This window comes from Maribacter orientalis (genome assembly GCF_900109345.1).
Lineage (GTDB): Bacteria > Bacteroidota > Bacteroidia > Flavobacteriales > Flavobacteriaceae > Maribacter > Maribacter orientalis.
The window spans coordinates 757,613-815,283 of record NZ_FNZN01000001.1 but is presented as its reverse complement, the minus strand read 5'-3'; the positions used below and the strand labels follow the sequence as shown (position 1 = coordinate 815,283).

General features: G+C 34.3%; 54 protein-coding genes and 2 pseudogenes (1 of these 56 cut by a window edge). 34 read left to right on the top strand and 22 right to left on the bottom strand.

Annotated features, from left to right (window positions below; genetic code table 11):
* The 7 genes from BMY56_RS03620 to BMY56_RS03590 form a co-directional block, all read left to right on the top strand.
* Positions 1-90 carry the final stretch of an alkene reductase gene (locus BMY56_RS03620; RefSeq protein WP_091619957.1) on the top strand. Its footprint begins 1,020 nt before the window's first position, so the window shows 90 of its 1,110 coding nt (coding positions 1,021-1,110); the start codon falls outside the window, past its left edge; it ends in the stop codon at positions 88-90.
* 65 nt (positions 91-155) lie between these two features.
* A complete protein-coding gene (locus BMY56_RS03615) occupies positions 156-572 on the top strand; it encodes an OsmC family protein (protein ID WP_091619955.1) in 417 nt (138 codons plus the stop codon).
* Positions 573-775: 203 nt separating this feature from the next.
* Positions 776-1,405, top strand: coding sequence for an SDR family oxidoreductase (locus BMY56_RS03610; RefSeq protein ID WP_091619952.1), 630 nt, complete (start codon positions 776-778; stop codon positions 1,403-1,405).
* A 149-nt stretch (positions 1,406-1,554) separates the two neighbouring features.
* Complete coding sequence (locus BMY56_RS03605) at positions 1,555-2,055, top strand: pyridoxamine 5'-phosphate oxidase family protein (protein ID WP_091619949.1); 501 nt, start codon at positions 1,555-1,557, stop codon at positions 2,053-2,055.
* Between the two features lie 84 nt (positions 2,056-2,139).
* A complete protein-coding gene (locus BMY56_RS03600) occupies positions 2,140-3,330 on the top strand; it encodes a PQQ-dependent sugar dehydrogenase (protein ID WP_091620081.1) in 1,191 nt (396 codons plus the stop codon).
* A gap of 125 nt (positions 3,331-3,455) precedes the next feature.
* A complete protein-coding gene (locus BMY56_RS03595; protein WP_218144544.1) occupies positions 3,456-4,355 on the top strand; it encodes a sugar phosphate isomerase/epimerase family protein in 900 nt (299 codons plus the stop codon).
* A 3-nt stretch (positions 4,356-4,358) separates the two neighbouring features.
* On the top strand, positions 4,359-5,207 hold the full coding sequence (locus BMY56_RS03590) for an aminotransferase class IV (RefSeq protein ID WP_091619946.1): 849 nt from the start codon (positions 4,359-4,361) through the stop codon (positions 5,205-5,207).
* Here BMY56_RS03590 and BMY56_RS03585 read toward each other — a convergent pair.
* Both BMY56_RS03585 and BMY56_RS18465 read right to left on the bottom strand, forming a co-directional pair.
* The gene (locus tag BMY56_RS03585; RefSeq protein WP_091619944.1) at positions 5,204-6,061 is read right to left on the bottom strand and encodes a hypothetical protein; all 858 of its coding nucleotides are present in this window, start codon (positions 6,059-6,061) and stop codon (positions 5,204-5,206) included. The genes BMY56_RS03590 and BMY56_RS03585 overlap by 4 nt on opposite strands.
* A gap of 73 nt (positions 6,062-6,134) precedes the next feature.
* A complete protein-coding gene (locus tag BMY56_RS18465; RefSeq protein ID WP_143057774.1) occupies positions 6,135-6,302 on the bottom strand; it encodes a Lacal_2735 family protein in 168 nt (55 codons plus the stop codon).
* Positions 6,303-6,452: 150 nt separating this feature from the next.
* Here BMY56_RS18465 and BMY56_RS03580 point away from each other — a divergent pair, with 150 nt between their 5' ends.
* From BMY56_RS03580 to BMY56_RS03535, 10 genes are all read left to right on the top strand, one after another.
* Entirely contained in the window at positions 6,453-7,763 is a 1,311-nt protein-coding gene (locus tag BMY56_RS03580) for a prolyl oligopeptidase family serine peptidase (RefSeq protein WP_091619941.1), read from the top strand.
* 144 nt (positions 7,764-7,907) lie between these two features.
* Positions 7,908-8,099 carry a cold-shock protein gene (locus tag BMY56_RS03575; protein WP_027067037.1) on the top strand — a complete coding sequence of 64 codons (192 nt, stop codon included), beginning with the start codon at positions 7,908-7,910 and terminating at the stop codon, positions 8,097-8,099.
* 122 nt (positions 8,100-8,221) lie between these two features.
* On the top strand, positions 8,222-8,671 hold the full coding sequence (locus tag BMY56_RS03570) for a KTSC domain-containing protein (RefSeq protein WP_091619939.1): 450 nt from the start codon (positions 8,222-8,224) through the stop codon (positions 8,669-8,671).
* Positions 8,672-8,705: 34 nt separating this feature from the next.
* On the top strand, positions 8,706-10,007 hold the full coding sequence (locus tag BMY56_RS03565; RefSeq protein ID WP_091619936.1) for a DEAD/DEAH box helicase: 1,302 nt from the start codon (positions 8,706-8,708) through the stop codon (positions 10,005-10,007).
* Positions 10,008-10,042: 35 nt separating this feature from the next.
* Positions 10,043-11,593, top strand: a complete 1,551-nt coding sequence (locus tag BMY56_RS03560; protein ID WP_091619935.1) for an SDR family NAD(P)-dependent oxidoreductase — start codon at positions 10,043-10,045, stop codon at positions 11,591-11,593.
* Positions 11,594-11,788: 195 nt separating this feature from the next.
* Positions 11,789-14,788 (top strand): WD40/YVTN/BNR-like repeat-containing protein, encoded by a 3,000-nt coding sequence (locus BMY56_RS03555; protein ID WP_091619932.1) that lies wholly within the window; start codon positions 11,789-11,791, stop codon positions 14,786-14,788.
* A 161-nt stretch (positions 14,789-14,949) separates the two neighbouring features.
* Positions 14,950-15,243 carry a hypothetical protein gene (locus BMY56_RS03550; protein WP_091619930.1) on the top strand — a complete coding sequence of 98 codons (294 nt, stop codon included), beginning with the start codon at positions 14,950-14,952 and terminating at the stop codon, positions 15,241-15,243.
* A 3-nt stretch (positions 15,244-15,246) separates the two neighbouring features.
* Positions 15,247-15,423: a TolC family protein gene (locus tag BMY56_RS19115; RefSeq protein WP_091619927.1), complete on the top strand. Its 177-nt coding sequence runs from the start codon at positions 15,247-15,249 to the stop codon at positions 15,421-15,423.
* Positions 15,417-15,788 (top strand): LytR/AlgR family response regulator transcription factor, encoded by a 372-nt coding sequence (locus BMY56_RS03540; RefSeq protein ID WP_245737127.1) that lies wholly within the window; start codon positions 15,417-15,419, stop codon positions 15,786-15,788. The genes BMY56_RS19115 and BMY56_RS03540 overlap by 7 nt, the downstream gene beginning before the upstream one ends.
* A 91-nt stretch (positions 15,789-15,879) precedes the next feature.
* Positions 15,880-16,710, top strand: a complete 831-nt coding sequence (locus BMY56_RS03535; RefSeq protein ID WP_091619924.1) for a 3-keto-disaccharide hydrolase — start codon at positions 15,880-15,882, stop codon at positions 16,708-16,710.
* 24 nt (positions 16,711-16,734) lie between these two features.
* Here the strand turns inward: BMY56_RS03535 and BMY56_RS03530 are convergent, their stop codons facing one another.
* The 3 genes from BMY56_RS03530 to BMY56_RS03520 all read right to left on the bottom strand — a co-directional run bounded on the left by BMY56_RS03530 (position 16,735) and on the right by BMY56_RS03520 (position 19,588).
* Positions 16,735-17,841 carry a Gfo/Idh/MocA family protein gene (locus BMY56_RS03530; protein ID WP_091619919.1) on the bottom strand — a complete coding sequence of 369 codons (1,107 nt, stop codon included), beginning with the start codon at positions 17,839-17,841 and terminating at the stop codon, positions 16,735-16,737.
* A 109-nt stretch (positions 17,842-17,950) separates the two neighbouring features.
* The gene (locus BMY56_RS03525; RefSeq protein WP_091619916.1) at positions 17,951-18,781 is read right to left on the bottom strand and encodes a hypothetical protein; all 831 of its coding nucleotides are present in this window, start codon (positions 18,779-18,781) and stop codon (positions 17,951-17,953) included.
* The gene (locus BMY56_RS03520) at positions 18,782-19,588 is read right to left on the bottom strand and encodes a phytanoyl-CoA dioxygenase family protein (protein ID WP_091619913.1); all 807 of its coding nucleotides are present in this window, start codon (positions 19,586-19,588) and stop codon (positions 18,782-18,784) included.
* A 130-nt stretch (positions 19,589-19,718) separates the two neighbouring features.
* Here BMY56_RS03520 and BMY56_RS03515 point away from each other — a divergent pair, with 130 nt between their 5' ends.
* Entirely contained in the window at positions 19,719-20,552 is an 834-nt protein-coding gene (locus BMY56_RS03515; protein WP_091619911.1) for an AraC family transcriptional regulator, read from the top strand.
* Here BMY56_RS03515 and BMY56_RS03510 read toward each other — a convergent pair.
* Both BMY56_RS03510 and BMY56_RS03505 read right to left on the bottom strand, forming a co-directional pair.
* Positions 20,549-21,112 carry a DUF4494 domain-containing protein gene (locus BMY56_RS03510; protein ID WP_091619908.1) on the bottom strand — a complete coding sequence of 188 codons (564 nt, stop codon included), beginning with the start codon at positions 21,110-21,112 and terminating at the stop codon, positions 20,549-20,551. The genes BMY56_RS03515 and BMY56_RS03510 overlap by 4 nt on opposite strands.
* A gap of 195 nt (positions 21,113-21,307) precedes the next feature.
* A complete protein-coding gene (locus tag BMY56_RS03505; RefSeq protein WP_091619906.1) occupies positions 21,308-22,078 on the bottom strand; it encodes a DUF481 domain-containing protein in 771 nt (256 codons plus the stop codon).
* Positions 22,079-22,481: 403 nt separating this feature from the next.
* On the opposite strand from BMY56_RS03505, the gene BMY56_RS03500 reads away from it, so the two are divergent.
* The 5 genes from BMY56_RS03500 (at position 22,482) to BMY56_RS03480 (ending at position 26,803) form a co-directional block, all read left to right on the top strand.
* Positions 22,482-23,552, top strand: coding sequence for a nickel-binding protein (locus tag BMY56_RS03500; RefSeq protein ID WP_091619904.1), 1,071 nt, complete (start codon positions 22,482-22,484; stop codon positions 23,550-23,552).
* Positions 23,553-23,672: 120 nt separating this feature from the next.
* Positions 23,673-24,413, top strand: coding sequence for a methanethiol S-methyltransferase (gene mddA / locus BMY56_RS03495; protein WP_091619902.1), 741 nt, complete (start codon positions 23,673-23,675; stop codon positions 24,411-24,413).
* A 21-nt stretch (positions 24,414-24,434) separates the two neighbouring features.
* Entirely contained in the window at positions 24,435-24,809 is a 375-nt protein-coding gene (locus BMY56_RS03490; protein WP_091619899.1) for a group I truncated hemoglobin, read from the top strand.
* A gap of 37 nt (positions 24,810-24,846) precedes the next feature.
* Complete coding sequence (locus BMY56_RS03485; protein ID WP_091619897.1) at positions 24,847-26,238, top strand: FAD-binding oxidoreductase; 1,392 nt, start codon at positions 24,847-24,849, stop codon at positions 26,236-26,238.
* Positions 26,239-26,260: 22 nt separating this feature from the next.
* On the top strand, positions 26,261-26,803 hold the full coding sequence (locus tag BMY56_RS03480; protein WP_218144543.1) for a dihydrofolate reductase family protein: 543 nt from the start codon (positions 26,261-26,263) through the stop codon (positions 26,801-26,803).
* Positions 26,804-26,872: 69 nt separating this feature from the next.
* On the opposite strand, the gene BMY56_RS03475 is transcribed toward BMY56_RS03480, so the two are convergent.
* Both BMY56_RS03475 and BMY56_RS03470 read right to left on the bottom strand, forming a co-directional pair.
* Positions 26,873-27,550, bottom strand: coding sequence for a type 1 glutamine amidotransferase domain-containing protein (locus tag BMY56_RS03475; protein WP_091619891.1), 678 nt, complete (start codon positions 27,548-27,550; stop codon positions 26,873-26,875).
* A gap of 36 nt (positions 27,551-27,586) precedes the next feature.
* Positions 27,587-28,585: an NADP-dependent oxidoreductase gene (locus BMY56_RS03470; RefSeq protein ID WP_091619888.1), complete on the bottom strand. Its 999-nt coding sequence runs from the start codon at positions 28,583-28,585 to the stop codon at positions 27,587-27,589.
* A 787-nt stretch (positions 28,586-29,372) separates the two neighbouring features.
* Between BMY56_RS03470 and BMY56_RS03460 the strand changes: the two genes are divergently transcribed.
* Together BMY56_RS03460 and BMY56_RS03455 are read left to right on the top strand one after the other, a co-directional pair.
* Positions 29,373-29,987: a MarC family protein gene (locus BMY56_RS03460; protein WP_091619886.1), complete on the top strand. Its 615-nt coding sequence runs from the start codon at positions 29,373-29,375 to the stop codon at positions 29,985-29,987.
* A 189-nt stretch (positions 29,988-30,176) separates the two neighbouring features.
* Positions 30,177-30,950 carry a patatin-like phospholipase family protein gene (locus BMY56_RS03455; RefSeq protein WP_091619883.1) on the top strand — a complete coding sequence of 258 codons (774 nt, stop codon included), beginning with the start codon at positions 30,177-30,179 and terminating at the stop codon, positions 30,948-30,950.
* Positions 30,951-31,332: 382 nt separating this feature from the next.
* On the opposite strand, the gene BMY56_RS03450 is transcribed toward BMY56_RS03455, so the two are convergent.
* The 5 genes from BMY56_RS03450 to BMY56_RS03430 form a co-directional block, all read right to left on the bottom strand.
* A complete protein-coding gene (locus BMY56_RS03450) occupies positions 31,333-31,944 on the bottom strand; it encodes a DEAD/DEAH box helicase (RefSeq protein ID WP_091619881.1) in 612 nt (203 codons plus the stop codon).
* Positions 31,945-32,073: 129 nt separating this feature from the next.
* Positions 32,074-32,973 (bottom strand): DMT family transporter, encoded by a 900-nt coding sequence (locus BMY56_RS03445; protein WP_091619879.1) that lies wholly within the window; start codon positions 32,971-32,973, stop codon positions 32,074-32,076.
* Positions 32,974-33,190: 217 nt separating this feature from the next.
* The gene (locus tag BMY56_RS03440) at positions 33,191-33,823 is read right to left on the bottom strand and encodes an NAD(P)H-dependent oxidoreductase (protein WP_091619877.1); all 633 of its coding nucleotides are present in this window, start codon (positions 33,821-33,823) and stop codon (positions 33,191-33,193) included.
* A gap of 16 nt (positions 33,824-33,839) precedes the next feature.
* A complete protein-coding gene (locus tag BMY56_RS03435) occupies positions 33,840-34,505 on the bottom strand; it encodes a Rossmann-fold NAD(P)-binding domain-containing protein (protein ID WP_091619875.1) in 666 nt (221 codons plus the stop codon).
* A 1-nt stretch (position 34,506) separates the two neighbouring features.
* Positions 34,507-35,091 (bottom strand): TetR/AcrR family transcriptional regulator, encoded by a 585-nt coding sequence (locus BMY56_RS03430; protein ID WP_091619872.1) that lies wholly within the window; start codon positions 35,089-35,091, stop codon positions 34,507-34,509.
* Between the two features lie 595 nt (positions 35,092-35,686).
* Between BMY56_RS03430 and fabD the strand changes: the two genes are divergently transcribed.
* From fabD to feoB, 7 genes and pseudogenes are all read left to right on the top strand, one after another.
* The gene (fabD, locus tag BMY56_RS03425) at positions 35,687-36,562 is read left to right on the top strand and encodes an ACP S-malonyltransferase (RefSeq protein WP_091619869.1); all 876 of its coding nucleotides are present in this window, start codon (positions 35,687-35,689) and stop codon (positions 36,560-36,562) included.
* A 444-nt stretch (positions 36,563-37,006) separates the two neighbouring features.
* Positions 37,007-37,351 (top strand): annotated as a pseudogene (locus BMY56_RS19110) (hypothetical protein); the annotation flags it as partial.
* 347 nt (positions 37,352-37,698) lie between these two features.
* On the top strand, positions 37,699-38,109 hold the full coding sequence (locus BMY56_RS03415) for a hypothetical protein (RefSeq protein WP_091619864.1): 411 nt from the start codon (positions 37,699-37,701) through the stop codon (positions 38,107-38,109).
* Between the two features lie 581 nt (positions 38,110-38,690).
* The gene (locus BMY56_RS03410; RefSeq protein ID WP_177170913.1) at positions 38,691-39,635 is read left to right on the top strand and encodes a fatty acid desaturase family protein; all 945 of its coding nucleotides are present in this window, start codon (positions 38,691-38,693) and stop codon (positions 39,633-39,635) included.
* 149 nt (positions 39,636-39,784) lie between these two features.
* Complete coding sequence (locus tag BMY56_RS03405) at positions 39,785-41,113, top strand: DEAD/DEAH box helicase (protein ID WP_091619857.1); 1,329 nt, start codon at positions 39,785-39,787, stop codon at positions 41,111-41,113.
* Positions 41,114-41,775: 662 nt separating this feature from the next.
* Entirely contained in the window at positions 41,776-42,798 is a 1,023-nt protein-coding gene (locus BMY56_RS03400; protein WP_091619854.1) for a metal-dependent transcriptional regulator, read from the top strand.
* Between the two features lie 3 nt (positions 42,799-42,801).
* A pseudogene (gene feoB, locus BMY56_RS03395) lies at positions 42,802-44,994 on the top strand (ferrous iron transport protein B).
* Between the two features lie 265 nt (positions 44,995-45,259).
* Here the strand turns inward: feoB and BMY56_RS03390 are convergent.
* The 4 genes from BMY56_RS03390 to ppk2 (BMY56_RS03375) all read right to left on the bottom strand — a co-directional run bounded on the left by BMY56_RS03390 (position 45,260) and on the right by ppk2 (BMY56_RS03375) (position 48,755).
* Complete coding sequence (locus tag BMY56_RS03390; RefSeq protein WP_091619851.1) at positions 45,260-46,120, bottom strand: sigma-70 family RNA polymerase sigma factor; 861 nt, start codon at positions 46,118-46,120, stop codon at positions 45,260-45,262.
* A 279-nt stretch (positions 46,121-46,399) separates the two neighbouring features.
* Entirely contained in the window at positions 46,400-46,600 is a 201-nt protein-coding gene (locus BMY56_RS18805; RefSeq protein WP_245737126.1) for a hypothetical protein, read from the bottom strand.
* 450 nt (positions 46,601-47,050) lie between these two features.
* Positions 47,051-47,881 carry a polyphosphate kinase 2 gene (gene ppk2, locus BMY56_RS03380; RefSeq protein WP_091619849.1) on the bottom strand — a complete coding sequence of 277 codons (831 nt, stop codon included), beginning with the start codon at positions 47,879-47,881 and terminating at the stop codon, positions 47,051-47,053.
* Positions 47,882-47,906: 25 nt separating this feature from the next.
* Positions 47,907-48,755, bottom strand: a complete 849-nt coding sequence (gene ppk2, locus BMY56_RS03375) for a polyphosphate kinase 2 (protein ID WP_091619846.1) — start codon at positions 48,753-48,755, stop codon at positions 47,907-47,909.
* A 543-nt stretch (positions 48,756-49,298) separates the two neighbouring features.
* Here ppk2 (BMY56_RS03375) and BMY56_RS03365 point away from each other — a divergent pair.
* Both BMY56_RS03365 and BMY56_RS03360 read left to right on the top strand, forming a co-directional pair.
* Entirely contained in the window at positions 49,299-50,204 is a 906-nt protein-coding gene (locus tag BMY56_RS03365; RefSeq protein ID WP_143057773.1) for a hypothetical protein, read from the top strand.
* Positions 50,205-50,306: 102 nt separating this feature from the next.
* Positions 50,307-51,086 (top strand): hypothetical protein, encoded by a 780-nt coding sequence (locus BMY56_RS03360; protein WP_091619837.1) that lies wholly within the window; start codon positions 50,307-50,309, stop codon positions 51,084-51,086.
* Between the two features lie 50 nt (positions 51,087-51,136).
* Here the strand turns inward: BMY56_RS03360 and BMY56_RS03355 are convergent, their stop codons facing one another.
* The 4 genes from BMY56_RS03355 to BMY56_RS03340 all read right to left on the bottom strand — a co-directional run bounded on the left by BMY56_RS03355 (position 51,137) and on the right by BMY56_RS03340 (position 57,665).
* Entirely contained in the window at positions 51,137-53,164 is a 2,028-nt protein-coding gene (locus tag BMY56_RS03355; RefSeq protein WP_091619834.1) for an NADPH-dependent 2,4-dienoyl-CoA reductase, read from the bottom strand.
* Positions 53,165-53,360: 196 nt separating this feature from the next.
* Positions 53,361-55,547, bottom strand: coding sequence for an amino acid permease (locus BMY56_RS03350; protein WP_091619832.1), 2,187 nt, complete (start codon positions 55,545-55,547; stop codon positions 53,361-53,363).
* Between the two features lie 210 nt (positions 55,548-55,757).
* A complete protein-coding gene (locus tag BMY56_RS03345) occupies positions 55,758-56,789 on the bottom strand; it encodes an AI-2E family transporter (RefSeq protein WP_091619829.1) in 1,032 nt (343 codons plus the stop codon).
* A gap of 444 nt (positions 56,790-57,233) precedes the next feature.
* Positions 57,234-57,665, bottom strand: coding sequence for a hypothetical protein (locus BMY56_RS03340; RefSeq protein ID WP_091619826.1), 432 nt, complete (start codon positions 57,663-57,665; stop codon positions 57,234-57,236).
* Between the last annotated feature and the right edge of the window lie 6 nt (positions 57,666-57,671).

The following is a 57,671-nucleotide window of genomic DNA, read 5'->3' as shown; positions in this document are numbered from 1 at the left end:
GCAGAGTGGGATAATGATACATTTTATACACCTGGTAAAGAAGGATATATTGATTATCCGACTTTTAAAGAGAAAGCCAAACATGCTTAAAAAAAGAAGCGTAATTAAATAACTATTAGGCAGGTTATTAACTATTAATTTTAAATAAGAAACATATGAATTTTACAAGAAGCGCGAAAGCACAATGGAAGGGTAGTGGAAAAGACGGTAAAGGAACAATGTCAACCGAGAGTACCGTTTTACAAGATGCTCAATATTCTTTTAATACAAGATTTGAAGATGGAAAAGGTACAAACCCAGAGGAGTTAATCGGTGCAGCACATGCTGGTTGTTTTTCAATGCAACTTAGTTTTTTACTTGGTGAAGCAGGTTTTACGCCAACAACTTTAGATGTAGATGCTAAGGTTGAATTTAAGGATGGAGAAATCGTAAAAGTGACTCTAGATTTAAAAGGAGATGTGCCAAACATTAAGGCTGATGAATTCAATAAAATTGCTAATAAAGCAAAAGAAGTTTGTCCAGTTTCAAAATTATTGAATGCTAAAATCGTATTGAATGCTAGTCTTTTGTAAATTTCAATGAAGACTTTTTATATTGGAAAAGCTGCCTGAATAGGCAGCTTTTTAGTTTTATATTCGTTTTAAGACGATTATAAATAGTAATCTGGCAACCAATTGATGTGATTTAAACTGTAATGGTTTCGCGTTAATAATTCACGTATACGAAGTAAGTAAATACACACTTTATTAAGAACTTGTAATAAAACAAGAAGACTATGGAAAATGTATTAGTAGCTGGTGCGAATGGTACCACAGGGAAAAAAATAGTTAATTTATTAAAAGCATCTCAATACTTTAATCCAGTAGCAATGGTTCGTAAAGAGGAGCAAAAAGAACAGTTTAAAAAAGATAATATAACTACAGTTTTAGGTGACCTTGAAAAAGATGTATCCCATACTGTAGCAAATATAGATAAGGTGATTTTTGCAGCTGGATCAGGTGGTAAAAAAGTAATAGCTGTTGATCAAGAGGGCGCTAAAAATTTAATTGATGCTTCTAAAAAAGCAAATATTAAAAAATTTGTAATGCTAAGTTCCATGGGTGCTGACAACCCTAAAGCTTCAGAAGATTTACAGGACTATTTAGAGGCGAAACAAAATGCAGATGAGTATTTAAAATCATCAGATTTGAATTATGCTATTGTTCGCCCAGGATCTTTAACAAACGATGCAGGAACAGGAAAAATTGAACTTAAGTCTAAGTTGGGCCAACAAGGAGCTATTACTCGAGATGATGTTGCTCAGACCTTGGTGCGTTCACTTCATGATGATGCTGCAATAAATCAAACTTTTGAAATCATTCAAGGTGATACCCTCATTGGAAAAGCAATGGATGAAATTGCATAAATAAGTTTTAATATTGATTACATTTTATGAAAGGCCCCTTTAATCAGGGTCTTTTTATTTGGGCTAACATTACTTTTTTTTGAAGTAATAACAAAAGACTAAGAATATTTATAATTACCTGATTGTATCTATTTTAGATTAAAAAAAACATGGCAACTAAGAACTTATTCAATAAAGAAGCGCAGAACAAAATAAAGGAATTGGCAGAGTCAATAGACTTTACAATGTTGGCAACAAATTTGTCTAGTTTACCCATTCATGCGATACCAATGAGTACCAAAAAAGTGGATGATTTGGGGCAAATTTGGTTTTTAAGTAATAGAAATAGCGAGCATAATGCCAACATTCATAAAAGCAATGATGTTCATTTGTTTTACTCAAAAGCTATGAGCATGGAATTTATGAATCTTTATGGGAAAGCAGAAATTGTAAATGATAAAGGTATTATCGAAAATTTGTATCAAAAAAGTGATGATAATTGGTTTGAGGGTAAAGAGGACCCGAACATTACAGCTATCAAAGTGATTCCGAAAGATGCTCATTATTGGGACACTAAGAATACTATGTTAGTAAGTTTGCTAAAAATGGGTATTGGGGCAATAACAGGGAAGAAAGTTGATCTTGGGGAACAAGGTGAGCTTTCAGTTTAAGCTTTTAATAATTCTCACACTTTTTAGGTAGTTTTATAACTACCCTTTCTTATGTATCTTCGTTTAAAATTAAATCTATTAAATATGAAAAGTTCATTGCTAAAATTGTCCATAGTATTCGCCTTGGTCATTTCCATAATATCCTGTAAAGAAAATCAAAAGAGTAAGGATGCTGAAAATGTGGTAGATGATGTACCCATGGACAGTACAGATTTAGCCTTATTGGAGCTTGAACTTCCTGAAGGATTTAAAATTGAAGTCTATGCTAGGGGAGTAGATGGTGCACGCTCAATGGCTATGGGAGATAATGGAACCTTATTTGTAGGTACCCGAACAGAAAACACGGTTTATGCCATTCAAGATACTGATGGTGATTTTAAGGCTGATAATGTGATGGTATTAGATACGATGGAAGTGCCTAACGGAATTGCTATGAGAAATGGTGACTTATATGTCGCCCAAGTGGGTAGTTTATGGAAATATCCTAATATAGAAGAACAATTGGGCGGTTCGCTTAACAAGGAGTTGATTTATGATGATTTTCCAACGGAGTTTCACCATGGATGGAAATATATTGCCTTCGGACCTGACGATAAATTGTATGTACCTGTTGGTGCACCTTGTAATATATGTAATCGTACAAATGAAGACGAACGTTTCGCTACAATTTCTAGAATGGACCCAGACGGAAGCAATCGTGAAATTTATGCTAGGGGTATCAGAAACTCTGTAGGCTTTACATGGCACCCAGAAACTGGTGATATGTGGTTTACGGATAATGGTCGTGATATGCTAGGCGATGATATACCACCTTGCGAGTTAAACCATATTACTGAAGCTGGACAGCATTTTGGATATCCTTTCTGCCATGGTGGTATAGTAAAAGACCCCGAGTTTGGTGAAGAACATCCGTGTTCAGATTTTGTTTCTCCTGCCTTACAATTGGGAGCTCACGTAGCACCTTTGGCTATTAAATTTTACACCGCTGATATGTTTCCACCAAACTATCAAGGCAAAGCATTTATTGCTGAGCATGGTTCTTGGAACAGAAGTAAGAAGGTTGGCTATAGAATTATGATGGCAGATATAAAGGATGGGGAAATTATAGATTACGAACCTTTTATTGATGGTTGGTTAAATGAATCGACACAAGAAGCTTCAGGTAGACCGGTTGATATCTTATGGTTGAAAGATGGGTCGATGCTAATTTCAGATGATTATGGTGATGCTATTTATCGTGTTTCCTATGATGGCACTGAACTTACAAGCAACTAATAAAATAATATAACAGCATCTAAAAGCAGCCCGAAAGAGCTGCTTTTTTATTTTGTAAACACATTAGTTCAGTTTCCAAACCGTATATTTATAATTCATAAATATCAATTCAATCTCTAAGAATCATGTTTAATTCAACTACGCGTAGAACGTTTCTAAAACAGACCGGTGTACTTTCTGTAAGTTCAATGTTACCCTTGTCGGTGTTACCTCTAGATTCTCGATTTAAAATGGGTTTACAGTTATTCACTATACGTGATGCCATGGCTAAAGATCCAATAGAGAGCATTAAATATGCTAGAAGCTTAGGGTATGAAGATGGAGAAATTTATGGTTATGATGGAGAAAATGATACGTATTACGGAATTAAATCAAAGGAATTTAAAAAGAACTTGATTGATTTAGATTTTACCATTTCAAGCGGACATTATGATTTTTCAAGTCGATTTAATGAACCTATGGAAAATCTTGAGCGCTATGTTGATCAATGTATTAAAGGATCTCATAATATCGATAGCAATTATATTACATGGCCATGGTTAGCGCCAGAATTTCGTGATATTGAAAATTTCAAAATATTAACCGATAAACTGAACAAAATAGGGGAACAGGTGACCAATGCCGGACTAGAATTTGCGTATCATAATCATGATTTTGAATTTACTGACCACAATGGAGAACAAGGCTATGATATTATTCTAGCAGGTACTGACCCCAGCTTGGTGAAATTACAAATGGATATGTATTGGGTTAAACATTCTTCTAAAAAAAGTCCGAGTGAGTTAATTGCTGATAACCCTGGGCGTTTTGTTATGTGGCATATAAAAGACATGGACAAAGTTACCCGAGATTATTCTGAAATGGGTAATGGATCTATCGATTATAAGACTTTATTATCTACAATCGAGAAAGAAGATTTGCAATACTATTATATTGAGCAGGGTGGTAATTTTGCCGAGAATTCAATGAAGAGTATTACCGATAGTGCTGAATATTTTAAAAAGAATCTTCAAAGGTATTTATAAGCTATGAAGTACCCGGATAAGGTTTATTTAAATGGTAACATAGTACCTCCTGAAGATGCTAAAATCTCAGTTTTTGACCGTGGTTTTATTTTTGGTGATGGTATCTATGAAGTTATGGTACAAATTGACGGGAAATTCTTCTATGAAAAAGCTCACTTAAATCGCTTGCAAGAAGGGTTAAATAAGATAAATATCGCTTTTGATACAAGTAACCTACTAATTGAAATAGAAAAACTATTAAGTGTTGCCGAATTAACTGGTAAGGATTGTCTTCTATATATTCAAATAACGCGTGGTGTCGCACCTAGACAACATTCGTATCCATCAGATATAGTACCTACAATAATGATGTATGCCGTGCCTAAAGTTTTACCTAATATTAATTCTGTCAATGCAAAAGTTATAACAAGAGAAGATTTTAGATGGTCTCGTTGCGATATTAAGATGACGTCACTTTTAGGTAATGTTATGCTGAATGAAGAGGCTATGCAGCATCAATGTTTCGAAACTATTTTACATCGAGATGGTTTTTTCACCGAAGCTTCTCATTGTAATGTGTTCTTTGTGAAAAACGGAATTGTTTTAACTCATCCAGCCAATGAGCTAATTTTAGATGGTATAACTAGACAAGTAGTTTTTGAACTTTGTAAATCTCTCCATATAGAGATTCGAGAAACCCCAGTCTCAGTAAATGATATTTCTGAGATAGACGAAGCATTCCTAACAGGCACTAGTACCCAAATCGCATCTATTGAACAAATAGATAATCATATCCTTTATGAAGACAATAAAAAAGGTTCAGTAACTAAAAAATTGCAAGAGGCCTTTTTGAAGATTAAATCGCTTAATTAATCCACCTTAAAATAAGTAAAAAACTCATCTGTGTCTTTAATACTCATAAGGTTTAATATGTAGCAAACTTCAGATAAATCAGAAAAATCCAATCCTCCTTCGGCTACACTTTCATTTAAATATCTACCATCTTTTCCGTTATACTGATTTCCTAATCGCATAGCAGTATTCCATATTAGTGTTAAATGATTATCGTTCAATTTGCTGTCCCAATTTACGATTCCATCAGATTTTAAGCCAGGTGTACCATTACCAACTGCATTGCCATCAGCTATTTTGTGATAATCAGTAACTGATTGGGCATATTTAAGCTTGACTGGTTCAGTAACCGATTCATTCCAATCGCTATGCTGAACCACATGAATTTTTTCTTTTACATTCAAAGACGGATTCTCTTCCACTAATATCTGTACCCAATCTGCAGTAAAATCAGATTGACCTGCTTCAGCAACCCATACAGAACTACCGCTTTTAATCGTTTTTTCAACCTTTTTAACAACCTGTTTTATCGATTTATCTCTTTTATTATGAGCATCTGCCCAATTTTTACCGAAAGCCAATTTCATTAATTCATTGGGGGGTACATATAATCCTTCTTGTATACCATAAGTGCCTGCAATAGCGAAATAGTTCAAATCTTTATAATCTGGATGATGCAAAAGTGTAGCTAAACCAGCAGCTGTATGTAAATCATCAATATCGGTTTTACAGTCTAACTGAACCAATAATAAATCATTAGACATATTAAAATCAGTTTTTTGAGCGTATATAGTTATGTCTAACAGCAATATACCTATAACTGTTATAGCCTTGAATTTTTGAAAAAAACCTTTTAATATATATATTTCGAACATGCTCTTTTATTGGTAGTACTAAAATATCAAATAAATGTTTTCCAACATATGGATATGATAATAGGTAGCTAACTTACTTGTCCATAGCTTCTATTTGTTTCAAAATCTTATCTGCTTCCGCAGCCTTATCATCACTTTTTGAACGATTTTGAGTAGACCATTCATAAGATTCCTTTAGCAATTTTTCGTATTGTTCTTGTAGCTTTTCCTTTTGTGATTTCTTTTTAAATAGACCGAACATAGTTTTTATTTTCAAGTTACCACTTTATAAGATTTTAGAATCCATTTTAATTAAAAAAATAACAACTGTGATTAGAATATGAATTTTAATAGTCTTGATTTTATAGTAAAAACTAGTACCTTACTACCATCTCTTTAAATTTTTTATATCATGAAAAAAACGATACTACCATTACTCTTAATCCTACTAACATTACAGCAATTACCAATAAATGCTGCCGTTGCTAATGTTTCACAAGAATCTAGTTATATAGAAGGAAATTATGTCCTTATTATTGAAGGGTATGATTGGGGCCCAATGGTTAAAAAAGTTGTAATTCCAATGGCCGATGTTGTAACCGAGGTAAATGCATCCGATTTTAAGGTTGCCGTTATGCGTAGTAAAGAAGGTGTAGAAATGCAACCGTCAGAAGCACAAGGGGGCAGAGAAGTCTTATTTGCTTATATATCCGATGAGAAGGGAAATAGACTAATTGAAGGTAATCATGTTACCTTAGTATTATTAGTACACCCTAATAATCCACTAGATTCACCTATCAAATATGTTTTTAAAGAGGGTAGAGGTAGTAATCAATGGATTGATTATAGCATGAATATAACACATACTCCAACATCAAAGATTTGGGATACTGAAGCTGACCGCATATATTCAGATTTAGATCGGTTTGATTTAAAAGGAACCTATACAAGTGATGGAACAACTTTATCTTATGGTTCTTTTGAGCCTGAAGGCACACCAACTAAAAAACCACTAATTATTTGGTTACACGGTGGTGGTGAAGGTGGCACTGACCCTAGCATTGCCTTAATTGCAAATAAAGCCACCAATTACGCTACCGATGAAATACAATCCTATTTTGGTGGAGCTTATGTTTTGGCGCCACAAACACCTACTTTTTGGATGCAAAGCGAATCTGGAGATTATACTAGGGGAGATACCGATGATATTTATAACAAGGCTTTGTTTGACTTAATTGAAAGTTATGTAGCAAAACATCCAAAAATAGATGCTGATAGAATTTATATAGGTGGTTGTTCAAATGGTGGCTATATGAGTCTCAAATTAATACTAGAACATCCCAAATATTTTGCAGCGGGATATATTAGTGCCTTGGCGTATCAAAATCAATACATAACCGATGAACAAATAGAACGAATTAAAAATGTGCCGATATGGTTCATTCATTCCAAAGATGATACTACGACAGTACCAGAAGAGACTGTAGTGCCCTTATATAATAGGTTAATTGCTGCTGGTGCACCTAATGTACATTTTTCTTTTTATGAACATGTCGTTGATTTAACCGGTTTTTATGGTGGAAAGGATTATTATTTCCCAGGACATTGGTCTTGGATATATTCTCATGCAAACGATGCTAATTTTGATTTTAACAAAAAACCTGTTCTACTAAATGGTAGAGGAGTTACAATTATGGAGTGGTTAGCTGCTCAAAAGAGGTAAAACCCCCATGCATTTATCTTCAAAAGGGTAAAAACTCTTAAATGTTTGCCAAAAAATGTATTTAAATGCACTTAATGCTTTGTTTGTCAAGTTTTGGCGTCATCTTTGCCTACTAAATAGTATTATAAATTAAATTACATTACAATGAGTAAAGGAACAGTAAAATTTTTCAACGACACAAAAGGTTTCGGTTTTATCACTGAAGAAGGTGTTGAAAAAGACCACTTTGTGCACATTTCAGGTTTAATCGACGAAATTCGTGAAGGCGATGAAGTTGAATTCGAACTAAAAGAAGGTAACAAAGGATTAAACGCAGTGAACGTAAAAGTTATCTAAACATATATACTTTCAAGTTTAAGAAAAAAGCCCTTCCACAGTGAAGGGTTTTTTTATTACTCATTTTCAAGCTTCTAGGTCAAAATAAAGACGTAATTTTGCACCCGCAAAAAAGTCGTATTATGAAGCGTATCAACGAATACAAAAAACTCTTTGGAGTTGAAAAGGAAATTGAGCTTAAAACTCTAAAATCTACTTATAGAAATTTGGTAAAAGAATGGCATCCAGACAAGTTTCAAGAAGGAGATGAAAAACGTGAAGAGGCTGAAATAGAGAGTCGTCGTATCATTGACGGTTACCATTTTTTAGTAAGTATTGCTCCTGAAACTTTAGAGGCAAACAATGATGCTTACCAAGAAACCATAAATAATTCTGGTATTTCAGATTACCAACACAACGGTCTTGTATTAGAAATTACATTTTTAGATGGTTCTACTTATGAGTATTTCGGAGTTACTAAGCCAATATTTCAAAAGATGATCAACTCTAACAAGTTGAACAGATTTGCAAAAAGAAGCATCTATCCAAATTATATTTATAGAAAATCAAAAAGAGACCTTCAAGAGGCCTAGATTTTGATATAAAATAAAGAATCACAGATAACGTATGAAAAATCAAGAAGAGATTTTATCGAAATTGAATATTGATGCGTTGAATCCTATGCAAGAGGAGGCACTAACTGTGATTTCATCTACAGCCAACACAATTCTATTATCACCAACGGGTACTGGAAAAACGTTGGCTTTTTTACTTCCTGTCTTAGAGGCATTAGATCACGATAATCCTGAGGTTCAAGTACTTATTTTAGTGCCTTCGCGAGAATTGGCTATTCAAATAGAACAAGTTATTCGCAATATGGGGTCTGGTTTCAAGGTAAATGCCATTTATGGTGGTAGACCGATGTCTAAGGATAAGATTGAGCTAAAACACACTCCTGCAATTTTGGTAGGAACTCCTGGTAGAATTTTAGACCATTTTATTGCAGACCGATTTACGAAGGATTGTATTACTACTTTAATACTTGATGAGTTTGACAAATCGCTAGAAGTTGGTTTTGAAGAGGAAATGACTGAGATTCTTAGTGAATTGCCTAACCTTAAGAAACGCATATTAACCTCGGCAACCGAAGGCGTTAAAATCCCCAAGTTCGTTGGGATGGAAAACCCTAGGAGGATTAATTTTTTAAAGACAGCTGCACAGGCACAATTAACAATTAAGACAGTTGTATCGCCAGATAAGGACAAACTGAATACGTTAGTTCAGCTTCTAAAATTTATCGGCCAAGAACATGGTATTATCTTTTGTAATTATAAAGATAGTATTGAGCAAATTAGTACTTACTTAGATAAACATCGTTTACAGCATGAATGCTTTTCTGGTGGCATGGAACAAAAAGACCGAGAACGCGCACTCATAAAATTCAGAAATGGTAGTAGTAGAATATTAGTGGCCACCGATTTGGCTGCTAGGGGTATAGATATACCTGAATTAAAATTTATTATTCATTTTGAGCTACCACATCACGCAGAAGAATTTACGCATCGTAATGGTAGAACTGCTCGAGTAAATGCATCTGGTACCGCTTATGTTTTAAAATGGGAGAAAGAATCTTTGCCTGAATTTATCCCTCGATCTAAAGGAATAGATATTACCAAAAAGAAAGTTATTGGTGAACTGTATTGGGAAACATTGTTCATATCAGGAGGAAGAAAGGATAAAATATCAAAAGGGGATATTGCAGGACTTTTCTTTAAACAAGGCGGACTGAACCAAGACCAATTGGGCGATATTGAGCTAAAGCAAGATTGTGCTTTTGTTGCCGTTCCAAAAACCAAGGCAATTGAATTATCGACTCAGTTGAATAATTCGAGATTAAAAAAGAAAAAAGTGCGGATTGCCATACTTTAATCATTGTTAGTATTTTAGCGTTTTTATAGTTAAAAATGAAGGAGAAGCAACACGAAAACGAGTCTGATATCGATTTATCAGAGATTGAAAATTGTATTGAAATTTTAAATCGTTTAGTTACCGATACGAACCAAATTTTCGAAATTCCAGAAGATAGAAGAATAGCCCTTATTAAAGTAGCTGGTCAGCTATCGCGCCCTAACAAACAAGAATTTGCTAAAAGGGTAAAGGATGCTAAACGAAATGAAAAACGTAAGCAGGCTGTACGTGATAAGCATGCAAGAAAAGAAACGGGTATTAGAAGTGCTCGGGAAGCTCATGTTTTTGTAGCCCCAAAATTATTACCAGCTGCAGAATTAGAAAGCAAAGATTTACCAGAACTTACTACACCTCGTAATTGCTATGTATGTAAGACTGAGTTTACTAAACTTCATCATTTTTATGATACCATGTGTTCCGATTGTGGCGATTTCAATTATGCTAAGCGATTTCAAAATGCCAATGTTAAAGGTCAAATCGCTGTTATTACTGGATCTAGATTAAAAATTGGTTACCATATTACTTTAATGCTTTTACGTGGTGGTGCTACTGTTATTGCAACCACACGTTTTCCTGTCGATTCTGCACTCCGCTTTTCTAAAGAAGAGGATTTTATGGAATGGGGTCATCGACTAAAAATTCACGGCCTAGATTTACGTCATATACCGAGTGTTGAAATTTTCTGCAATTTTATTGAGCAGCAATATGACAAGCTGGATATTTTAATTAATAATGCGGCACAAACCGTTCGTAGACCCGCAGGTTTTTACCATCATTTAATGGAGAATGAAGAACGCGAATTTTCTTCATTGCCCAAGTTTGCTCAAATGGTCTTAAGTGATCATGAAAGTTGTCTTGACGAATTAAAATCCTTTAGTACTAAAGCTTCCCCAAATCAAAATATGCCGGTTACTTGGCACGGACCAGAACCTGGTATCGGTTTACGTGCATCTGCCAAATTATCTCAAATACCCTATAGTTTTGATAATGCTTTGGTAGCTCAAGAGGTTTTTCCAACAGGAGAATTAGATGCAGATTTACAACAAGTAGATTTGCGTAAAACGAATAGCTGGCGATTAAAACTAGGCGAAATTGAAACCACTGAAATGATTGAGGTTCAATTGGTGAATTCTGTTGCACCCTTCGTTCTTTGTAATCGTTTGGCTGAACTCATGAAAAAAGAGAACACTGGTCAGAAGCATATTATCAATGTAACGGCGATGGAAGGTAAATTTCACCGTTTTTTCAAAGAATCGCGTCACCCACATACCAATATGGCTAAAGCAGCTTTAAATATGCTTACCCACACTGCTGCTGGTGAATTGGCAAAAGACGGAATTTTCATGAATGCTGTTGATACCGGTTGGGTTACCGATGAAGATCCTGCAGAACTTGCTAAAAAGAAACAGGAAGTCCACGATTTTCAACCACCATTAGATATTGTTGATGGAGCGGCAAGAGTGATGGACCCTTTATTTGATGGTATCAATACTGGTAAACATTGGTGTGGAAAATTCTTAAAAGATTATTTTCCTATTGATTGGTAAACATATTCAACCTTAATGCTAATACTATATTAGTGAATACGCATTACTATAATTAGGCTCAAATTGACCTTCTTTACTATAAATATGTAATCTATATTCGTTATTACAAGATAAGCGCAAAAATGCAGTGAAGGCTATGTTATAATTTTTGGTTTAACTAACTTTAGGTTTTGACCAATCAATTATAAGAAACCAATGAAGACAATATTCCGCAACCTAGCTTTTTCAGCTTGTTTTTTTATTTCAACAACACTTTTATCTCAAGATTTTTCAGTTTTTGAATACCGAACTATTGGCCCCTTAAGAGGTGGTCGTGTAACTACGGTAACAGGAACTCCAACTGAACCTGGCACTTTTTATTTAGGAGCTTCGGGTGCAGGTGTATGGAAAACGGAAGATTACGGAACCACTTGGAACAATGTTTCTGATGGTTTTTTCAGTACTCCATCAATTGGCGCAATCGAAATAGCATCCAATGATCCAAATATCGTTTATGTTGGAACTGGTTCAGACGGACTTCGTAGTAACATCATCAATGGTAAAGGAGTCTATAAATCAATAGATGCAGGAAAAACATGGACGCATATCGGTCTTGATAATGTCGGTCAAATAGGTGCCGTTGAAATAGACCCAACAAACAGTAATATTGTATGGGTAGCTGCAATTGGCAATGCTTTTAAAGCCAATGAAGAGCGTGGAGTATATAAAACCATTGATGGAGGTGTAACTTGGGAGAAGGTTCTATTTGTTTCAAACAAAACTGGCTTTGCAGATTTAGAACTATTACCTGGAAACCCAAATGTTGTTTTTGCAGCAGCTTGGAAAGCACAACGTACACCATGGACGATAGATTCAGGTGGTGAGAATAAAGATGGTGGCATTTACAAATCTGTCAATGCAGGAAAAGATTGGGTGAAACTTGAAAAAGGACTACCCCAAGGATTAATAGGGAAAATTGATTTAGGAGTTACAGCATCTGATTCGAAAATTTTATATGCTGTAATTGAAGCACCAGGTGACGAAGGCGGAGTATACAAATCTGTTGATCAAGGCAATTCATTTACGCAAACATCAAGCAAAAAAGGATTGACAAACAGACCATTTTATTATACAAATATTGAAGTAGATCCTACCAATGCTGATATTGTTTATTCAAATGCAAATCCTTTATTGAAATCTACGGATGGTGGAAAAACATGGAACGAAATGGATGTACCACATGGAGACAACCATGATATATGGATGAATCCTAATAATCCCGATTTATTAATACAGTGTAACGATGGTGGTGCCAATATTTCGCATAATGGAGGTGAAACTTGGTCTTCACAATTCAATCAACCTACCGCAGAAATTTATCAAGTCGCGGTTGATGACCAATATCCTTATTGGGTATATGGTGCACAACAAGACAACACAACGATAGCTATTCCTAGTTCATCACCAAGTGCCACTTCAGCTCAGGGTACACAGGTAATGATAGATGTTGGTGGCTGTGAAACAGGACCAGCAATACCTAAGCCCGGTGACCATAATACGGTATACAACAATTGTAAAGGGCGGTTTAGTGTTTACAGTAAGCTTACAGGTAGCAATCGTGAATATTCTATTGGGGCCTCTAACATTTATGGACATAACCCAAAAGACTTAAAGTATAGGTTTCAACGAGTTGCACCGGTTCACGTATCTCCCCATGACCCAGACGTGGTTTATATGGGATCTCAGTATGTACATAAAACCAGAAATAATGGCGAAATTTGGGAAACCATATCGCCAGACTTAACAGCCTTTGAATCAGATAAGCAAGTAATCTCTGGAGATATAATTACACGTGATATTACCGGTGAAGAATACTATAGTACTTTATACTCGATTAGAGAATCTAAAATTCAAAAAGACTTAATATGGACAGGCTCTAATGACGGAGTTATTTCAATCACTAAAGATGGTGGCCAAAATTGGGAAAATGTAACACCCAAAAAGTTACCCAAAGGAGGTAGAGTAGAGTCGATAGAACCATCTCAATTTAATGCTGCTATCGCTTACATTTCTGTCGATAGACACTTATTAGGGGATACTACACCTTATTTCTACAAAACTGAAGATTTCGGAAAAAGTTGGAAACTATTAAGTACCGCAACAAACGGAATTCCTTCAGATTATACCAGTAAAGTATTAAGAGAAGACCCCGAAACCGCTGGATTGCTATATGCCGGAACAGAATACGGAATGTTCGTTTCTTTTGATGATGGTGAAAATTGGAAGATATTTCAACAAAACTTACCAGTAACTCCAATAACTGATATTATTATAAACCGAGGCGATTTGGTGTTGAGTACCATGGGACGTGGTTTTTGGATTTTAGACAATATTACATCATTAAGAAACCCTGATATAGTTTCATTAAATGATAAGGTTGTATTGTTTAAGCCAGATAATACGATTAGGTATAACACACCTAGAGCATCTGGTGATTTTCCAAATTACCCATCAACCAGTGCCATTATCGATTATTACCTTCCAAAGGACTATAAGAAAGATGTAGAATTAGAAATTTTAAATTCAAATAATGAATCAATCGTAACAATACTTAGTGATTCTACCTTATTAAAATCTACTTCAGAAGAAGTCGAAGATATGGGTTTAAGTATGACCTTTTCATACAATGACCCTAAACTGGAAACAAAAAAAGGATTAAATCGATTCCATTGGGACTTAAACCAAAAAGGTGCATGGAGCGATAAGAAATCTCGTAGTTATAAAAACGGTCCAATGGTACCACCAGGTTTATATACTGTGAAACTTACCGCAGGCAATGAAACTGCGGAGCAATCATTTGAAGTTCTTATCGATCCTCGTTTAGAATCGGAAGGGGTTACAAGCACAACCATTAAAGAGCAATTGATTTTGGAAAATGAAGTTTTAGATTTATTGACAGAGGCTAGAAAATTACAAGCATCTTTAGAATCTGATATCAAGAAAGCTCAAGGTTCTAAAAAATCGGATTTAGAGTCACTTTTAAAAGCACTTAAAAATGATGATGGTGCATATCCGCAGCAAATGCTTGTAGCCCAAATTGCTTATTTATCGTACATAGTAGGTGGTGCTGATAAAAAACCAGGTCAAGAAGAAATTGAACGTTTAAAAGAGCTTAAAGTTCAATTAAATGAAATCAAGCAAAAAACCAATGGTTAATAGTTGGGCAAGTTGATATACTATTATTTCAACTTGCCTTAAAAATCTCGTCGATAAAACTACCCTTTGTGTATAGATATAATTAGCAGACTTCTTTTCTCTTTTAATATAGGTAGACAAAAAGTTTCACTTTTAATGTGTTAATTAAAAACACGCATTGAATGAAACTTTATATCCTAATCGTAAGCATATTATTTGCTCAGCTTGCTTTTACCTATGAGTTCGAAACAAAATCAGAAAGCAAAATATGGTCTTTACAAGATTGTATTAGCTATGCCATTGTAAATAATATTACGGTTAAGGGTACTAAATCAAACAAAGGTATTTCTGAAGTTGATTATAGAAGGTCAAAATCAGTAAAACTTCCTAATTTATTTGGTAGTGCTTCGCAAAATTTTTCTAATGACCCAATTACAAGTGACTATGAAACGGTCCAAATAGACAATACCAATTAGGGCATAAATAGTTCTTTGACTTTGTTTCAAGGAAATCAATTGAATAACCAAGTAAAACAAAATAAGCTACAACTTGAAGAAAACAGTTTATTAGTACAAGAAGCTAAGAATAGTATTGTCATTAACATTCTTGGATCCTATTTACAAACGCTATATAGCAAAGAAGCTATTCCTTGGTAAGAGGATATGATTTCACTACAGTTATATCTGAAGAAAAGGAGTTTCTTTTCGTAAAATCAGAATACAAACAGTTGCGAATTAAACTTGCAGATGTACTCTATTTTGAGGGATTAAAATACTACATGAAAATAGTGTTGAAAGACAACACTAAACCAATTTTGGCATTAATGAGCCTTAAAAGTTTGGAAGAAGAATTACCAGGCATACATTTTATGCGAGTGCATCGATCCTTTATTGTTTCCCTAAAATATATTGAAGTAGTTGAACGCAGTCAAATCATTATCAACAAGCAACTCATAACGGTCTCGGAACAATACAAACCCAGGTTTTTAGATTATATCAATGATAACTCACTTAATCCTTGAAAAATGATCTATAAGACTGACTACAAATAGTTTTTTATAATTCCCTTAATTTTTGTGTACATTAGGACTAACATTATAAATCTGTCCGAAAATGAATTCACGTACCCTAACCATAATGGTAATGAGCATTGTCATACTCGTAACCGTTGTATCCTGCGGAAATATAAAAGCAGTTAAAAGTGCAGATAATTCATCTGATGTGGTTACAGTTGACGATCAGCCAAAATGGACCTCTATTTTTAACGGAAGGGATTTAACAGGTTGGACGATAAAAATCAGAGGCTATCCCTTGGGTGAGAATTTCGGTAATACATTACGAGTTGAAGATAATATATTAAAAATACGATATGATGCCTATGGTCAAGATTTTAATGACCGTTTTGGTACGGTTTATTTTGATAAGTATTTGACTAACTATAGATTAAAGGTAGAATACAGATTTGTAGGTGAAACTGCTCCAGGAGCACCAACTTGGGGTTATCGCGATAGTGGTATTCAATTTTATGGACAACCCCCTGCTTCTCAAAAACTAGACGATGCCTTTCCCGTTTGTTTGGAATATAATTTTCATGGGGGTAATGGTACGGAAGACAGACCATTAGGTGCGGCCTGTACCAGCGGTATGTTTATAGAATACATGGGGGAAAGGAATACCACCACGTGTATCCCTGCAGAAGTAGGTAGAACCTTTCATGGCGACCAATGGGTCACGGCAGAAATTGAAGTGAAAAATGGTAAGATTACGCATTATGTAAATGGGGTAGAAATTCTAAGCTATGCCAATCCAACATACAATCCGGCGAATGAAACGGCAAAAATGCTGATGGATGGCGAGAATACCAAAGTAAAGGGCGGCTATGTTTCCTTACAGTCCAACAGCCACCCCATAGATTTTCGTAAAATTGAACTTCTAGAGTATTAAGCTTCCAGCAGTTCAATTATACTTTTATAATGTAACTTTCTGTCCGGTTTTAGCAGCTTTAAAGATTGCATCAATAATTTTCATATCCTTTACGCCTTCCTCGCCATCTACAGGAACAATGGGCTGTACCCCATCAAAAATGAGTGCGGCCATTCCATCCATTTGTAAGGTTTGGTGTGTAATGTGAGGTTGGGTCAAAGGACCTTTATGAGTTCTCCCTTCAATAGGTCCGTATCCGGTTGAGGGCTGCATTTCAACAAATCCCTTAGAACCAGTCATATAAAACCGGTCTAAATTATTCATACTATACGTAGAAAGGCAATTGGCCACAGCACCACTAGGGAAACCCATTTGAAATTGTATCGTCTCATCAATGCCTTCCTTAAATTTTATCGGATCAGTTTTTGTTTCCTGTGCGGTTACCCATACAGGTTCTTCGCCTAACATATATCTAGCTCCATTTATAGAATAAATACCAATATCCATCATGGCACCACCACCCGACAGTTCTTTGTTTAAACGCCATTGAGTTGGATCACCGATAGTAAAACCAGATTGTCCTTGAAAGAATTTAGGTTGCCCAAAATCCCCATCTTTACGCATTTGGATTACGGCAACGGTCTTGGGCTCAAAATGCATCCGGTACCCAATCAATAGCTTTACATTGGCCGCTTTACAGACGTCTACCATTTCTTGCCCTTCTTGGGCGTTGATACCCATCGGCTTTTCACTGATAACATGCTTACCTGCTTTGGCTACTCGAATAGTTTGGTCCTTATGCAATCCATTTGGGGTAATAATATATACGGCATCAATATCTGGATTATTTTTTATAGCATCAAAATTATCATAGTTATAGCAATTCTTTTCTGGAATATCATATTTCGATTGCCATTTTTTTATTTTGCTAGGTGTACCACTAATTACGCCTACTAATTTAGCACGTGTACATGATTGCATAGCCTCAGCAACACGTGTTCCATAGCTTCCTAAGCCCATGATGGCTACTTTTAAAATTGGTCCTTCATAAGGTTCTGAACTTGCAGCGAACAGTTGTGCAGGACTGTATAGTAAGGGCACACTGATAGCTGTAATCGAAAGTTTCTCTATAAATTCTCTTCTTGAAGACATAAGATTATGTATTAGGTTGATTTACTTATATATAAATATAGGTAAACTTGTTTTGAAATTCATGAATCCATTTTACCATATGTAATCTTGGCAATCCAACTTTGGCTTTTTAAAATTTCAATCGACTATCTATATAGGTTTTCATGGTTACATTCAATTCTTGTTGATTAGCCAGTGGCTCCTTACTAAATGGAGCTTGGGGCATATAAGGATAGGGTCCAAATTCAGGAGTAATAGAAAAAGTATCCAAAGCTAGATGCTCATTTATTACACGTTGCCACCAGTGAAGATATTGTTCTAAATAAATATTCCATTCTGGAGCAAAAGGATTGTTAACCTGTGGTGCCTGTTCAAAACCGACTCGTGCATGAATATGTTTAATATGTGGAATAATTTTTTCAAGGATATGTTCTTGGTCTTGTAGCATACTTTCTGACACCACGCACCAATGAGATAAATCTCCTACCAGTTGTAATTGTGGATATTTATCTAAGTAAGATAGGGTAGTGGCCGAATGATAAGTAAAGCGACCCCTATGAATTTCATGATAAACTGGAATATTGTTTTGCTTAGAAAAGCTTTCTATTGCCTCAATTACCAAGCAATTATCTTTAAATGAAAAGTGGTCTTTTCCGGTATGGGAATTAATAAAATTTGGATGGTAAGGCAACATACGTTCTAGCTCGGTCAATACATTAATAATATATGCTTCCACCGTTTCCAATTTTACTGGTAATACTTGCTGTAAAACGCATATAAAATTCGGATTTTGTTCTCGTGATTTTTCCAAACCTCTAAAAAATTCTTTTTCAAAGGTTTCATCTTTAGGAAGATTAATTTCAACTCCTTGAAAACCTTGAATCTTTACAAGTTCAAAAAAATCTAAAGCAGATAAATCATCACTTCCCCAATGCGGATATAAATAGTTAATTTTCTTCATTTAATATAGAACAGGGTTCAAGGGAGAATTAATGGTTTCGCCAATTTGCACACCAGGACACCAAGTATCCCAATCATTCTGTTGACCATCATTACTTGGCTCTTTTAACTTCATATCCTTATCCATATATATAATGGTCATAACTTTTCGCATTTTATTTGTGGTATTGGCACCCGCACGGTGAAATACCCAACCAGAATGAAAACTGACCTCACCAACTTCAAAAGGCTCTATTATATGTTTAAAATCGGTTACTTTCAATCTGTTTTGTATAGTTTTTTCACTTTCATCACTAATGGAAAGTTCTCTACCATCCATAATTTCATGACTTCCGGCACTAAATTCTAAAGGTCCCATTGTTAAAGGTGTTTCTTGTAAAGGTATCCAAGCGGTAATAGTTTTGTCGGTTTGCAATGGCCAATAATACTGATCGGCGTGCCAAGGAGTAATACCACCGCCTGCTTCCTTAAATAGGGCTTGATCATGGTATAATCGCACACCATCTACTTGCATTAGTTCTGTGGCAATCTGTGCCAATCTTTTGGAGAATATTAGTTTTTTTATCGTTTCGTCTTCTTTCCACAAATTGAATAACTGCACAAATGCTTTACCATAAGTATCTCTTTTTTCTAAAGGTTTTGGTTTTGCATTCATTTCTGTCACTTTTTTTGAAATAACATCATTAAAGATCGACAACGTTTGTGAATCAAAAACATCTTTCAATTTAATGTAACGGTATGTATGATAAAAATCAATTTGATCTTTGGTAAGGGTATATGGGATATCTAATAAATCGAGGTTTTTCATAACATATAATATTTAGAATTGTAAAATTAGGACGTTAACTTCTTTAAAAGTTTTTCGATTTTAACCAATACTATGCATATCTAAACACAATTTGGTTATATTATCTATTATTTGTGTTAATATAAGTTAGATGAAACCTGTTGTAGAGAAAATTGGATTACAAAAATCAAAAAGTTCTTTCAACTTCTTTAAACTTGAAGTAAACCATTTTAAACCGTATTGGCACTATCATCCTGAATTAGAACTAACCTTTATAACAAAAGGTAGAGGCACCCGTTTTGTAGGTAATAGTATTCTACCGTTTGCAGAAAATGATTTGGTCCTCTTAGGGGCTAATCTTCCTCATAATTATACATCCTTTAATCAAGGAGAAGAACATAGTCAAGAAGCGATTGTAATTCAATTTCCAGCCGATATTTTTAGCGCCTATAAAGAATGTGCACTATTACATGTACTATATAAAGAAGCGGAAAGAGGTATACATTTTCTAAATCCAGATAAAAAAACGCTACAGCTATTACATGATTTTGAAACAATGTTTAAGGCTGAACAATTGTCAGTATTGCTGCAATTATTACATCGGTTGCATATAGATGCTAATCGAAAATACCTCTCGTCGGTATCTTTTCATCATCAAATTGCAAATGCAAATACACAAAACAAGGTGAAATCAATTACTTGTTATATTCTTGAAAATTTGGATAAAAAGCTTACCGTGAAAAAAATGGCAGAGAGAGCTAATATGGTAGAACAGTCTTTTTGTAGATGGTTTAAAAAGACTGTAGGACATTCATTTGTCACATTTTTAAATCTATCTAGAATTGAACAGGCCTGTATATATTTATCAACTACAGATAAATATATACAGGCCATTGCTTTTGACTGTGGTTTTGAAAGTGTGTCTCATTTTAATCGTACTTTCAAAAAACTGAAAGGGAAAAGTCCGAGAGAATTTAGAGCTTAAGCTTCGACTTCGGCCTCAGTTTCAGCTTCAATAGGATCTTCCTCAATAACTTCTACCACTGCAGGTACGGAATCTTTCAAAGTATTAAATTTTTCTACGCGTGCCATATCATCTTCTTCACCAGAAAAATATGGAAATACATCCATAATTGGTGATTCTGAAATGGCTGGTACAGTATACTCACCCATGGTATCTTTCATAACACTTATGGTATTATCGTAAGCTTCTTTTACATCATTTGCCTGTATCAGCAAATACATATTTGTCTTACGTTCTTTACCGCTTTCTTCATCAAAGGCGATTAATGAAACTCTAGATTTAAACCAACGGTCAGAATTCTCAAATGGATGAATTTCTGCATAGTTAGCTACTTTAATATTCGTGATTTTAATTTCATCACTATCGCTTAAATAAGCCGACATTTCTTCGGTAATTCTACTTTCTGCCTCGGTATATGAAATTGCATCGACCAAAAAAGGTTCGGTCTTTACTTTCTGTGTACCAGAAGCTTCATCCAGTTTTCTATATTTTACTTTACACTCGTACCAAGTTGCACTCATATCATGTTATTTTTAGGGGTGGCAAATATAGGTTTTAGCCATAGTTCTTACGGTTAAAAAAGGGGATAGATATTCACAAAATTTCAATTATAAACATATATCTTTTAGCGTGAGGTAGTTAAGAATTCTTTGGGTAGTTTTCAGATATGAGATTAATTGATATCATTCCAAAATACCATAAAATTAATATGTAGATTACATTGTCAATGTAAATCCAAAGCTCAAGTTAGATGAGCGATCATTTTCTGCTGTGGGCGAAAAGCTACTATAGAAATAATTGTAGAGTGCAGATAAGCTAATAACTTTTGTAATTGGTAATTCGGTCTTTAACTGACATAATATGCGATGATTGGCAATGTATTTATAAAGCGGTTGAAAATATACTGTTCCCGTTATATCTAATCGTGTTTTTTTAAATGATTGATTTATGGAAAAATAACTACTGTTTCTGTGGTTATAAAAAAGCTCGTTGGTGATATCAATTTTTTCAATTTCGTACATATATGCATTTCCAAAATATGCCTTTGTAGTTTCAGTTGAAAGCAGTTTTAAACGAATACCGGCGCCAATTAAATTTCTACTGGTAATGGTCAATAATTTATTATCCTGATTTTGGATGAAGGCCTCTAATCGAAATAGTTCTGATAGTTTTTGATTGTAGCGTAAATGAAAGAACCATGAATTTTGAAAATCTTGGTCCTGACTTCGAATTAGATTATAGTTACCAATGAAAAAGTATATTTTTTTTAAATCTTTAGACTTCAATTGGGTGGTAATATTAGAACCTATTTGAAATATATAGTCTCCGTTATTATCTGTATAATTTGCCAAGACATCGCTTTTTAAAGCAAACCGTGTGGAATCTTTCTGCATTCTCTTCGATTCTATATTCACCAATTGTCCATATGAATTTTGGCCAATCGTTTGAAATAAGAAAAAGAAAACTAAGGTTCTGAAAATGCTCATTACAGGGTTTTATAACTAGCCGGCTAAGTTATTAAAACATTGTGAAAATAAGCTGTGAAATAGTTGAAGTATATGATGTTATTGAAGCCTAGAATAATTCTAGCTATACCTAATCAAAATATGCATTAGCTAACAGGAATGTTAATTACAACGAACCATATATTTCTACCTATTAATCTGTCATGTTTGTTTTATATCCATAAGCTTATCAAGCTAGAGAAATTTGCAAAAAATGGAAACGATTCAGGTTACCAAAATGAATAGTGAGGATTCTTTGACCCATTCAATGATCTATCACTCTTAAAAATTCAAAACATCTAATATTAATTACAAATAATTAATTCTTACATTTAACATGCTTCCCCTAGGTTTACACGAGTATTAACCTCATAAAACATACAACATGCCCATATATATGGATCGCCACGATGTGGCTGAGGAAGTAACCGCTAAGATTGTTGCTGAGATACATCTTGAAGATTTAAGAATTCAACATAAATATTGTTGCAAAGGACTTACATACTGGTACGATGATCAGCGTAAAACAGCCTTTTGCCTGGTTGAAGCACCTAATAAAGAAGCGATTACAGAAATGCACTCCGAAGCACACGGTGAGGTTCCCAATACAATAATTGAAGTTGATGCCAGTATTGTTGAGTCTTTTTTAGGTCGCATTGAAGACCCTAGCAAATCGCAGAAAAAGGAATTGAACATAATTAACAATCCTGCATTTCGTATTTTAACCATTATTAAATTTGTTGTGCATGGTATCGCTATTTCACCATCTAACAAATTGTTTGAAAAAATAAAGGTTATAATTGCCGACTACGAAGGCCGCCTCATAAATAATGATGACAAGTACCTTTTAATATCTAATACATCAACTACTAAGGCCATTAATGCCTCATTGGCAATTAAGAAGGCATTTGCAGTGTCTAAAGAAGACACTAAACAATTGAATATTGGTGTCAGTGCCGGTGTACCGGTAACCAAAGAGCATGGTTTTTTTGAGGAAACCATAAAAACTGCTATGCGATTGTCAAATATTTCTCGAGGACAAATCGTCATCACTTCTGAAGTAAAGGAATTATACGAAAGCGAAAATCAGAACTTACAATTATCTGATAAGGAAATAAAAACACTTCCATTTCAAGAAGAACAGTTTTTAAATAGTGTGATGAATTACTTAGATAGTGAATGGCAGAATCCTGATTTAGGTGTCGAGAAGTTTTGTTCCCATTTAGGTTTGAGCACTTCTCAATTGTATCGAAAAACGAAAAGTATATTACATACGTCCACAAATAATTTAATTCAAGAACACCGATTAGAAAACTCAATAAAGCTATTATATAAAAAAGAAAAATCTATATCTGAAATCGCTTATGAAACAGGCTTCAACAGTGCTGCCTATTTTACAAAGTGTTTTCATAAAATGTATGGAATTTCGCCATCTTCCTTTATTAAGAATACATAAGTAATTGAGATAAAAAGAAATACAGTCTGAACGAATTGTTATAGTGTTTGGTTGAAATGTAGAATTCATAATGAAAAAGCATGACTAGATTTGGTAGAGACAACCGAAACATTTCTAGTCATGAGAAAAATGATTCTACTCATTTACGGAATTCTGGCCTACATTATTTTTCTGATTGCCTTCCTTTATTCTATCGGCTTTGTCAATAACCTTTGGGTACCCAAAGGTATAGATATCGGTGTTGAAATAAATTTGATGACCGCGTTACTTTTTAATGTTGGGTTATTGAGCCTCTTTGCATTGCAACATAGTGTAATGACCAGACCGGCATTTAAAAAATGGTGGGGTCAGATAATAGGCAAGCCAGCAGAAAGAAGCACTTATATTTTATTGACCAGTTTGGCACTTTTGCTCCTTTTTTGGAAATGGCAACCTATGCCCACAACCGTTTGGACTATTGAGAACAATTCAATGGCAATAAGCGTACAGGTCATTTATTTTATTGGATGGTCTATTGTATTGCTCTCCACTTTTATGATCAGTCATTTTGAACTCTTTGGCCTGACTCAAATTGTAGACAATCTTAAAAATAGAGTTTCGAAATCTCCATCTTTCCAAATCAACTATTTCTACGGATTGGTTCGGCATCCAATAATGTTGGGTTTTTTAATCGCATTTTGGGCAACCCCAACCATGACAATAGGACACTTACTATTTGCTGCAGTGACTACTGTCTATATTCTGGTAGCAGTAAAGTTCTTAGAAGAAAGAGACCTCAAAAAAGCATTGGGTGAAACCTATATTAACTATCAAAAAAAGGAGTCGATGCTTATACCATTTACCAAATTATCAAAACAATAATCACTTTAAAACCCATATATTATGAATAAATCACTTTTTGAACGTCTAGGAGGAAGAGAAGGAATTTCCACTATTGTTGATAACACCGTTACTAACCATATGGAAAACCCTGCCGTTAAGGCTAGGTTCTTACCTTTAAAAGATCAACCGCAACGTCTGGCTATAATTAAAAGCCATACTATCGACTTTTTTAGTGCCGGTAGTGGCGGACCAGCAACTTATACTGGAAAGGATATGGTCACTGCCCATACAGGAATGAATATAAGTCCTGGAGAATATATGCACGTCATGGATGATATTTTCAAAGCCTTGGATCAAAACGGTATTGATGAGGAATCCAAAAAGGATGTCCTTGCTATATTATGGTCCTTAAAAGGAATGATGATATCAAAATAAACTCAGTACTACTATTACATAAAAACGGAACAAAACCATGAAAAACCTTCAACAACCTATCACAGAAAAGCTTATAGAAAGCCTACGAAAACAATTAAAAGGTACTCTCATTACACCTAACGACACTTCGTATGATGAAATACGAAAAGTATATAACGCTATGATTGATAAACATCCTGGCGCTATTGCTATGTGTTCCGATGTAAATGATGTTAAAGTAGCCGTTGACTTTGGTAGGAATAATAATTTTCTTGTTGCAATTAGAGGAGGAGGTCATAATGGTGGCGGACTAGGATTATGCGATGGCGGATTGGTCATTGATTTATCTGGGCTTAAGTATATTTCGGTAAATACTGAGAATAACACTGTAAAAGTTGGGGGCGGATGTATTTGGAATGAAGTGGATACAGCTACCCATGAGTATGGACTTGCCATACCTTCAGGGATGGTTTCAAGTACTGGTGTTGGCGGATTGACTCTTGGTGGCGGTGTTGGGTATCTAGCTCGCAAATACGGACTCACCATTGATAATCTCTTGGGAGCCGAAATGATTTTGGCAGATGGATCTATTGTTTCAGCTAATCAAAATAAGAATCCAGATTTGTTTTGGGCAATTCGTGGTGGAGGAGGAAACTTTGGTGTAGTTACCGAATTTACATTTCAAGCACATAAACTTAAAACAGTGTATGGTGGACCAACATTATGGCCCATTGAACAAGTAGAGGAAATTATGGAATGGTTCGATGGATTTATCCGAACAGCCTCTGATGATATTAATGGATTTATCGCAACAATGATTATCCCAGAATCACCATTTCCAGAACATTTACACAACAAAAAGTTCTGTGGTATTGTATGGTGTTATGTTGGTGATATGACGAAGGCAGAAGAAGCTTTCGTCCCAATTTTAGCGAAAAAACCAATATTCGCTCATGTTGGGGAAATGCCTTATCCTGCTATTCAGACCATGTTCGATGGCTTATTACCTACTGGTATGCAATGGTACTGGCGTGCCGATTTTTTTAATTCACTAAACGCAGATATACGGGCACAGCATTTAAAATTCGGTTCAGCGATACCGACCCCTTTATCTCAGATGCATTTATATCCAATTACGGGTGCAGCAAGTAGAGTAGGAGCAACTGACACACCATGGGCATACCGTGACGCAGAATATTGTGGCGTTTATATCGGTGTTGATCCCGACCCAAAGAATGCTGATAAAATTACAAAGTGGTGTAAAGGATATTATGAAGCTTTACATCCATATTCTGCTGGAGGGGCGTATTCTAATTTTATGATGGATGAAGGCCAAGAAAGGGTTCAAGCCAGTTATAAACAGAATTATACACGATTGGCATCCATAAAACATCAATATGATCCAACCAACTTTTTCAAAGTGAATCAAAATATAATTCCGAAATCATAACTTTAAGATATCTAAAACGGATATGATGATGAAAGTAGTGTATTATGTAGCTATTTCTATTGATGGCTTTATATGCGGACTCGATTCTGATATTAGCGAATTTGTGGGAGAAGGTAACGGCATTTCACAATACTTGGCCGATTTAAAGGAATTTGAAACCGTTATCATGGGTCGAAAAACGTATGAGTTTGGGTATGACTTCGGATTAAAACCAGGGCAACCTTCGTATCCTCATATGAATCATTATATATTTTCTAAGTCCTTGAGCTTTGAAAATAAAAATGAAAAAGTTCATGTACTTGCTGATTACGAAACCGAAACAATTCGAGAACTAAAAGAAACTTCTAAAACCGATATCTATTTATGCGGCGGAGGTATTTTTGCTAGTTGGCTTTTAGAGCATAAACTCATAGATGTGCTAAAAGTAAAATTGAATCCTTTACTACTGGGTGATGGTATTCGTTTATTCGGTAATTCAAAAGAAGGCTATTTACTGAATCTAACCGATACGCAATCTTATGACGGCGGTTTAGTATTCAATACTTACGACATTTTATATAATTAGCTTAAAGGTGTAAAAATAAGGCCAATAAACATGTGTTTACTGGCCTTTACAATTTTGAAAATTATCGTCTTACTTCAAAGCAGCTAATAACTTTTCAGCGACCAGTTCTGATGATGCTGGGTTTTGACCAGTAATTAAATTACCATCTTGAATTGCATAAGCAGCCCAATCTTCTTTCTTAGAGTAGATTCCACCATTTTCTTTCAACATATCTTCTACTAAAAACGGAACTACGTTGGTTAATTGAACAGCAGCTTCTTCCGTATTGGTAAAGCCTGTTACTTTCTTTCCTTTCACTAACGGATTACCATCTTTTCCCTTAACACCTTTTAGTGCTGCTGGAGCGTGACATACAAATGCTACAGGTTTCTCTTGAGCGTTAAATGTTTCAATCAATTTAATAGAAGTAGCATCGTTCGCTAAATCCCACAACGGTCCATGTCCACCAGGGTAGAACACTGCATCAAAATCTGAAGCATTGATGTTTGTTAAGACTTTTGTATTTGCAATAACATCTTGAGCTGCTTTATCGTCTTTATAACGTTTCGTATCTTTTGTTTGCGCATCTTCGGTATCACTACTAGGGTCAATGGGTGCTTGACCTCCTTTTGGTGTAGCCACTGTAATAGTTGCACCTTTGTCTAATAAAGTGTAATACGGAGCAGCGAACTCTTCAATCCAAAATCCTGTTTTCTTTCCTGTTTCTCCCAATGTATCATGAGAGGTCAATACAAATAATATTTTCATTTTCTATTTTTTTTTGATTTATAACTATTGGCTTTATTAAGCCTTAACTATCATTTTTCCATTATTTTTTCCTGCCATCATATCTAAAAATGCTTGGGGAGTATTTTCGAAACCTTCTACTATTGTTTCTTTGTAAGTCAATTTACCTTCACCCAACCAAGTAGCTAAATGCTTCATTGCTTCTGGGAACTTATCCGCATAATTTGAAACAATAAACCCTTGCATTAAGGCACTATTCTTTACTAAGAAAGGCTGTACGCTTAGACCTTTTGGTAATTCGGTGTTATTATAAACCGATATTGCACCACAAATAACCATTCTTGCGAATCTATTAATACTGAATAATACAGCATCAGAAATTGGACCGCTAACATTATCAAAATAGATATCTACACCATTGGGAGCTGCTTTTTGAATAGCAGACTTCATATCTTTGGTTGTTTTGTAATTGATACCGTGGTCAAAACCAAGTTCAGATGTCAGCATATTCACTTTCTCATCAGATCCAGCAATGCCTATAACATTAAGACCATGTATTTTACCTATCTGACCAACAACACTACCAACGGCGCCTGCAGCACCGGAAACAACTAAAGTTTCTCCTTTTTTTGGCTTCCCTATTTCATGAAGACCTAAAAAAGCGGTTAAGCCTGTCATACCTAAAATACCTAAATAGGCACTCAAAGGAGCTTTGTCTTTATCAACTTTCTGTAAACCTTCACCATTCGAAATTTGTTCAGTTTTCCAGGGTAGTAATCCTGCTACGAAATCTCCTTTTTTAAAATTTTCATTTTTAGAATCAACTACTTTTGCTATAATACCCGAACTAACAGGTTTTCCTACTTCAAAAGGTTCAACATAAGATTTAGCTTCACTCATTCGGCCACGTAAATAAGGATCTACAGAAATATATTCAGTTTCCAATAGAATTTCACCTTCAGATAATGTTACGTTATTTTCCTGCTCTTTAAATTCGAAATCTGCTAGGGTAGGTGTACCGATTGGACGTTGTTTTAAATTTATTGACTTACTCATTGCTAATATATTTACCTCATTAATAATTCATCGACTAAAGTTTGTTATAGTTAAAGAGTTAATCTTTACACTACGCAGTTAAACTCAAGCTTTCAGAGTTATTTCTAATTGTTATTCAAAGGTATCACAATAAAGAATGAATATTCATTTTTTAACATAGGTTTAATTAATTGAAAAAACTACTTTAAAATATAAAACAACATAAAGCGCATTAAATATTATTATGCTTTAACCTTTCCTTTTCCTCAGTTACCATTTTACCTCAATTACTAATAGAAATGTGTACGGGCACTAAATGTTTAGTAAAGTAGTTTATGCATATTCTACTTTTAACGGCGGCTTATATTATGACTTTGATGAAAGATTTTAAGCATTTATAACTGAATTTGATAGTTGCCCGATTGAAGGATTTCATCAAGAAAAAGCTGAAGCATTATTAAAAGAAAAATTTGCCGTAGATACTGATAAATGTGGGTTATCATTTATAGTCGCTTCTGGTTATAGAAAAGCAGCTCCTGCACATGAGAAGTCTAGAAGAGATTTTGAGGATATCGTTACTTGGAAATAATTTAGAGTAACGGAAAGATTAGAATGTATCGATTTATATTGCTGTATATTCTTTTAGTATATACTTACTCTTCACAAGCAAAATTTTAAAGACATTAATTTTATTAAGGCTTTATCATATAGCACTATTCCACGTCAGATAATTCAAGTAGTTTTGCATTTTTAAAAAATAAGAGGGGAAAGTTTTCCTATACTATTTAGATAATTTTTTTCAGGACAAATGGATAACTTAATTACTTTTTCAATTACCGTATTCACTGGGTTTTTTGCTATTACAAACCCCATATCGAACATGACACTTTTTTTGTCCTTAACGCAAGGTGCAGATAAAAAAACAAAACTAGATATAAATAAAAGAGCCAATATTATTGCATTTATTATTGTAACCGTTTTTGTGCTTTTAGGTAAGTTTATTTTTGAACTTTTCAACATTAGTATTCCCGCATTTAAAATTACTGGCGGTATCTTAATTTTTTATATCGGTTTTGATATGCTTCAATCAAAACAATCTAGTGTTAAAAGTATAAATGATGTACACATTGATGAAAACATAGCGGTATCTCCTCTAGCAATACCAATTTTAGCTGGTCCTGGTACGATTGTTACTTCAATGAATTTTGTATCCAAAGTTGAGCCCATTCAAATATTTTTGGTAATAGCTATCTTTGGACTTATGAGTTTAATAACCTATTTCACTTTTAGGTTAAGTGACCATATAGTTAGAATAGTGGGTTATAATGTTATCTCTGTCATAGGTAAGATAATGGGTTTAATCATTGCTATTATAGGTACTGGTATGATTATAGAGGGTATTAAAATTTCCTTTGACTTATAATTTTATAGTAGTTACAATTGGTTTAAACCGATAACAGATTAATTTATTTGTTCAATTCACAAATAATAAAAATACTACTATAGTTTTGGTATAGCGAATGCAGAAATAGATAGTGGATTATTCTAATTTATAATAGTCATCAAAAAGTGATTATTTCCTTTATCAGTTATACAATAAAAAGCATCTAAAATGAACATAGGTTTAGTATTATCAGGTGGAGGCATTAGGGGTGTTGCTCATATAGGAGTTATTAAAGCTTTAGAGGAATATGGTATATCACCCACACATATATCAGGTACAAGTGCCGGGGCAATCGTAGGTGCTTTGTATGCTGGAGGAATTAAATGGCCTGTTATTTTAGAGTTTTTCAAAGCTATTCCTATATTTCATACTTATAGATTTGCTCGTAAAAAACCAGGATTTCTGGATACTGAAAAATTTTACGATGAGTTTAAAAAGTTCTTCCCAAAAGATACTTTTGAATCATTACCAAAATCTCTATTTATTACCGCAACAGATATAATAAAAGGTGATCTCGTTATTTTTCAAGCAGGAGAATTAATAAAGCCAATACTGGCCTCTGCCACTTTTCCTGGCGTCTTTTCGCCAATCGCTATCAATGGTTCTTATTATGTGGATGGTGGTGTGCTTAACAATTTTCCTGTTGAACCCTTGCTATCTCATTGCGATAAAATCATTGGTAGTTATGTTAATCCACTAAAGAACATTAAACTTAAAGACTTAAAACATTCGTATAATGTTGTAGATAGGGCTTATAAAATAAAGTCTGTTTCAGATTCTATAGCAAAATTTGTAGAATGTGACTTAGTCATTTCACCAGAAGAATTAAGCTCATTTGCTACATTCGACATGAGATATATTGATACCATTTTTGATATAGGCTATACTAGCACTATTAAAAAACTAACTGACCCTAGTTATAATAAACAAACAAAGGTCTAAGTAAAAAAACTATAGTTTCACTTAATTTATTTACCGTATATCTCAAAATTGTCGAAGTTATCTTATGCTTCTATTTTTTTTAAAATTTCATACACTAAACACACCATTGTTAAAATAATTGTAATTCAACGATAATCGTTGGTCGATATAATAAGTCATTGACCAATAACGTTAGTACCTAGTATGAAATCTATAACTAGCAGAATTAATCTTATCTCAAGCATTTTACTTTTAGTGGTTGTGTCATGTGTTAAAGGCATGGATATGAAAGAAGAAATATCAAATTCTAATTCAACTGAAGAATAGGTTTTATCGAACATCATCAAATTTAAACATATCTCATTTTTTTGTATTCTCACAAAAAAAGAAGTCTATTCTCGTGCTAAATTTTCACATGGTTTGCACGTTCCATGAAGAAATCTTCGAAGCGTTTTAACTTCGGATTCAATTTTTCAGAATACAATACATACTGACACTTCATTATACTCTGAGCTACTGTAATCATAGCGGTGTATTCTGATTTTTGAACCAGAAAATCTCCATCATCAATACTGCAAATTTTTAATTGCGACGTACTTACACCATTTAAAAGAAACAATTTGTGTAGGGTAGTAGGGGTTGTTATTAATATATCTATACCTTCAAATATTTCCGATTTTTGAATATCGATATGTAACTCTTTATAGCTTGCATACACTCGAAGGGAAGAATACTTCGTATACCGCAGAAATTCATCGTAAAGTTCTAATACCTTTTCTTTATTCTCAACAACTACGACAGCTCTGGGTGCATTACCAACTGCTTCACATTTTAATTTTTGAAGTGTGGTAAGGATTAGAGTAGTCGTTTTTCCGCTTTCTTTTGGAGCGGTACAATATACATTTGAACCACTTTTTATAATGGGAATACTGCTTTTTTGAAAAGGTGTAGGTTCTTCAATTGAAAAGCCCTCTAACATTTCTAACAAATACGGATTCAGTTTTTTAAACGACATAACTATTAACAAATGAAATTACTTAACCCAAGTAAAGGTTAATAATTGAACAAATATACAGCCATCGAATGGGGAAAATCGAGTATAACCTCCATTTTTATAATTGCCACTCGCAAACTTGTTCGTTTTCTAGGAATATAGAATTAGAAAAACACCTGTCATAATTCCCGCTAGTGGCACTAACTTCTTTCGTTTATTTTGTTCTTTAAATAAAACCCCACCTATCACTACTGCTATCAATATCTGACTGCGTTTAATGGCAGATAGCAACATAATCAATGCATCAGGGTCTTGTAATGCCTTAAAATAAAAATAATCGGCTATTTGTAATAGGATACCAACCAAGGGTATAGACCACCGCCATTTAAAGGCTTTTCTTTTGTCTGCATTCGGAAACCAGGTAATTGTTAAAATAATGAGCAAAATTAAGACCGTATAAAAGCAAAACCAGAATTGTAATGTTTGCGGATTTAAAGCTAAACTTTGTATCAGAAATTTATCATACAAACCGCTGGAAGCACCTAAAAAAGTTGCGCCAATAATTGCAAATATCCATTTGTTGTTCTTGAAGTGGATTCCTTCTTTTTTTCCAATTCTCGAATAAAGCAGAACTGAAAAAATGATAAGAAAAAAGCCTATCCATTGATATGTATTCGGCTTTTCGTTATATATAGTTATTGCACCAATAAAGGTGAAAAACGGACCAGCAGAACGTATAGGAGTAACTATAGTAATGGGGAGATGTTTTAATGCCTGGTATGCCAATACCCATGAAGCAGCCATAATAGCGGACTTAACCGCAATAAAACCATGTGTTTTTAAGGGAATATCAGTAATATAAAACTGAATTTCAATCATGTACTCTTTAAAAAATTGAGAGCCAATATAAAAGGGGAGGAGCAATAAAAATCCTGAAGAGATAGTACCTAGTAAAACAGGAAAGACTTCATTACCCTGTACTGCGTGTTTCTTACATAGGTTGTGTAAGCCTAAAAATAGTGCCGCTAAAAGTCCAAGGTACATCCACATAATGCGCGCGAAGATATTGGTTTTCTAAAGTTCAGTATAGAATTATTAAAACTTATAGCGATTTGAGTGTCAATGAACGATGCCTTAGTAGCTATAAATACGCAACCCATTGCTAACTAATGGTAACAAAAAAAGGTTGTCTATTTGTGACAACCCTTTTCTTAAGAACTTAAATTCAAAATTGCTTAACTTCTTTGTCCTTTTCATTTTCAAAAGCTTATTCAAGAATAGTAACCAACTCTTTCATTGGTTTTCTCACTTTCTTTAAGTTTACCAACCAATCTTCACTTTCATTTCTATAACCAATTGGCAATAATACAGCACTTCGCAAACCTTTCTCACGAAGTCCAAGAATTTTATCAACTGCATTTGGTTCAAAACCTTCTAACGGAGTAGCATCTACACCTTCGTATGCCGCTGCAATAATAGAATGTGAAAAAGCTATATAAGCTTGTTTTGCAGCATGGTTAAAATTTTCTTCAGCACTTTTTTGTGGATAAGAACCTAATAGCATTTGACGGTAATTTTCCCACCCTTCGTTTTTAAATCCACGAATCTCGTTTGTTAAGTCGAACATGTAATTTATTCTTTCTGCCGTGTAGGTATCCCAAGCTGCAAAAACAAGTAGGTGAGAGCAATCTGTAATTACAGATTGATTCCATGCGACTGGTCTAATTTGTTCCTTAATTTCTTGATTCTTTACGACGACAATCTCAAAAGGTTGCAACCCACTTGATGTAGGAGCTAAACGTGCTGCTTCTAAAATACGTTCTATTTTATCTTCAGCCACTTTTTTACCGTTCATTGCCTTTGCGGCGTATCTCCAATTTAATTTATCTAATAATTCCATTTAAATAACTCTTGTTTTAGTTGTTTTTAGCTAATTGTATGATATCGCTTGAAGTAATAACTACTTGTGTATTACTTGTGTTATTGGCAAGATTAAGCATGGCTTGTGCAATACTTTCTGCATTTATAATTCTATACTTTTTTAATGGGCCAATGAAAAGTGGCTGTATAATTTTGAATACCACAATTCCTATTTTTTCCAACACTCTACGTTCGTTACGTTCACCACCAATTAATGCGGGTCTTAATATTGAAGTATTCTTAATGCCTTGCTGAAGCACACCTTGTTCCATTTCACCTTTTGTTCTATTATAAAACACACTACTCGTTTTATTTGCTCCCATGGCAGAAATAACTAAGAAGGTTGGTATGTCATTTTCCTTTGCAAGCTTGGCAGCGGCAACGGGTATCCCGTAATCTATCTTCTTATACAACTTTTTGTCTGGTGTTTTTTTTGCGGTAGTACCAATGCAACAATACACTTCATCTGCGATAAAATCTGCACTAAACTGTTCTAGCTCTAGTAAATTACCAATGAATTGAATAACTTTATTTGGTAAGCCTTCAATGCGGGTTCGTGAAAATAATTTAATAGTACTGTACCTATTGTCATCAATTAATTTTTGAAGTAAAAGACCACCGGTTAAACCCGAAGCTCCTAATATAATAGCTGTCTTCTTCATGTTATTTACAGACTTTAATACTACTCCAAGCTGCCTCATAAGCTTGGTCTAGTTCTAGTTGAGTTAATTGAATCGACCCACGATTTTGTGCCATCATTAAAAATGATAACGGATTTATAGCGTAGGCATACAATAAGTAATCTGATAGCGGTTTAATAATGCCCTCTTTTTTTCCACGAGCCCATAGGTCGAGAAGGGGTTGTAAATGCTTGATACCTTCTTGTCTACTTGCTTCATCAATCATGGGAGTATTATCACATTGTGCTAAAAACAGGGCATTTGCACTTTCTTTTATTTTAAATTCTGCTATGCGTTTCCAAATCACTTTAAAACCATATTCTACAGGCATGGTTTCATCATATGTTTCAAAAGCATATGCGGTATAACATGCTTTAACTTCGATATAAGTTTTGTTTACTAAATCCTGTTTATTGTCAAAATATAGATAAATGGTTGCTGGTGAAACACTGGCCATTTTAGCAATCTTACTCATGGGGGTAGCATGAAACCCATCGTTATTCACTAATTCAATAGTCGCTTGTATTAATGCGTTACGCTTGTCTATACTTTTTTGAAGTGCTGCCATATTTAATAAAATTAAAACACAAAGATACAGAAAATGAATGTTCATTCTTTTCGATTAACACAACTTTAATTTCATTTTTATATAAGGTAGAGGCAAAGTGTTTCATAATACATAGTGCCAAGGGATTGAATAAAATACTACTTGAATCTTTGGTTATATACTCTAATGGGCACACTTAAATTCTATGGAATGATACATAATCAAAATCTCGTATTTTAAAATGAATCTATTAAAAGGTCATAATTTAATATAAATTAAAATTTAGTAGTAGAGTAATATTAAGCTTAAAGAATTTGATATGCGGATATTCACTATGATTAATTGTGTTGGTATGTTTCTTTAATTCAAGCGCTAATATTTTTCAATATTCAAAAATAGGCTTAGTGTATTTCAACCTTTTTAAATGTTACATAGTGCAGAGTTTTAATTAAAAGTTCACATTGCTGTACTATAGTCTATATTTATAAAATATTGATATACAAAACTTAACAGCATCTGATAAAATTCCACTTTAACAAATAAGTGCTTGTTTTCTTAAAGATTCTATTACATATCAAGATGGAGTAATTAAAAATTGTAACAATCTATTCTAGTTATGCATGCGTACTTATTTCCTGGTCAAGGCACTCAATTTCCTGGTATGGGAAAAGAGTTGTATGAAAAATCTAAATTGGCTCAAGAATATTTTAAAAAGGCCAATACTATTTTAAAATATTCAATTACTGATGTAATGTTTAATGGGTCTGCCGTAGATTTGAAGCAAACCAAATTTTCGCAGCCTGCAATATTTTTACACTCTTATATTTTGGCAAAAACCCTTGGCAAGGGGTTTAAACCCGATGTGGTTGCCGGGCATTCGTTGGGTGAGATATCAGCTTTGGCTGCTATTGAATCTCTAGATTTTGAATCGGCCCTTAAACTAATAGCCAAGCGCGCCTCGCTTATGCAAAAAGTTTGTGAAATTGAAAATACAGGTATGGCCGTTGTTGTGGGGTTATACGATGTTATTGTTAAAGATATCTGTGACAAGGTAGAAGGTATCGTTGTACCTGCTAATTATAATGCGTTGAAACAAGTTGTTATTTCAGGAGAAATAAAGGCATTAGATGAAGTTTGCGAAAAATTAAGGCCAGGTGCTAATCGTGTGTTCCCATTAGCTGTAAGTGGAGCATTTCATTCTCCTTTTATGGAGCCAATCGTTGAGGAATTCAAGTCGGCAATAGCCGAAACCAAATTCAAAAAACCAATTTGCCCAATTTATCAGAATGTCAACGCACTACCAATAATCGATATAGAATTAATAAAGAAAAATTTAGTCGATCAATTGACGCATCCAGTAATGTGGAGGCATACCATGCTCAATATGATTAAGGATGGAACGACTGAATTTACTGAAATTGGTCCTGGAAATTTTTTAAGACGCCTCGTTCGTAACATTAATAAAAATGTTATAATAAATGGAATCTCATAAATAGTTGAAACACTTTTAAAGTTATATGTTTTAGCTTTTAACGGGGTGAGAATTTACTATTGAACTTATTCTTAAATTTTTTTAAAAAAGCAATTTCTTTTTTAAGTGAAAATCTAAGTAAAGCGGTTCTTGGATATTTTTAAATACTGTGATTAAGCAAATGTTCTTGACTTAAGTTTATAACATTTCAATTCCTTTAAACTAATAACAACTAAATACATTTTCGAAAATACAAACCTTACTTTCCTCCCAAATTCTATAAATTGGAAGAATATCCTCATAAATTCAAAGGAATTCCTATAACAGAATATCAATAGTATTCTATATATTTAATAACTTCAATAAAGGTAGTTCCCTCGTCCTTTTATAAAATATCGTCGATATCTATATTATAATGGGTAATACAATAGTTTTGTAAAAATGTAAAAAAATCTTTCACTCGATGGCGGCCGAAGTTGGGCAGTTATTCAACTACTTACCTTAAAAGATCGCTATGGAAACCTTAATGGTCACGAAATACTACGAAAGTTCGACCTAGTTATTGCTAATTCAGGTGGTAGTATAGTTTTAGCTGCTTTGGCCGAAGATTATTCTATCTATAAAGCAATTACTTTATTTCAAAATAAGAAGAATAAAGAACAGATATTTCACAAAAACACCTTTAAAGACGGCTATTTTCAAGTTGATTATCTTGATTTATTGAATGCAGGCTATGGTCCAAAATACAGTACTACAAAAAAAATGAGGCTTTTGAGAACCTTTTTCCTGAGATTAATAAAGTGCAAATGAATGAATTGCCACAATTCAAAGGCAAAGAATCTCTTAAATATAGTAGTATTTACTTATGATGGCCTTAATAACCGTGTAAAGTTCTTTCAATCATTTTCCACTAGTGGTAATGGCTATGATTCTGAAAAATAAACAAAAGCTTTAAATTACTCTTCTAACGCAACTGTACAGTATTTTGATTTCCTTGATCGCTTTTAAGCAAAAGAATGCAATATATTTTATGAATTATGGGATGGCGCTCTAGGTGAATTCAACAATCCTATTTTAGCAGGAATAATTGAGGCCTATAAGCTTGGAACATCTCTTAAAGTTATTAGAATATTTCTATCGGAACAAGTAATTCACTTATGTCTTCTGATGCGATACAAAATTTTTGGAATTGGAAACAAATCGCATTGCTTTTCAGAAGAAAGAAATTCGACCTTTCGAAATGGAAACCACAGTTTAATTTTTTCAAAGAAACGGTCTTGCATCAGGCAAAAACAATTCTTTATCAACCACCCGACACTTCCAATTACATTGCTATGAAGGTCCTTAAATCTTCAACAGATAAGTCTCTTAACGACCATATAATTAGGCTTTTATCTTTAATTCATTATGATACGAATACTCCCGAAGAAGTTATACCGTTTGTTAAAGATTTATTTGGGTTAGCTATGGATTTAACCAAATATGAAGAAATCAATTTACTTATAGCTTTCTTTAATGCTTGGAAAAATGGCCACATTTATGACCAAACCATAGAGTTTAAAGTGTAAAGAAATAATGATTTATTTTTTCAAAATGGCGATAAATGGTACCAGTATGGCCTGGACAGATGGGTTAGTTGGGAGTTACTGGATAGATAAGTGCTCCGTAAAATCAACATTTAAAGAAAAGTAAAAAATGCTAAAAAAATGCCCAACCATAAATTAATCATTAATATCTGATTGTCAGTTATTTAAATAATATATTTATAGCCAAACTAATTTAACCTACCTTTAAAGCATTACTAATTTGGATTGCTTTCCGTTTTTTAATTTGTAACAATTTTAATTAATCTATCGCTCTCTTTAATTTATTGAATATAAAAGGTCATATCACTCTGATATTACAAAATAATTGGTTCATATAAACATAAGCAAATTAGGTTAAGTCAGCACCTCTTTATAAACAAAAGCTGCTATTTTTTTTATTGATAAAAATCCCCTAAAACTATAACAGTATCGCAAATCCAAAATTCTCCCGGGACATAAATCCTGATTTTTCAAGAACATTAAGAAAAAGAGTAAACACCTATTTTAAAACCAATAATAAGAGTCGTAATGCTAATGTAACTATGGTTGTAAAAACCATAATTATGTTGACATTGTTCTTTGCCCCCCTCATGCTACTTTCATCAGGCTTGGTTACTTCTGTTCCAATACTATTTTCATTATACATTTTAAGTGGATTGGGCATGGCCGGTATAGGTATGGGAGTTATGCATGATGCCATACATGGCTCATACTCTAAAAACAAAAGAATCAATACTCTTTTAGGCTATTCGTTCAACCTTATTGGTGCCAATGCAACTATCTGGAAAATTCAGCACAATGTTTTGCATCATACTTTCACCAATATAGACCATGCTGATGATGATTTGAACGCACCATTTTTCTTACGTTTCTCACCACATGCCAAACATTATTGGGTACATCAATATCAGCATATTTATATATGGTTTTTTTATATGATATCTACATTATCTTGGATAACTACCAAAGATTTTGTGCGCCTAAAACGCTTTCGTGACATGGGGTTTTTAGACAAAAAAAATGAATATAAAAAAACATTGGTTAGCATGGCGGTATGGAAACTATTGTATTATTCTTATGCATTGATATTACCTATGATTATGCTACCTTTTGCATGGTGGATAATTTTATTGGCATTTTTATCTATGCATTTTGTAACCGGAATGTTGGTAAGTATTGTTTTTCAGATAGCACATATTATGCCCGTGAACGAGTTTCCACTTCCTAATGATAAAGGAATGATGAAAGATGATTGGTATGGACATCAATTCGCAACAACAAGTAATTTCTCTCCAAACAGTAAGTTACTATTTTGGCTGATTGGCGGACTCAATTATCAAGTAGAACACCATGTATTGCCAGATGTTTGTCACGTACACTATAAAGACCTAACAAAAATTGTTTCTGAAACCGCACTTGAATTTGGCATGCCTTATAATGTCAAAAAATCTATAGGTCATGCTATCTGGGACCATACTAAAATGCTTCGCATGTTAGGTGAAAAATAAAAGCCGTGCTCAACGTACTTACTTTCTTATTGTCAAAACTTTTGAATACAACTGATATTTTCTAGAACAGTTAGTTTTTATACCTACTAATAAAACGTATTGATAGTATTCAAGATAAAAGTGTCGTTATCTTTGCATAAAAAATTTTAATGTCAAAGCAGTTTTCAGATTTAGGAATAAATGAGAAATTACAGAAGAGTTTAGCGGACTTAAAAATTTCTGTTCCCACGGATATTCAGAAAAAATGTATTCCTGTTGTACTAAATAAAAAAGAAGACCTTGTTGTATTAGCAAAAACCGGAACTGGTAAAACTGCTGCTTTCGGACTTCCCTTGATACAATTAATCGACACTAAAAACACTGCTGTACAAGCTGTGATTTTGGCACCTACACGAGAATTGGCACAGCAAATTCATACCAATTTAGAATCGTTCGCTTCCCATACTCCTACAATTTCTATAGCGGCAGTATGTGGTGGTATTCCTATAAAACCTCAAATAGAACGCTTAAAAATAGCTACGCATGTAGTGGTAGCAACACCTGGGCGTTTAGTCGATTTAGTAAAGCGTGAAGCTATTAATATTAAGAACTTGAAATATTTAGTTCTTGATGAGGCCGATGAAATGGTGAGTGCCTTAAAAGAAGATTTAGATACCATTATTGAAGGTATTCCAAAATCGAGAAGAACCTTATTGTTCACAGCTACTATGCCAGGTACAATAAAACAATTAGTTCAAAATTACATGTCTAAACATGTGATACACGTAGAAGCAGATATGTCAACACTTGGTCATCAAGGTATTGACCATAAATATGTAGTGGTAGAACCTATTGAAAAACTAGACGTTTTACTTCATTTTTTAAATACGAAAGAGGGGCAGAGAGGTATAATATTTTGTAAAACCAAAGCAGCCGTTAATAAATTGGCTAAAAATCTAGCAATTAATAAATTTTCATCTGGTGCTATACATGGTAGCTTATCCCAAGGCATTCGCGATCGTATTATGGGTCAGTTTAGAGAAGGACATATTGATATTTTAGTGGCTACAGATTTAGCTGCTCGTGGTATTGATGTAAAAGAGATTGAATATGTAGTCAACTATCATTTACCTGACACCTATGATGCTTATGTTCACAGAAGTGGACGTACTGCTAGAGCTGGGGCTAATGGGCTTTCGCTAACTATATTACAAAAAGAAGAAGTTGCTGAAATTGCTGATTTCGAAAAGGAATTGGGTATTGTCTTTAACAAGTATAAAAAAGCCGATGCGCAAAGTATTGAAGAGAATAACACCCTTCTATGGGCCAAAAAGATTTTTAAAACAAAACCAAATCGTGAGGTCTCTGAAGAATTTAAAACTAAAGTTAAAACGATATTTCATCATTTAACCAAAGAAGAATTGGTAGAAAAAATATTAGCAAATTATCTTTCCCAAGCTGCAACGATAAATTCAAAACCAGACGATTCTAAACGATAACACTATATTATTGGTAATCAGTTATTTAAAATATATAAAATACAATTATATACAGATTCCTGTATTTATTAAGTAATAAAATCGAATGTAAAACGAATAGTTTCATTACTTAATATATAAAATATCAGTCTAATTTGATATTAGCAAGTTTTTTTAGTCGCCGGCAAGTATTATTATACCATTGTCGTAAACGAAATAATCTATAAAACAATAGGCGAAGAAATTAATCTGCCCCTTTCTCTACTAAATAATGAAATCGTGTTTTATGAGGTTCATTAACTCTTATAGAAAACAATAAATATTTGTCAATAAACGCACTGTTCACTATAAGAAGGCAAATGCGAAGATAAATATGTGATGAATAGTACATTTATTAACTACAGTACTTAACTAGTTTCTAAAACGATTAATTTATGTTTCTTTAATAGAATATTTCTGATTACCGTTTAAGTATAACTGTTGATTATACTTAGATTGAACTAGAAATATTTTGTAACTTTTAGAATCAATTTAAGTTGTTATCGTAAACAGAAGAAAATTGACTAAACAAATTTATACTTTAGAAAAAGGTGATTAATAATACGTTAGATTCTCTTTAAATTGATACTGATTTTGCACCATAAATTACTTAAAAAGGTGTAACCAAAAAAATATAAAAAATAATGAATACGTATAATCCAATAACGGCATTATTAATATTTCTTGCGATATCGGTATTTGCATATCTCTTGTTTAGACCTTATAAAGGTTGGTATTGGCTGATTAAAACTAATTCTAAATCAAACGGAAAAATAGTTGTTGAAGATATTTTAAAACTGCTGTATCATAGTGAAAATGCAAACAAACATCTTAATCTAAACGATATTATCAGAACCCTAAAAACTAATGATACCCTAATTGTTGATTCCATAAATAAAATGGCCGCCCATGAACTCATCTTCATGGAAGGTGATGCCGTAAAACTCACCAAGTCAGGTAGTGATTATGCATTGCGTATAGTAAGGGCACATAGGTTATGGGAGAAATTTTTGGCTGAAAAAACAGGTTTTGATAGAGCAGAATGGCATGAAAGAGCTGAAAGAAAAGAGCATGAATTAACTAAAGATGAAACAGATATTTTAGCATCAAAGTTAGGAAATCCACAATTTGACCCTCATGGTGATCCTATACCAACAAATACAGGGAAAATTGCAAAAATAAAAGGAACTGCACTTTCAGAATTAACGGTCGACACTATTGGTAGAATCATTCATATAAAAGACAAACCAGATATTATTTACAAACAAATACTAGCAGAAAAAATTCATATAGGTTCATTAATTCGTGTAGTGGACAAAACTGCTTCGAGAATTGTATTTCATTCAGAAGGAGAATCTTTTGTATTAGCACCGATTATAGCAGGTAATATAACCGTTTCTATACTTGAAAAAGATGTGGTTGTAGAAGAAAATTTAGCAAGGTTATCTATTTTAAAAGAAGGGGAAACAGCTAAAATAATTGGTATATCTAAAGAGATAAGAGGAGAAAGCAGAAGAAGGTTGTTAGATTTAGGTTTTGTAAAAGGTGCTGATGTTCGTTTAGATTTGTTAAATCCATTAGGAGAACCTAATGCCTTTTTAATAAAAGGAACAAGTATTGCCTTGCGAAATAACCAAGCATCAAAAATTTTAATTAAAAAAGTGTAGATCATGGAAGTTAAAGCTAAGAGTGCGTGTGAAACTTGTTCTCATTTTAATGCTGAAGGGTTGAAAAGGTTGGGGGTAAACACTACCGAGGTTGATTTTGTAGTGGCATTGGCAGGCAATCCTAATACAGGAAAAAGTACCGTTTTTAATGCTTTGACCGGTTTGCGTCAACATACAGGCAATTGGCCAGGTAAAACAGTAACTAGGGCTGAGGGTGCCTTTGAATATAATAAGGAGAAATATAAACTTGTTGATCTTCCAGGAACGTATTCTTTGCTCTCTACATCAGAAGATGAAGAAGTCGCTAGAAACTTTATTCTTTTTGGAAAACCTGATGTAACAGTTATTGTTGTAGATGCTAGTAGACTCGAAAGAAATCTGAATTTAGTATTACAAATTTTAGAGATCACCGATAGAGCGGTTTTATGTTTGAATTTAATGGATGAAGCAGAACGTAACCATATTGAAATAGATACACGAACCTTAGCACGCTATTTAGGCATCCCAGTTGTACCTACAAGTGCCCGATATGATAAGGGGATTCCAGAATTAATTCAAACCATAAGTGAAGTAGCAAACGGAAAAATAATTTGTAAGCCGCATCGTATTAAAAATATTCCTAAAAATATTGAAAACGCGGTTCAAAAACTAAGCCTAGAAATTAAAAAAGAATACCCAGAAATTGCGAATAGCAGATGGATTGCTTTCAGATTGTTAGAAGGCGATGAGCACATCATTGAATTATTAAGAACAGGAGAATTTGTTTAGTATTAAATGATGAAAAATAAAAATATAGAACATATTATTTCACTTTCTAATGACCTTCGTTGGCAAATTGGTGATGAGTTTCATGATAATTTAGCCGAAGGAATTTATGCAGATGCCGCTGAAATAGTAAAGGATTCCGTTCATAAGACCGATGAAAAGAACAAGCTCCGTTTAGATGCTAGAATAGATAAGATTATTACTAGCAAAATATGGGGTTTCCCAATAATGTTTTTGATTCTAGCACTTGTTTTATGGTTAACAATTATAGGTGCAAATTATCCTTCTTCGATGCTGGCAGGTTTATTATTGGATACTGTTCATCCTGCCTTAAAAGCATTTGCTTCATCAATAGGAATGCCTTGGTGGTTAGATGGTTTTTTAATTGATGGTGTCTATTTGGCGGTGGCTTGGGTAATAGCCGTAATGTTACCACCTATGGCTATTTTTTTCCCATTATTCACACTGTTAGAAGATTTTGGCTATCTCCCTAGGGTCGCATTTAATTTAGACCACTTATTTAAATTATCGGGTGCTCATGGCAAGCAAGCGTTGACAATGAGTATGGGCTTTGGTTGTAATGCGGCAGGCGTTGTTGCTACGCGTATCATTGATAGTCCGAGAGAACGTCTTATTGCCATTATAACCAATAATTTTTCTCTATGCAACGGGCGTTGGCCTACACAAATATTAATAGCTACTATTTTTGTTGGTGCTGTTGTGCCTAACTCTTTTTCTAGTATTGCCTCATTATCAGCTGTAATAGGTATCGCCATTTTGGGTATCTTTTTTATGTTTTTAGTTTCTTGGGCATTATCAAAAACAGTATTGAAAGGAGAAGTATCTACTTTTAATTTAGAATTACCCCCATATCGACCACCAAGATTTTGGAAAACAATTTACACCTCATTAATAGATAGGACCATTATTGTTTTATGGAGAGCCATCGTTTTTGCAGCACCCGCTGGTGCAGTAATCTGGCTAATCTCAAATGTTTATTTGGGTGACCAAAGTATGGCCGCTTGGTTAATTTCATCTTTAGATGGTTTTGGGTTTCTTTTGGGGCTAAACGGAGTTATTTTAGTAGCGTATATAGTAGCTATACCCGCAAATGAAATTGTAATACCCACCATTTTAATGTTAACGGTTCTAGTTACAGGAATTGATGGTGGGGCAGGAGCAGGTGTAATGTTTGAATTAGACTCGGTCAGTGCAACGGGTGACGTGCTAAGAGCTGGTGGTTGGACATTGTTAACCGCCATTAACTTAATGCTGTTTAGTCTATTGCACAACCCATGTAGTACTACTATTTACACTATTTACAAGGAAACCAAAAGTGTTAAATGGACGGTTGTAGCTTCTATACTACCTGTAATCATGGGTTTTATTGTTACTTTTTTAGTTGCACAAATTTGGAGGCTGTTCATATAATTTGCTAACTATATTGTTATGTAAAAAATTTACTAGCAGATGGTTTCTCATAAATCTGGAATTCCAATACTTTAGTTCGTTTTCCTGGTGGTTAGGTTAAATAAAAGTCCGCCAAGCACTTTAAAAGAAAGATGTTAACTCATAAAATAATAGCATACTATTTATTGCTAATTAGTTTCACCATTTAAGTATAGGTAGATTATAAGTAAAAAGCCGACTATAATGAGTCGGCTTTTTTATTTAAATATATGTGACTTATAAAGACCTATAAGTATGATTTTAAAATCTCATTATTCGATTTTTTTCTTAACATGCGTACGGCCTTTTCCCTAATTTGTCTTACGCGCTCTCTAGTAATATCAAAAAGCTCACCTATTTCACTGAGGCTTTTTGGGTGGCTTTCACCAATACCATAATAAAGTTTTATAATTTCACTTTCTCTATTCGGCAACGTATTTAACGCTTGATTAATATCCGTTTTAAGAGAATCAATCATCAAATTTGAATCAGGTCTATTTGAGTCTTTAGATGTAATTACGTCGTATAAATTAGAAGCTTCTCCTTCTTTAAAAGGTGCATCCATAGATAAGTGCTTGCCTGAATTTTTCAATGCTATTTTAACTTGTGCACCACTCATATCTAGTTCTCTTGCAATTTCAACCGTACTCGGAGGTCTTTGATAAGATTGCTCTAATGTTGAATATACTTTTTTAATCTTGCTGATTTCTCCAATTTTATTCAAGGGTAATCGCACCATACGAGATTGCTCTGAAATAGATGATAATATAGACTGTCTGATCCACCAAACTGCATATGAGATAAATTTAAAACCTCTAGTTTCGTCAAAACGTTTTGCAGCTTTCACCAACCCAATATTTCCTTCATTGATTAAGTCTGAAAGTCGCAAACCACTTCCTTGATATTGTTTTGCTGTAGAAACTACAAAACGTAAATTGGCATTTACTAATGTATTTAGGGCTATCTGATCTCCTTCACGTATTTTTCTGGTCAGTTCCACTTCCTCATCTGCGGTAATCAAATCTATTTTTGATATTTCTTGAAAGTATTTTTCTAATGATTTAGTGTCTCTGTTTGTAATTTGTTTAGTGATCTTAAGTTGCCTCATATATTATGTAGTTTTTTATTGTTGTTATAATTTAACCTTATTTTGATGAAATCCTAATGAATTCGATTATTTATTAATTTTATTTTAAAAAGTAGTGAATATGACGGAATAAAATCTAGTCTTTTGCTTAAACTCTATAGTATTTTGTCAAATCAGTAATTTCTATGTAGTATTTCTCTTTAGAATTGACTTTTGTTTTGGGTAGCTAAACATTAGTTAATCTACCTATAAAAAGGATAGTGTATTCTATTAATAAAGAAAATTAACCAAGTAGTTTTTTTATACCTCCAAATCGCCAATCCATTCATGATAATAGCATAATGTAAAGTTTTTAATAGGAGAGGAAGAATATCCATAAATCCTGAATTTTTTTAGCATTACTATATGCATCACTTCTACAAAATACTTTAAAGGGTTTAATTCAGTAACTATTGGTGCCCATTTTGACATGCTTTCAATGGGTGTAAATAAACCACTCATTAAAAAAATAACCGTAAAGAACTATGCAATAAAGATGGCTTGTTGTTGAGTGTCTGTTAAATTTGAGATGAATAAACCTATATCTAAAATCACTAGTATATAAATTGTAGTGTATGAGTACAATAGTGGCAAACTCCCAATCATTGCGACTTGAAATATCAGCTTTGCTAATAGCAGATCTATGCTGAACAACCCCATTCCTATGACCCAGCGTAAACGACCAAATAACCTTATTGTGTGTAAATACATCTAATGGGTGGAAAATAGTACGCGAACATCATTCTCCTTTAAAGGGTAAAGAATTGATTTGAATAACCCTGTTCCATTGCTTACTTGGTTCTTGCCTAATAGTTAAATCTTAAGATATATAAGATAAGCAGGAACCATTAGTTTTAAATTAGTTGTTCAAATAAATTTATTCAACCCTAGTTTTATATATTAAATCTATAGTTAATCTTCTGTATCCTTTAATATAGCTTGGTGTCGTATATTTTCCTTGTCTTTAACTTCGTACGGAATTTTATTCAATATATGTTCTAAAGCCGTAATCCTAGCAGATGTTTTCCTGTTCGCCTTAATAATTTTCCAAGGCACATATTTTTGAGTGTTCTTAAACATCAACTCTTTATATGACGTGTATTCATCCCATAACGCCAAAGCCTTCCTGTCCACATCGCTATATTTCCATTTTTTGATAGGGCTCGATGTAATATCTTTAAATCGACGCTCTTGCTCATTTTTAGAAATAGAAAAGTAAAGTTTAACTAGATGAATATCTGATAGTAACATCATGCGTTCCACATCATTTACCGAATCCATAAAATTTAGATATTGTTTTCTTGTACAAAATCCATTCACAGGTTCTACCACGGCACGGTTATACCAGCTTCTGTCAAAGAATACCATTTCACCTTCACGTGGAAAACGATTAATATAGCGCTGAAAATACCACTGACCTTCTTCTATTTCATCAGGCTTTGGCAAGGCTACTACCCGTACTTCTCTTGGGGGTAAATGTTCGGTAATACGTCTAATTGCACCTCCTTTACCAGCTGCATCACGACCTTCAAAAATAATCACTACCTTTTTTTTGTTTTTTACCACCCATTGCTGCAAGACAAGTAATTCTTCTTGAAGTTTAGCCAACCGTTTCTCATATTTGAGTGCCTGTATGGCTTTTTTAGGATCTAAGGAAGATTGTCTCAATAAGGCCAACAGTCCCTTCTTCGAATTGATTGAAAGCAGTTCTTTTTCTTTTAAAGGCTTTTGTACTTTACTCATGTGTTTAACTTAAAATAGTTATTGCCTATATTTTTATCTGTTGTCTAAAAAACCGATGTACAATATTAGGGTCGGGTAATAGGTCTGGGCAATTAGAGCCCTTACCATCATAATCGAATTGAGATAAAACAAATTTGATGCTTTCTACACGGGCCAATCTTTTATTATCGCTTTTTACTATAATCCAAGGGCAGAAAGAGTTGTGGGTTCGAGCGAACATTTGATTTTTATAATAACTATACTCTTCCCATAGATCCTGACCTTTTTGGTCAACGGGACTAAATTTCCATTTTTTCAAAGGATTTCCCAACCTGTTATCGAATCGCTTCTTCTGTTCATCGATTGTTACGGAAAACCAAAATTTAATGATCTTCGTGTCCGATTCATAGAGCATGTGCTCAAACTCTGGTACTTGCACCATAAAGCGTTCGTACTGTTCTTTAGTACAAAAATCCATAACCGGTTCTACAACTGCCCGGTTGTACCAACTGCGATCAAAAAAAACGACTTCGCCCGCATTTGGAAGCTCTTTTATATAACGGTTAAAGTACCATTGTTTACGCTCAATTTCTGTAGGTTTATTAAGTGCAACAATGCGCATAGCACGAGGATTCAAATGCTCTGCAAAACGACGTATAGTACCACCTTTACCAGAAGCATCTCGGCCTTCAAAGATTATGGCTATTTTTTTGTCCTCTTTTTGAACCCATTTTTGAAAATCTACAAGTTCTGCCTGTAATTGTAAGAGAATCCGTTCATAATAATATTTATCCAAAACATCTTTGTAAAGGGGCTCGTCATTTTTAGATTGTTCCAAGTATTCTAGTAAATGTGCTTTGGTTTTTAGTTTGGCAAGTAAGGCATTATCGATCATTGGCTATTATTGAGTCATGAAAATAAGAAAGAAACCTAATTAAAAAGATGACAAAAGTCAATTAATTACTTTTTAAAACTACAGCTATAATTTAGGGTTTAGTATTTTTTTGCAATAGATACCACATATTTTGTATCCAACAGAATGAAAAAAACCTTTTGAAGTAGAATTACAAAATATTCACTTTCACCTAAAAAGTAATCAAACCACAGGTAAATACTTTTTCTAGTGGCTAAAATTGTACCTACTAAAAAGGTAATCCAAAACAAACTAATCAAATAATGGTGGGCGGGTTACTGTCCTTGTCAAAGTCTTAGAAATTGAATAACACATATTTACGAATTGATTTGGTCAAGTTTAAAAGTCTGTATATTATGTTTTTGTTGTACGTTAAATAAGAGTACTACATTACACAACAGAAGGTTATAGAATGAAAATGGGTTATTGTGTTACCTTTGTAATTGTGTTAGCAGATTGAATATCACCGCATTAAAAGTGATGATGAGTCAACTAAGTCAAAAAAACTGAATACAAGCTTATTTCATGAAGAACATACTATCGAAAATATGGTTTAAGAAGTTGATTACCAACTCCACTGTTGTTGTCATAAGTCTTATGTTTTTAGATTGTTCGTCGACCAAAAAAAACAACCAGAAAACATTTCCTTCAGAATCCTATAAAAATACTACACAAGTACATAACAGTAATGCCAATTCTGCAACTGCTACACATAATTATGATTTTGATGATCATGACTATATAAGCCTAAGACCAACATTAAGAAAACCTATATCACCCAATACTAAAGATTCATTGACACAAATCGGTTCTAGCTTATTGGTCAACGAAAATGAATCATTAGCTATTTTAGATAGTGAAAGTCCGGTTGCAGATAAAATAGTTGAAAATTATCTCAACAGCGAAAACAAGGAGCCTAATGGGCATTGTTTAACCGTAAGTAAAGTTCGTTTTGAGCAAGCTTACAAAGCGGTACACGGACATTCGTTCTATCAAGATTTACCGTCTCGTATGGCTACAAAAACTTACACCCCTAAACAGGTGTTTAATTTGCTGTATGCGTCCGCTTCAGACGTTCACGAAGGTTGGCGAAGCCTTCCAGAAGAATATAGGGGTAAGGGTAATGCTGGTGCTATCGCTTATGCAGGTATGGGTACTTTGGTTGATTCAATGGGAATTTGGAATGGCCAATTACGACCTGGGGCACTAATGCAAGTATGGCGGTTTAAAGACGATTATGAAAAGGTAGTGCAAGGCGTAAATGTTAAAAAACTAGACCCTTATGGACATTCGTTCATTTTCATTAGCTATGTGCGTGATGAAGAAAAAGCCATTATTGGACTTAATATAGCTGACCAAGGTTTTCAAAGCTACAGACCTTTAATACCTAGAGATTATGAAGTATGGTGGGCTGTAAATCTTAGTATTTAAAGGGCAGTTAAACTCAATAATATAAGTTTAACATTTTTAATGTAATTTCTTCTTAACTAATACGTTACAAAGATAGCGTCTGATTCCTAAATCTAAAAAAATATGCTACTATTTTCGTTACTAATTACTTTAGGCTTTACAAACGAAATTCCAACTAAAATAGAAGTGGTGGCAGTTTACCCTATGGCTGCTGAAAAACCATTGCCTGTATTGAAATCTAGGGATTTCAAGGGAACTGTAAACTTTGATTTTAAAACGGATTTAGATAGCATTGCTGAATCTTATGCTAATAGTAAAGTAGATGCTGGTGAACTTCGTTTGCGTTTAAAAGAAGGTCTTCGTTTGGGCACTATTTCTTTTGATAATATTAAAACAGAATTTACCAATCAATTAGTAGATAAAATTATACCGCATTGGTACGGTACTCCTTGGAGTTTTGGGGGCCATACAACCATACCGAACCAAGGTAAAATAGCCTGTGGTTATTTTATATCAACCACCTTACGCGATATGGGTATAAAACTCAACAGGTTTACATTGGCTCAAAAATCTCCTCTAGACGAGGCTAAAATGATTAGCTGTGGCTCGGTTATAAATAAAGTGGTACAAGATACCCCAGAAAAAGCCTTCGAAGAGATTGATAGTTTAACGAAAGAGGGACTCTATTTTATAGGTTTTGATGAGGGGCATGTGGGCTATCTTTTAAAACGTGAAGGCGAACTGTTTCTAATTCATTCCAACTATCTCAATCCGGTATCGGTTTGTATGGAAAGCCTCAAAGAATCACGTGTTTTTATGCGTTTTACTACATTTCATCTGGTAGACATCTCTCATAACGATTCCCTTTTGCAACGGTGGTTAGACAATGGTACCGTGTTGTAATTTTTTGGCAATACCAGTAACAAGCTCCTTATTAAAACATTTCAACTTTTCTAAATTTCAGCGGCTAATCTACTTGCTTGATTTATCGCGCGTTTTGCGTCTAATTCGGAAGCAACATCTGCACCACCTACGACATGTACTTTCATACCTGCTGCTTCTAATGGGGCAAATAATTCTTTCAATGGCAATTGACCTGCACATATGATAACGGTATCTACCGCTAATACTTTTTGTTCTTCATTTTGAACATAATGCAAGCCTTCATCATCAATTTTTGTATACTGCACGCTATTGATAAACTGTACGTTTTTCTTTTTCAATGTAGACCGATGAATCCACCCTGTAGTTTTCCCTAAATTGGCGCCAAATTTACCTTTGCTTCGTTTAAACATAAAAATTTCTCGTGGCGATGGATGAACAACTGATTGAACTCCTTCAATACCACTTCTTGCGGTCAGGGTTTTATCTATTCCCCATTCTTTTAACCAAGCATCAATATTCAAGGAAGTGCTTTCACCTTCGTGCGCTATGTACTCTGATACGTCAAAACCAATGCCACCTGCACCAATAACAGCAACCCTTTTGCCAACTGGTTTTTTTAACTTTAGAACATCTATATAATTTACTACTTTAGGATGGTCAATGCCTACAATTTTCGGATTTCTTGGTTGAATTCCTGTTGCTAATATCACTTCATCAAAACCTCCATTTTTTAAATCTTCGGCCTGTACTCGGGTATTTAATTTAACTTTTACTTGATGTAAGGCGGTTTGAGTGTTGAAATACCTAATGGTTTCGTAAAACTCTTCTTTCCCTGGAATTTGCTTCGCCATGTTAAATTGTCCTCCAATTTCTTTATCAGCATCGAAAAGGGTAACATCATGTCCGCGTTCTGCGGCAATGGTAGATGCTGCTAATCCCGCAGGACCAGCACCTACAACGGCAATCTTTTTCTTTGTTTCCGTAGGTAGATAATTGAGCTCCGTTTCATGACACGCTCTCGGGTTTACCAAGCAACTCGCTACTTTCTGCTCAAAAACATGGTCTAAACACGCTTGATTACAACCGATACAAGTATTTATTTCATCTGCCTTATTTGCTGCTGCTTTATTTACCCATTCCGGGTCCGCTAAAAAAGGTCGTGCCATCGAAATCAAATCTGCATGACCCTCTGCCAATACCTTTTCGGCCGTTTCTGGCATGTTGATTCTATTCGAAGTCACTAATGGAATAGTTAGTTCTTCTTTCATCTTTTTAGTTACCCAAGTAAATGCAGCCCTTGGTACCGATGTTGCAATGGTCGGTATACGCGCTTCGTGCCAACCGATTCCTGTATTTATAATCGTGGCACCCGCTTTTTCAATTTCCTTACCTAAAGCAACTACTTCTTGCCAAGAGCTTCCTTTTTCTACTAAATCTAACATCGATAACCGATAGATGATGATAAAATCGGTTCCCACGGCTTGTCGCGTTTGCTTTACTAAGGCTATGGGTAAACGCATTCGATTTTCATAGCTTCCACCATAATCATCGGTACGCTTATTTGTTCTTTCCGTAATAAATTGATTGATTAAATACCCCTCAGAACCCATAATTTCTATGCCATCATAGCCTGCTAATTTTGCTAGTTTGGCAGAGTTTACAAAGTCACGTATGGTACGTTGAATACCCGATTGTTTCAGTTTAAAAGGTTTAAAAGGACTAATGGGTGATTTTATGGCAGAAGGGGCAACCGCTAGGGGATGATATCCGTAACGCCCTGAATGTAAAATTTGCATACATATTTTACCACCTTCCTTATGTACGGCATCCGTGATAACTTTGTGGTGTCTTGCGTGTTTGTTTGTACTCATACGTGCTGAAAAGGGAGCTGTCCAGCCTTGTATGTTAGGTGAGATACCCCCAGAAATGATTAAACCCGCACCACCTTTTGCTCGTTCTGCATAATAGGCTGCTATTTTTTCTAAACCATTTTTTTTCTCTTCTAAACCTGTATGCATCGAACCCATTATAATTCGGTTTTTAAGGGTGGTAAAGCCTAAATCTAAAGGTTCGAAAATATGGGTATACTTGGTCATATTGTTTAGCGGTTTATGTATTATTGCTATGCGTGCATAGTAATGGGTAAGTTACGTTTTTTTATAATGAATGAATGAGAGAGGAAATAACTCTTTTATTTTAAATCGTTCCGAGAACTATCGAGAGGCTTGCAAGTTTTAATAACAAATGTGGGGTATAGCTTTGCGACCTTTTAATCAGTCATCATAGGTCAATCTATACCAAAGCATTTTCGCTAAAACTATCCATGCAAAAAATTGCAGAAGTTCTAGAAAACTCAGCAACTTTAATCATGTCCTCAATACTAAGGTCAGGTCTCAGAGGTAGAATATTTAGGTCGGTACGGTTTGTAGTCAACAATTCCAGTTCGTCATGTAGTGAATAGTGTTCAATTTTTGTATGTATTGGAAAACGTACCAAATCATTTAAAACTGAAATATCTTTTTCAGAACTGTTACTTTGATTGTCCCTTGCTAAACGTACACTAATGTTTCCATCCCAATTTTTTTGAAGAAGTAATGCTATAAGAACTGAAAGGTCATTATTACTAAGGTCATAATTGGTTTTCCAAGCCGGAGAAAAATCCTTTAGCCAAAGGGTAATATCTTTCTCAAGTGAAAGGCCTACATTTTCAAAAGGCACATATAGTAGCACCCCATATCTATTTTGTCGGGCAATTTCAATGATGTTCATATAACTTTCGTTGAACCTTCCATCGCCGCTTACCGATAGAAAAACTGTATTGGGTTTAAAAAAAGCAGCATTTAACGACTGCATGCTTATTTTAATAGATTCTGCAAAATCATTACCGCTTACATAGGTATAACTTGTTGCAATATTTTTTGATTTTAGACGTCTAATGACCTCAGGTAGAAAGTTGATGAGCTTATCTTCAATATCCTTATTTAAATTACTTACAGCCAAGAATTTAATAGAACCTTTAGGGGCAACAATACTTTCTATCAATTTAAATGAACGTCTTATTTCTTTAGGCGCAGTAACAGGAATCAGTAGATCAGGCCTCCAGGAACGCACCTCCCTTGTCGGACTCAACTCGGTTGTTTTCTTTGTTGCCCATGCTGCCAATGCAGTGAAAAGTCCACTGCGAGAGTCTCCCGCATCAGACTTTAGTTTTTTCTTAACCAAGTAATAGTAGAAAAACACAATCAAAATAAGCGATGCTAAAGCAATTGCAGCATTGATTATAAACATTACGGTCAAAGAACCAAAAGCCCCAATAAGTGGCACTGCAATAGGTATTTTTAAAGTAGGCCTAAAACTAGGTAGTGACAGCGACTGCTCTATTAAGGCTACCACATTTACCATAGCATAGGTAATCATAAAGAACATGGTAATTAACGGGGCAATAGTATTTAGGTCACGAAGTGAAAGTCCAACAAGAACTATAACTGCCGTAATGATCATAGCGTTAAAGGGCTCGCCTTTTTTATTGGTTTTTGACAAGAATTCGCTTTTCGGAAGAATCCTTTTTTCTCCTAAGGCCAGTAATATTCTGGGAGCTCCTACAAACGAACCTAATGCCGATGAAAGCGTAGCTCCCAATAAACCAGCAAGAACGATGGGTGCATAATAAGATTTATCAATAAATACGTTGTAATTTTCAACGAGTTCCTTGGGTGTCGCTAGTAATGCTGCCACAAAAACCAGCGCCATGTAAACCAAAGTGGAAATTATAACAGCAGTTATCGTTCCCCTTGGAATGCTTTTTCTCGGATTTTCCAAGTCTCCAGACATATTTGCTCCAGCCATTACGCCAGTTACCGCAGGAAAGAATACTGCAAATACCAACCAAAAAGAGGAACCTTCAAAATTATTTTCCTTTGAACCTGGGTAATCACCAAACCAAACAAAATCATAATTGAGCTCAGTAATAAAAAGTCCTCCCACAATAGATGCTATCGACAAGATAATAATTGCCATAATCACATATTGAATCTTAAAGGCAAAACTGGTGCTTATAAAAGCGATGGCCATAACAAGGATAAAGACGAAAATATCTAACAACAGCGGACTAAATTCAGGTAAAATAGATTGTAGACCTTCCCTAAAACCAAAAATGTACATCGCTACGGCAATAGCCTGCGAGAAAAAGAAGGGTATACCTATGGCACCTCCAATTTCAAGTCCTAACGATTGGGAAATAAGGCTAAACGCCCCGCCTGACCCTATACGAATATTGGTAGTTATACTCGATAGGGACAACGCTGTTGAAAGTGTAATTGATACTGCCACAACAATAATCAATAGTGCTCCCATAACGCCTGCATTCCCAACCACCCAAGGATGCCGTATATACATAATTACGCCAAGAACCGTAAGAAATGTAGGAGTAAAGACCCCCGCCATCATACCGAATTTTTTGATTTCGTTGGTTTTATCCATTATGAGGATTTTTGAGCCATGGTATTTATTTGACTAAAGTTAGTTGTTGGTCATAGCATTGTAAATGATAAATATCATTACAAGGTCTACTGAAAAATGCAATGAATTAAAAATAATTCGTACACATTTTACTGAACAAATGAATTTTAAAACATCTTTTGAGAATTAACAATTAATAAGTTAAAGATATTATCGGTCAAGATGCCATGACTATAGATTTACTTCATTTTTAGAGGTTATACTTCCATATTCCTTGGTATATACTCTAACCATCATTAAAAACAGGCTAATAAGCAATGGACCGAAAATTAAACCTATAAAACCAAAAATGGGTACCCCTATAATTACCCCAATCAACGTTATCAAAGGGTGTACATTGTCTAATTTGTTCAAAACGTATACACGAATTATATTGTCTGTGGTACCTACAATGATAATACCGTACAATAAAATACCCCAAGCCTGAAAATTGTTGTCATTTGACAATGCTATTAAAAAAACAGGTATGATACCGATAATAGCTCCTATCACGGGTACCATAGATCCCACAGTTACAATTACCGCCCAAAAGAAAGGTTGTTCAATACCAAAGATTAAAAATCCAATTAAAGCAACTACTCCCTGAGCAATCGCCACCACAGGAATCCCAATCGCATTGGAGCGAACCTTCTTCCTTATTTCATTAAATATCAATCCACTATATTTCTTTTTAAAAGGGGTATACGTGCCCAAGGCTGCATTTAACTCCTCATTTTTAGTCAACATAAAATATAGTATAAAATACATCATTGCAATGGCAATGACCATATTGACCGAGCCACCCAGTAAACCCTGCAATCCTTCAGATAATGTAGACGATATTTTTTCCGGTTCTATACTTGAGGTTAAGTCCACACCAAAGTTATTTTCCCAAATAACTATTTTCTGTTTGATCAGATTAATATAGTGTTCAAAATTATTAAGACCCTTACCCACTTTTTTACCTAACATCAAGCCTACTCCTGCAAAAGGGAGTAAAATACAAAAAAAGGATAGCACTAATAATAATAATGCCGCTAAGCCCGGCCGCCAATTTTTAGAGGTTAATTTCTTCATTGGCCCCAATAGCAAGATATATAGAGTCAATGCTCCAAGAAAACCAGAGAGATAAGGAACCAGCGACTTAAATAATATACCACCCATCAGTACAATAAATAATATCATAAAGACTTGGCGAATAATTTCAGCGGGTATTGTTTTCATATTAATATCAACTTTAAACACATATATCGGATTAAGTTATTTCCGGATAATAACATAAAATTAAGTTCGGTAAAACATATGGATTCACAAGCATATTTTTTGTTATACTTTTAAACTTTATCATCGTTTCCTACTTTACTTCTTAGTCTCATAGCCTTGCTAAATACAATCGGAATATCATACATACTGACTATACTTAGAGAAGAAAGCAAATGATCAATAGTTTATTCAGGGTAGGCAAATGACTCAAAATGTACAAGTGTAATAAGGTAGTAATAGGTTTATTAGAACTTTTTTAATGTTGGGTATATGGTTTGTTGAGTGGATTAAATAACTATTTTAATAAGCAAATACTTGCCATTGGAAAATTCTTACGAATTTTCCAAATAAGCCAGAACAAGCAATAAATTATATGCGGAGTTGGTATTCGTATTTATTTTATCTTTAATTATGCATGCCTCCCTTATTCATTCCTTTATCGTTCATCATCTTTATACTGGAGTTCATACAATCTTCACTCAACATGCCCTCCTTATGCATAATTTGCATCATGTGACTCATCATTTTTCCATCTTTCATCATTGATTGCATCATATTCATTGACATCAGGCTATCATTCAAAATCATATTTAAATTTTCACCCTTCATCATATTACCCATTATATTTTGGTTGCCCTTCATCATCTGCATTGCATGGTCGTTGTCTTGCATGTTGCCCATGAATTCTGTCATGTAATTGTGGTTGCTGGCAATCGCATCAAAAAGTTCCGTTCTTGTTTCTGAATTTTCGAGCATGACATTAGTATCTGTTTTCTGTTCGCAACTAGATAGACTTACTAAGCCAATTGCCATTAAAATAATTGTTGTTGTTTTCATACTATT

Coding starts and splice junctions, on each gene's coding strand:
- BMY56_RS03615 (WP_091619955.1), top strand. CDS start 156: ATGAATTTTACAAGAAGCGCGAAAGCACAATGGAAGGGTAGTGGAAAA.
- BMY56_RS03610 (WP_091619952.1), top strand. CDS start 776: ATGGAAAATGTATTAGTAGCTGGTGCGAATGGTACCACAGGGAAAAAA.
- BMY56_RS03605 (WP_091619949.1), top strand. CDS start 1,555: ATGGCAACTAAGAACTTATTCAATAAAGAAGCGCAGAACAAAATAAAG.
- BMY56_RS03600 (WP_091620081.1), top strand. CDS start 2,140: ATGAAAAGTTCATTGCTAAAATTGTCCATAGTATTCGCCTTGGTCATT.
- BMY56_RS03595 (WP_218144544.1), top strand. CDS start 3,456: ATGTTTAATTCAACTACGCGTAGAACGTTTCTAAAACAGACCGGTGTA.
- BMY56_RS03590 (WP_091619946.1), top strand. CDS start 4,359: ATGAAGTACCCGGATAAGGTTTATTTAAATGGTAACATAGTACCTCCT.
- BMY56_RS03585 (WP_091619944.1), bottom strand. CDS start 6,061: ATGTTCGAAATATATATATTAAAAGGTTTTTTTCAAAAATTCAAGGCT.
- BMY56_RS18465 (WP_143057774.1), bottom strand. CDS start 6,302: ATGTTCGGTCTATTTAAAAAGAAATCACAAAAGGAAAAGCTACAAGAA.
- BMY56_RS03580 (WP_091619941.1), top strand. CDS start 6,453: ATGAAAAAAACGATACTACCATTACTCTTAATCCTACTAACATTACAG.
- BMY56_RS03575 (WP_027067037.1), top strand. CDS start 7,908: ATGAGTAAAGGAACAGTAAAATTTTTCAACGACACAAAAGGTTTCGGT.
- BMY56_RS03570 (WP_091619939.1), top strand. CDS start 8,222: ATGAAGCGTATCAACGAATACAAAAAACTCTTTGGAGTTGAAAAGGAA.
- BMY56_RS03565 (WP_091619936.1), top strand. CDS start 8,706: ATGAAAAATCAAGAAGAGATTTTATCGAAATTGAATATTGATGCGTTG.
- BMY56_RS03560 (WP_091619935.1), top strand. CDS start 10,043: ATGAAGGAGAAGCAACACGAAAACGAGTCTGATATCGATTTATCAGAG.
- BMY56_RS03555 (WP_091619932.1), top strand. CDS start 11,789: ATGAAGACAATATTCCGCAACCTAGCTTTTTCAGCTTGTTTTTTTATT.
- BMY56_RS03550 (WP_091619930.1), top strand. CDS start 14,950: ATGAAACTTTATATCCTAATCGTAAGCATATTATTTGCTCAGCTTGCT.
- BMY56_RS03535 (WP_091619924.1), top strand. CDS start 15,880: ATGAATTCACGTACCCTAACCATAATGGTAATGAGCATTGTCATACTC.
- BMY56_RS03530 (WP_091619919.1), bottom strand. CDS start 17,841: ATGTCTTCAAGAAGAGAATTTATAGAGAAACTTTCGATTACAGCTATC.
- BMY56_RS03525 (WP_091619916.1), bottom strand. CDS start 18,781: ATGAAGAAAATTAACTATTTATATCCGCATTGGGGAAGTGATGATTTA.
- BMY56_RS03520 (WP_091619913.1), bottom strand. CDS start 19,588: ATGAAAAACCTCGATTTATTAGATATCCCATATACCCTTACCAAAGAT.
- BMY56_RS03515 (WP_091619911.1), top strand. CDS start 19,719: ATGAAACCTGTTGTAGAGAAAATTGGATTACAAAAATCAAAAAGTTCT.
- BMY56_RS03510 (WP_091619908.1), bottom strand. CDS start 21,112: ATGAGTGCAACTTGGTACGAGTGTAAAGTAAAATATAGAAAACTGGAT.
- BMY56_RS03505 (WP_091619906.1), bottom strand. CDS start 22,078: ATGAGCATTTTCAGAACCTTAGTTTTCTTTTTCTTATTTCAAACGATT.
- BMY56_RS03500 (WP_091619904.1), top strand. CDS start 22,482: ATGCCCATATATATGGATCGCCACGATGTGGCTGAGGAAGTAACCGCT.
- mddA (WP_091619902.1), top strand. CDS start 23,673: ATGAGAAAAATGATTCTACTCATTTACGGAATTCTGGCCTACATTATT.
- BMY56_RS03490 (WP_091619899.1), top strand. CDS start 24,435: ATGAATAAATCACTTTTTGAACGTCTAGGAGGAAGAGAAGGAATTTCC.
- BMY56_RS03485 (WP_091619897.1), top strand. CDS start 24,847: ATGAAAAACCTTCAACAACCTATCACAGAAAAGCTTATAGAAAGCCTA.
- BMY56_RS03480 (WP_218144543.1), top strand. CDS start 26,261: ATGATGATGAAAGTAGTGTATTATGTAGCTATTTCTATTGATGGCTTT.
- BMY56_RS03475 (WP_091619891.1), bottom strand. CDS start 27,550: ATGAAAATATTATTTGTATTGACCTCTCATGATACATTGGGAGAAACA.
- BMY56_RS03470 (WP_091619888.1), bottom strand. CDS start 28,585: ATGAGTAAGTCAATAAATTTAAAACAACGTCCAATCGGTACACCTACC.
- BMY56_RS03460 (WP_091619886.1), top strand. CDS start 29,373: ATGGATAACTTAATTACTTTTTCAATTACCGTATTCACTGGGTTTTTT.
- BMY56_RS03455 (WP_091619883.1), top strand. CDS start 30,177: ATGAACATAGGTTTAGTATTATCAGGTGGAGGCATTAGGGGTGTTGCT.
- BMY56_RS03450 (WP_091619881.1), bottom strand. CDS start 31,944: ATGTCGTTTAAAAAACTGAATCCGTATTTGTTAGAAATGTTAGAGGGC.
- BMY56_RS03445 (WP_091619879.1), bottom strand. CDS start 32,973: ATGTGGATGTACCTTGGACTTTTAGCGGCACTATTTTTAGGCTTACAC.
- BMY56_RS03440 (WP_091619877.1), bottom strand. CDS start 33,823: ATGGAATTATTAGATAAATTAAATTGGAGATACGCCGCAAAGGCAATG.
- BMY56_RS03435 (WP_091619875.1), bottom strand. CDS start 34,505: ATGAAGAAGACAGCTATTATATTAGGAGCTTCGGGTTTAACCGGTGGT.
- BMY56_RS03430 (WP_091619872.1), bottom strand. CDS start 35,091: ATGGCAGCACTTCAAAAAAGTATAGACAAGCGTAACGCATTAATACAA.
- fabD (WP_091619869.1), top strand. CDS start 35,687: ATGCATGCGTACTTATTTCCTGGTCAAGGCACTCAATTTCCTGGTATG.
- BMY56_RS03415 (WP_091619864.1), top strand. CDS start 37,699: ATGTCTTCTGATGCGATACAAAATTTTTGGAATTGGAAACAAATCGCA.
- BMY56_RS03410 (WP_177170913.1), top strand. CDS start 38,691: ATGTTGACATTGTTCTTTGCCCCCCTCATGCTACTTTCATCAGGCTTG.
- BMY56_RS03405 (WP_091619857.1), top strand. CDS start 39,785: ATGTCAAAGCAGTTTTCAGATTTAGGAATAAATGAGAAATTACAGAAG.
- BMY56_RS03400 (WP_091619854.1), top strand. CDS start 41,776: ATGAATACGTATAATCCAATAACGGCATTATTAATATTTCTTGCGATA.
- BMY56_RS03390 (WP_091619851.1), bottom strand. CDS start 46,120: ATGAGGCAACTTAAGATCACTAAACAAATTACAAACAGAGACACTAAA.
- BMY56_RS18805 (WP_245737126.1), bottom strand. CDS start 46,600: ATGAGTGGTTTATTTACACCCATTGAAAGCATGTCAAAATGGGCACCA.
- ppk2 (WP_091619849.1), bottom strand. CDS start 47,881: ATGAGTAAAGTACAAAAGCCTTTAAAAGAAAAAGAACTGCTTTCAATC.
- ppk2 (WP_091619846.1), bottom strand. CDS start 48,755: ATGATCGATAATGCCTTACTTGCCAAACTAAAAACCAAAGCACATTTA.
- BMY56_RS03365 (WP_143057773.1), top strand. CDS start 49,299: ATGAAGAACATACTATCGAAAATATGGTTTAAGAAGTTGATTACCAAC.
- BMY56_RS03360 (WP_091619837.1), top strand. CDS start 50,307: ATGCTACTATTTTCGTTACTAATTACTTTAGGCTTTACAAACGAAATT.
- BMY56_RS03355 (WP_091619834.1), bottom strand. CDS start 53,164: ATGACCAAGTATACCCATATTTTCGAACCTTTAGATTTAGGCTTTACC.
- BMY56_RS03350 (WP_091619832.1), bottom strand. CDS start 55,547: ATGGATAAAACCAACGAAATCAAAAAATTCGGTATGATGGCGGGGGTC.
- BMY56_RS03345 (WP_091619829.1), bottom strand. CDS start 56,789: ATGAAAACAATACCCGCTGAAATTATTCGCCAAGTCTTTATGATATTA.
- BMY56_RS03340 (WP_091619826.1), bottom strand. CDS start 57,665: ATGAAAACAACAACAATTATTTTAATGGCAATTGGCTTAGTAAGTCTA.